36 protein-coding genes (1 of these 36 running past the window's edge) are annotated in these 57,671 nt (G+C 71.5%); 18 read left to right on the top strand and 18 right to left on the bottom strand.

The window, feature by feature from the left end:
- Positions 1-297, top strand: the end of a protein-coding gene (locus tag WME95_RS29715; RefSeq protein WP_437902717.1) for a hypothetical protein. It extends 483 nt beyond the left edge of the window; 297 of the gene's 780 nt are visible here — the last part of the coding sequence; its start codon lies beyond the left edge, outside the window; it ends in the stop codon at positions 295-297.
- Between the two features lie 81 nt (positions 298-378).
- Here WME95_RS29715 and WME95_RS29710 read toward each other — a convergent pair whose 3' ends face one another.
- Entirely contained in the window at positions 379-2,286 is a 1,908-nt protein-coding gene (locus tag WME95_RS29710) for a DUF4215 domain-containing protein (protein ID WP_437902716.1), read from the bottom strand.
- A gap of 269 nt (positions 2,287-2,555) precedes the next feature.
- On the opposite strand from WME95_RS29710, the gene WME95_RS29705 reads away from it, so the two are divergent.
- Both WME95_RS29705 and WME95_RS29700 read left to right on the top strand, forming a co-directional pair.
- On the top strand, positions 2,556-3,302 hold the full coding sequence (locus tag WME95_RS29705; RefSeq protein WP_437902715.1) for a TVP38/TMEM64 family protein: 747 nt from the start codon (positions 2,556-2,558) through the stop codon (positions 3,300-3,302).
- A gap of 643 nt (positions 3,303-3,945) precedes the next feature.
- Positions 3,946-5,691, top strand: a complete 1,746-nt coding sequence (locus WME95_RS29700; RefSeq protein ID WP_437902714.1) for a glycoside hydrolase family 5 protein — start codon at positions 3,946-3,948, stop codon at positions 5,689-5,691.
- A 248-nt stretch (positions 5,692-5,939) separates the two neighbouring features.
- On the opposite strand, the gene WME95_RS29695 is transcribed toward WME95_RS29700, so the two are convergent.
- Positions 5,940-7,403 (bottom strand): right-handed parallel beta-helix repeat-containing protein, encoded by a 1,464-nt coding sequence (locus WME95_RS29695; RefSeq protein WP_437902713.1) that lies wholly within the window; start codon positions 7,401-7,403, stop codon positions 5,940-5,942.
- A gap of 518 nt (positions 7,404-7,921) precedes the next feature.
- On the opposite strand from WME95_RS29695, the gene WME95_RS29690 reads away from it, so the two are divergent.
- The gene (locus tag WME95_RS29690) at positions 7,922-8,929 is read left to right on the top strand and encodes a hypothetical protein (protein ID WP_437902712.1); all 1,008 of its coding nucleotides are present in this window, start codon (positions 7,922-7,924) and stop codon (positions 8,927-8,929) included.
- Positions 8,930-8,990: 61 nt separating this feature from the next.
- Here the strand turns inward: WME95_RS29690 and WME95_RS29685 are convergent, their stop codons facing one another.
- From WME95_RS29685 to WME95_RS29660, 6 genes are all read right to left on the bottom strand, one after another.
- Positions 8,991-9,365: a DUF4406 domain-containing protein gene (locus WME95_RS29685; RefSeq protein WP_437542167.1), complete on the bottom strand. Its 375-nt coding sequence runs from the start codon at positions 9,363-9,365 to the stop codon at positions 8,991-8,993.
- A 9-nt stretch (positions 9,366-9,374) separates the two neighbouring features.
- Entirely contained in the window at positions 9,375-10,409 is a 1,035-nt protein-coding gene (locus WME95_RS29680) for an aspartate-semialdehyde dehydrogenase (RefSeq protein ID WP_437542165.1), read from the bottom strand.
- 182 nt (positions 10,410-10,591) lie between these two features.
- Positions 10,592-11,854 carry a glucose-1-phosphate adenylyltransferase gene (locus WME95_RS29675; RefSeq protein ID WP_437542163.1) on the bottom strand — a complete coding sequence of 421 codons (1,263 nt, stop codon included), beginning with the start codon at positions 11,852-11,854 and terminating at the stop codon, positions 10,592-10,594.
- Between the two features lie 96 nt (positions 11,855-11,950).
- Positions 11,951-13,612 (bottom strand): serine hydrolase domain-containing protein, encoded by a 1,662-nt coding sequence (locus WME95_RS29670; protein ID WP_437902711.1) that lies wholly within the window; start codon positions 13,610-13,612, stop codon positions 11,951-11,953.
- A 203-nt stretch (positions 13,613-13,815) separates the two neighbouring features.
- A complete protein-coding gene (locus tag WME95_RS29665) occupies positions 13,816-14,643 on the bottom strand; it encodes a TIGR02452 family protein (protein WP_437902710.1) in 828 nt (275 codons plus the stop codon).
- A 63-nt stretch (positions 14,644-14,706) separates the two neighbouring features.
- Entirely contained in the window at positions 14,707-16,221 is a 1,515-nt protein-coding gene (locus WME95_RS29660) for a hypothetical protein (protein WP_437902709.1), read from the bottom strand.
- A gap of 495 nt (positions 16,222-16,716) precedes the next feature.
- On the opposite strand from WME95_RS29660, the gene WME95_RS29655 reads away from it, so the two are divergent.
- The 3 genes from WME95_RS29655 (at position 16,717) to yddG (ending at position 19,636) form a co-directional block, all read left to right on the top strand.
- On the top strand, positions 16,717-17,568 hold the full coding sequence (locus WME95_RS29655; RefSeq protein ID WP_437902708.1) for a matrixin family metalloprotease: 852 nt from the start codon (positions 16,717-16,719) through the stop codon (positions 17,566-17,568).
- 132 nt (positions 17,569-17,700) lie between these two features.
- Positions 17,701-18,501 carry a helix-turn-helix domain-containing protein gene (locus tag WME95_RS29650; protein WP_437902707.1) on the top strand — a complete coding sequence of 267 codons (801 nt, stop codon included), beginning with the start codon at positions 17,701-17,703 and terminating at the stop codon, positions 18,499-18,501.
- Between the two features lie 139 nt (positions 18,502-18,640).
- On the top strand, positions 18,641-19,636 hold the full coding sequence (gene yddG, locus WME95_RS29645; protein ID WP_437902706.1) for an aromatic amino acid exporter YddG: 996 nt from the start codon (positions 18,641-18,643) through the stop codon (positions 19,634-19,636).
- A gap of 43 nt (positions 19,637-19,679) precedes the next feature.
- Here the strand turns inward: yddG and WME95_RS29640 are convergent, their stop codons facing one another.
- A complete protein-coding gene (locus tag WME95_RS29640; RefSeq protein ID WP_437902705.1) occupies positions 19,680-21,086 on the bottom strand; it encodes a serine/threonine protein kinase in 1,407 nt (468 codons plus the stop codon).
- A 174-nt stretch (positions 21,087-21,260) separates the two neighbouring features.
- Here WME95_RS29640 and WME95_RS29635 point away from each other — a divergent pair, with 174 nt between their 5' ends.
- Entirely contained in the window at positions 21,261-22,145 is an 885-nt protein-coding gene (locus tag WME95_RS29635; protein ID WP_437902704.1) for a hypothetical protein, read from the top strand.
- 8 nt (positions 22,146-22,153) lie between these two features.
- A complete protein-coding gene (locus WME95_RS29630) occupies positions 22,154-26,161 on the top strand; it encodes a protein kinase domain-containing protein (RefSeq protein ID WP_437902703.1) in 4,008 nt (1,335 codons plus the stop codon).
- A 134-nt stretch (positions 26,162-26,295) separates the two neighbouring features.
- Here WME95_RS29630 and WME95_RS29625 read toward each other — a convergent pair whose 3' ends face one another.
- The gene (locus WME95_RS29625; protein WP_437902702.1) at positions 26,296-28,398 is read right to left on the bottom strand and encodes a hypothetical protein; all 2,103 of its coding nucleotides are present in this window, start codon (positions 28,396-28,398) and stop codon (positions 26,296-26,298) included.
- 436 nt (positions 28,399-28,834) lie between these two features.
- On the opposite strand from WME95_RS29625, the gene WME95_RS29620 reads away from it, so the two are divergent.
- The 5 genes from WME95_RS29620 to WME95_RS29600 all read left to right on the top strand — a co-directional run bounded on the left by WME95_RS29620 (position 28,835) and on the right by WME95_RS29600 (position 34,517).
- Complete coding sequence (locus WME95_RS29620; protein ID WP_437902701.1) at positions 28,835-29,542, top strand: alpha/beta fold hydrolase; 708 nt, start codon at positions 28,835-28,837, stop codon at positions 29,540-29,542.
- 117 nt (positions 29,543-29,659) lie between these two features.
- On the top strand, positions 29,660-31,165 hold the full coding sequence (locus WME95_RS29615; RefSeq protein ID WP_437902700.1) for an NfeD family protein: 1,506 nt from the start codon (positions 29,660-29,662) through the stop codon (positions 31,163-31,165).
- Positions 31,162-31,635, top strand: a complete 474-nt coding sequence (locus WME95_RS29610) for an NfeD family protein (protein WP_437542139.1) — start codon at positions 31,162-31,164, stop codon at positions 31,633-31,635. Before WME95_RS29615 ends, WME95_RS29610 begins: the two co-directional genes overlap by 4 nt.
- Before the next feature lie 50 nt (positions 31,636-31,685).
- Entirely contained in the window at positions 31,686-32,678 is a 993-nt protein-coding gene (gene floA / locus WME95_RS29605) for a flotillin-like protein FloA (RefSeq protein WP_437542137.1), read from the top strand.
- 180 nt (positions 32,679-32,858) lie between these two features.
- On the top strand, positions 32,859-34,517 hold the full coding sequence (locus WME95_RS29600) for a hypothetical protein (protein ID WP_437902699.1): 1,659 nt from the start codon (positions 32,859-32,861) through the stop codon (positions 34,515-34,517).
- Between the two features lie 247 nt (positions 34,518-34,764).
- Here WME95_RS29600 and WME95_RS29595 read toward each other — a convergent pair whose 3' ends face one another.
- The 6 genes from WME95_RS29595 to WME95_RS29570 all read right to left on the bottom strand — a co-directional run bounded on the left by WME95_RS29595 (position 34,765) and on the right by WME95_RS29570 (position 42,455).
- Positions 34,765-35,874 carry a fatty acid desaturase gene (locus tag WME95_RS29595; RefSeq protein WP_437902698.1) on the bottom strand — a complete coding sequence of 370 codons (1,110 nt, stop codon included), beginning with the start codon at positions 35,872-35,874 and terminating at the stop codon, positions 34,765-34,767.
- Positions 35,875-36,485: 611 nt separating this feature from the next.
- Positions 36,486-37,496, bottom strand: coding sequence for an FAD-dependent oxidoreductase (locus WME95_RS29590; RefSeq protein WP_437902697.1), 1,011 nt, complete (start codon positions 37,494-37,496; stop codon positions 36,486-36,488).
- A 160-nt stretch (positions 37,497-37,656) separates the two neighbouring features.
- Positions 37,657-39,003 carry a formylglycine-generating enzyme family protein gene (locus tag WME95_RS29585; RefSeq protein WP_437902696.1) on the bottom strand — a complete coding sequence of 449 codons (1,347 nt, stop codon included), beginning with the start codon at positions 39,001-39,003 and terminating at the stop codon, positions 37,657-37,659.
- Between the two features lie 230 nt (positions 39,004-39,233).
- The gene (gene ilvD, locus WME95_RS29580) at positions 39,234-41,150 is read right to left on the bottom strand and encodes a dihydroxy-acid dehydratase (protein WP_437902695.1); all 1,917 of its coding nucleotides are present in this window, start codon (positions 41,148-41,150) and stop codon (positions 39,234-39,236) included.
- Between the two features lie 206 nt (positions 41,151-41,356).
- Complete coding sequence (locus tag WME95_RS29575; protein WP_437542125.1) at positions 41,357-41,593, bottom strand: hypothetical protein; 237 nt, start codon at positions 41,591-41,593, stop codon at positions 41,357-41,359.
- A 100-nt stretch (positions 41,594-41,693) separates the two neighbouring features.
- Entirely contained in the window at positions 41,694-42,455 is a 762-nt protein-coding gene (locus WME95_RS29570) for a class I SAM-dependent methyltransferase (RefSeq protein WP_437902694.1), read from the bottom strand.
- A 1,041-nt stretch (positions 42,456-43,496) separates the two neighbouring features.
- Between WME95_RS29570 and WME95_RS29565 the strand changes: the two genes are divergently transcribed.
- The 3 genes from WME95_RS29565 to WME95_RS29555 all read left to right on the top strand — a co-directional run bounded on the left by WME95_RS29565 (position 43,497) and on the right by WME95_RS29555 (position 47,151).
- The gene (locus WME95_RS29565) at positions 43,497-44,015 is read left to right on the top strand and encodes a hypothetical protein (RefSeq protein WP_437902693.1); all 519 of its coding nucleotides are present in this window, start codon (positions 43,497-43,499) and stop codon (positions 44,013-44,015) included.
- Positions 44,016-44,234: 219 nt separating this feature from the next.
- Positions 44,235-46,079 carry a type IV pilus twitching motility protein PilT gene (locus WME95_RS29560; protein ID WP_437902692.1) on the top strand — a complete coding sequence of 615 codons (1,845 nt, stop codon included), beginning with the start codon at positions 44,235-44,237 and terminating at the stop codon, positions 46,077-46,079.
- Position 46,080: 1 nt separating this feature from the next.
- Complete coding sequence (locus WME95_RS29555) at positions 46,081-47,151, top strand: type IV pilus twitching motility protein PilT (RefSeq protein ID WP_437902691.1); 1,071 nt, start codon at positions 46,081-46,083, stop codon at positions 47,149-47,151.
- A gap of 82 nt (positions 47,152-47,233) precedes the next feature.
- Here WME95_RS29555 and WME95_RS29550 read toward each other — a convergent pair whose 3' ends face one another.
- Positions 47,234-53,254 (bottom strand): AAA family ATPase, encoded by a 6,021-nt coding sequence (locus WME95_RS29550; RefSeq protein WP_437902690.1) that lies wholly within the window; start codon positions 53,252-53,254, stop codon positions 47,234-47,236.
- Positions 53,255-53,506: 252 nt separating this feature from the next.
- Between WME95_RS29550 and WME95_RS29545 the strand changes: the two genes are divergently transcribed.
- Positions 53,507-54,322, top strand: coding sequence for an arylamine N-acetyltransferase family protein (locus WME95_RS29545; RefSeq protein WP_437902689.1), 816 nt, complete (start codon positions 53,507-53,509; stop codon positions 54,320-54,322).
- Between the two features lie 96 nt (positions 54,323-54,418).
- Here WME95_RS29545 and WME95_RS29540 read toward each other — a convergent pair whose 3' ends face one another.
- The gene (locus tag WME95_RS29540; protein ID WP_437902688.1) at positions 54,419-57,049 is read right to left on the bottom strand and encodes a LamG-like jellyroll fold domain-containing protein; all 2,631 of its coding nucleotides are present in this window, start codon (positions 57,047-57,049) and stop codon (positions 54,419-54,421) included.
- Positions 57,050-57,671: the final 622 nt, after the last annotated feature.

Genomic DNA, 57,671 nt, shown 5'->3' with positions numbered 1-57,671 from the left:
GGCGGTGGCGGCGCGTGCACGCCGTTCGGCGCCGGCTGTGGCGGCGGCGAGTGGTGTGCCCCAGGAACGCTGGTGGGAGGGGCTCCGGTCTGCCTCCCGGGAGGCACCATCCCCGTAGGAGGCACCTGCGGAGGCGTCGAGGGGTGTGTGGCCAACGCCGCGTGCGGCGATCTGACCGGGGAGGGCCTTACCTTCACGTGCATCGAGCTCTGCCCGGGGAGCAGCTTCGGCGCGCCGTGTGCCAGCGGCGGGAGCTGCGTCGACATCGGCTACCCGGAGTTCGGGATCTGCTTCTGAGCGAGGCCCTCTCCGTCCGTCGCCGGGAGCGCCTGGCTAGGTACGGTCGCCGCTCGCATCGGGCGGCGACCGTCCGTCGGGTCAGCGCGGAATGAGGTTACGGCAGCCGCTGCCGCAGGCGTCCCCGTCGCGGTTGTTGCCGTCGTCGCACTCCTCCACGGCCTGGACGACGCCATCGCCGCAGTACTCGTCGAGCTTGCAGTCCTGCGCGCACTCGCCGTAGCCGCCGTCGTTCACGCCGTCGTCGCACTCCTCGCCCAGGCTGACGACGCTGTCGCCGCAGACGGGCTTGCACTCGCTGCGCGCCGTCGCGAAGCCCTGCAGCGTGAGCTTGAACGTCGACGCCGCGGTCTGGCGCTCGGCGTGGAACACGGCGATCTGGTAGACGCCGCCGTCCGTCAGGCCGAGGTCGATGTTCCGCGCCGGGATGTTGTCGTTCTCCTCCGTGGCGTAGGTGACCCTGCCGGCCCCGTTGGCGCCGATGACGAGGCGCCCGTTGACGGCGCTGTGGATGCCGCCGACGTCGACCGCGAGGCGATCGTTGATGAACACCCACACATCGTCGTCGCCGGTGAAGTCGAGCTCGTACTGCTCGCCTGCGTTGTACTGGAACCAGTAGCGGATCTCGCTCGTGAAATGGAAGTTGTGCTTCGGGCTGCCCTGCTCCTTCAGCCAGTCGCCGCCGCCGTAGCTCGGGAAGATGTCGGCCGCGACGCGCTCGGCCGCCGGGGTGAACGGATCGTCGTCGACCGGGAAGAACAGCGGATTCCCGTCGTAGGTCTCCTCGATATACCTCGCCCAGTAGACCCCGCCGCGCACCTCGCAGCTGTGGAACTCTTCGCTGTGGATGTCGCCGCAATCCGGGGTGGCCTGGGCCGACGAGGTGCACTCCTCGTCGTTCACCTCGTTGCCCACGTTGCCGCAATAGTGCTCGGCCTCCTGGGACAGCAGGGTCCACTGCTCGCCGTCTTCGCCCCAGCGGTTCACGAAGCGGCCGTCGCCGGTGTCCCAGAGCGTGAGGGTGGTGACCGTGGTGCTGTTGGTGCCGGGCACGTCGTGGTACCACTGGGCGAAGCTGTCTGCGCTCGTGACCAGGCTGTTGGCGGCGGTCATGTACGTCGGCTTCTTCTCGGCGTCGAGCCGGGGCCCGACCATGTTGAAGATCGGCCTGCTGTTGGCAGGACCTTTCGGCTCGAAGTCGGGGTGGGCCGCCTTGAAGTCGCGGAAGACGACAGGCACGGCCATCGATCCCGAGGGCTGGGGGACGGCGCACGTGTATCCCGGCTCCTCCGTGCACGTCGCGGAGCAGCCGTCGCCGTCGATGTTGTTGCCATCGTCGCACTCCTCGCCGAGCACGAGGCCATCGCCGCAGCTGGACGCGCAGGAGCCCGCGGAGCAATCGGGCTCGGCCTGGCAGCTCGAGGAGCAGCCGTCGAAGGGCATCGTGTTGCCGTCTTCGCAGCTCTCCGCGCCCTCCTGGCTCCTGTCGCCGCAGGTCGTCCGCGTGCAGGCGCTCGGGTTGCCGCTGCACTTCCAGCCCACCTCCACCTTGCAGGTCGGCGAGCAGCCGTCGGCCGCATCGGTGTCGCCGTCGTCGCAGAGCTCGGGGAACACCACGGCGCCGTCACCGCAGCGGGCGATGCGCGTGCAGCCGACTCCGGGCAGCGGGCACGACCAGCCGAGCTCGACCGAGCGGCAATCCGCCGCACAGCCGTCATCCCCCACGGCGTTTCCGTCGTCGCACGCCTCGTCGTTGGTCAGGCCCCCGTCGCCGCAACGGAACGCGCTGTCGCTGTCGCCAATGTCCGATCCGCTCCCCGTGGTGTCGCCGTCGCCGAGATCGCCGCCGGTGGTGGTGGGATTGTCCCCGCCGCCACCGGGGCCGCCGCCTCCGGAAGGGCGGTCGGCGCTCGCAGAGCAGCTCGCCACCAGGGCGGCGCAGCTCGTGATGAAAATGGTCGAATCAAACCACGAAGATCGAGGACGCATGACCTGCTCCTTCCGGTTGCCCGGGACCTCTCGGGATGCGTGAATTGGCGACAGTCTCCCACGCGGGTGCCCTGAATTCGAGCCCTTCCTGCGCGCGCCGCCGCCTCCAGGGCTGTTGGATAAAGGCGACTCCCCCTGTGCGCGAACAAATCCTGAACCAGCGTCTCTTTCCCCCGAGGGCGGACCGCGTGAGGGACGTATACTCGCGCGCCGGCCGGCTCGCTCCTCCTCGCGGGGCGGCCGGCCCGTCACCGGACCTGGAGCGCTGCATGTTGCGATCGTCTGACTCGACCCCTCCGCCGGGGAGCGCCCGCCTCCCCGGCGCGGTCGCGCGCTCCCGGCGCTCCTGGCCCGGGTGGGCCGGCTTCTCTGGCCTGCTCCTGCTTGTCATCCTCGTGCCCTTCTTCCTCTTCGCCGACAGCATCGAGGCCGCGGCGCGAAGGCTGCTCGCGGCGCCGCCTTCGCCCATTGCGACGGCGCTCGTCCTCGGCGGATTGCTCGCGGGCGATATCGTCCTGCCGGTGCCATCGAGCCTGGCGAGCACGGCGGCGGGCGGGCTGCTCGGCTTCTGGCGCGGGACGGCTGTCTCCTGGGCGGGCATGATGGTGGGCTCGGGGCTGGGTTATCTGGTCGGCGCGCGCGCGGGCGCCCCGGCCTTGCAGCGGATGGTGGGCGAGGCGGAGCTCGCGCGCCTGACGCGGGCCGCCGAGCGGCACGGCCGCTGGTTCCTGCTCCTCTTCCGCGGCGTGCCCGTGCTCGCGGAGGCGTCTCTCGTCTTCGCGGGCGCGGGCCGCATGCCCTGGCGCGCGTTCGTCACGGTGACGACCCTGGCCAACCTGGGCATCTCGGCGACCTATGCCGCGGTGGGCGCCTCGGCCGCGCGGCTCACGTCATCCCTGCTGCTGCTCGCTGGGATGGTGCTCCTGCCGGGGCTCGCGCTGCTCCTCGTGCGCCTGCCGGAGCGCTGGCGGAGACCGCGAGGGGAGGGCGAGGGCCGCGGAAGAGGAGGGGAGTAGCGTTACCCGCTCAGCCGCCGGCACGCCCGCCGCCGTCAGGATCGATGAAGGCCGGAGCGGCGCGTCGACGCGTCGACGCGCCGCGTGCCCCCGTGACAGGCATCGTGGCGAGTCGTGGTCTTTCAGCGTGCCTTTTCCATTGACGAGCTCTGCCGATGTCTCCTTCCGTCGAGTTTGACGCTGTGCGCAGGATGGATGACGCTGCGCACCTATCGAATGACGCCGCGCGCCCTGCGGGAGCGCAGGGCGCCCAGGTGGTCCGGCAAGCCATGTGCAAATCATGTGCAAATTGAAAGTCAAGCGCCTCGTGGTGGTCGTCCCCTCGTGCAGCGCTCCTGCAGGATCCCGTTGGAGGAGAGCGCCTCCTGGGATCCACCCTCGTGGGAAAAGCACCGCCATATCGATATTGGGTCCCGGCATCGGAGGGTGCGTCTCGTCTTGACCCTCTGTTTGGTGGCGGGTAACATGCGAGTCCGGTTGGCAACCCGTCGGTGTTGCTTGATTGCGAATTCTGCGCAGGGTCGACTGTCGAGCGCGACCAACCGTTGATCTGGCTGAGATTGTCTTACGGACGAGCCTTGGGGGTTGTCGCTCGAAGCAGCGCGCCGTGCTCTGAATTTGTGCTTAACGAAAGAACGAACCTATGAGAATCCGAAGAAGCCATATCTTCTTGTGTTCCTTCGCCGCCCTTGCTCTGATGGGCATCGCCTGCGGTGGTGATGGATCGACCGCGGCGACCGGGGGTGGGCTGACGGGCTCCGGCGGCGCGGGCAGCGGCAACGGCAGCGGCGCGGGCAGCTCGGTGGGCAACGGCAGCGGCGCGGGCAGCTCGGTGGGCAATGGCAGCGGCGCGGGCAGCTCGGTGGGCAACGGCAGCGGCGCGGGCAGCTCGACGAGCAGCGGCGACACCAGCGGCGCCGGCGCTGGGATCCCGAGCGGCAGCGGCAGCGGCAACCCGGACGCGAAGCCGACGCCGGACACCGACGGCTCACCCACCGGGAGATTCCGCGTCAACCTCGACAACGGCCGCCTGACGCAGGACGGCACGGAGATCCAGGTTCGCGGCGGCAACTGGTTCGGGCTCGAGGGACAGGACGATCTCGAGCGCCCCGGCGCCATGGAGCTCTTCATCGGGTCGATGTGGTGGGCGAATAACAACGCCCCGCGCACGATCGCGGACACGATGAAGGAGCTCACCAGCTCCAACCTCAAGTTCAACACGATCCGGCTCCCCATCGCGCCGCAGACCCTGGTCACCGACCACCCGGACGGCGACTACAGCATCATGACGCCCCGGATCAAGAACAACGACCCGAAGGTCTACCCGTACGCCAACGCGTACGAGGCGCTCGAGGACTTCCTCAAGCAGGCCAGCGCGAACAATCTGAACGTCATCATCGGCATCCACTCCTGCTCGAACCACCTCGGGTGGCGCGCGGGCAGGCTCGACGACGACAAGCCCTACGTGGACAGCGATCGCGAGAACTACGATTACAAGGCGGACGACTACACCTGCCTTACGGGCGAGGACGCCTACAACTACGACAAGTGGCTCGCGGACATCCGTAAGATCGCGCAGCTGCCCAAGAAGCTCGGGATCAAGAACATCATCGGCATCGATTGCTTCAACGAGCCGTGGAAGTACAGCTGGCCCGAGTGGGCGGACATGGCCAAGGCCTGCTACGACGTCATCGCCGAGGAGAACGACGACATGATCGCGGTTGTCCAGGGCGTGTCCGGCAGCCACCAGCCCGCGGGCGCCAGCGGCCTGACGCTGGAGCCGGAGCCCCACGGCGATGAGAACCTCAACCCGAACTGGGGTGAGAACTTCTACGGACAGACGGCGTACCCGATCCAGATCCCCAGGAATCGGCTCTGCTTCTCGCCCCACACCTACGGGCCTGCAGTGTTCGTTCAGAAGCAGCACGTCGATCAGTCCAAGCCCGAGTGCGTCGGGCTCGAGGACGAGGCGGCCGCCAAGGCCGGGTGCGGGCTGGTTCTGGAACGCAGCAACGCCGATACGGTCGCGAAGCTGACAAAGCAGTGGGACGAGCACTTCGGGTTCCTGCACGACCAGAAGTTCTGCGTGATCACCGGCGAGTTCGGCGGCGTGAAGGACTGGCCGAAGAACGAGATGGACCCGGCGCTGGCCCAGCAGTGGGCGCACCTGCCTGCCGGCAAGCGCTACGACTGGGAGTGGCAGAACATGTACGTGGATTACCTCATCAAGAAGAAGATGACGGACTTCACCTACTGGTCCATCAACCCCGAGTCGGGTGATACGGGTGGTATCTACAACCACAAGTACACCGATGCGGACAAGACGGGCTGGGGCACCTGGACGGGTCTGGACACCGAGAAGGTCGAGATGCTGGCCCGCCTCAAGTAGGCCGAGCCGCTGACGAAGAAGACCGCCCGCGGGCCTTGACCCGCGGGCGGTTCTCTTTTGTGACTCCAGCCTTGTGCACCCCGCTCTACAGCGATTTCCGCCGACCTCAGCACCATGCCGAGCAGAGCGGCGGTCTCCCGCACAGGAGACGGGCCCAGATCGGCGTTTTCGGCGCGCAAGCGCACTCCGGTGCGCTGAGCACCGAAAACGTCGAGGTGGGCCCGTATCCGAAGCGGGCGACCGCCGCTCTAATTGCAGCTGTTGTTGCGGGCGTTCACCAGCATGAGATTGCGGAAGGTGCTGTTCTCGGCGCAGGGGTTCTCGTTGACCGCCGTGTCCGTGATCGTGAGGTTCTGGATCGTGATGTCCGAGGAGTTCGCGAACTCGGTGCGTGCGGCCAGGCGGATGTCGCCGCCGCCGTCGACGGTCCCGGACTCGGCGGCGATGTTCACGTTGTGGCAGTTCTCGAGCAGGATCGCGTTGTTGCCGGTGTCGGCGAGATCGATCCGGTCGATCGTGACGCCCCCGCTCTCGGACACGCAGAAGATCCCGCGCCCGCCCCCGCGGGCGATGACCTGGCCGACGTGGATGTTGGTGGGGTAGCCGCTGCCGATGCGCCCCGCGCGGTTGGCGAGCCGGAACGCCGCGTAGCCGGTGCCCGCGCCCGCGTTCACGGCGTCGACCGTCCCGACCTCGGCGTTGGTCGTGTCGTTCAGGAGGAGGCCGCATTCCCCGGTGTCGCGCGCGATGACGGTGCCGATGCGGATGTCGTCGACGCCGTAGGTCTCGACGCCGTGAGAGCTGGTCCCCTCGGCGTAGACATGGTCGATCTCGATGTTCTTCACCTTGTTGGCGCGGTCCGAGCGTCCATGGTTGTCGATGCGGACGCCGAGGCCGCTCGAGACGCGCAGCTCGACATGGCCGAGGCGCAGGTTCTCGACGTCGCGGAAGAACATGGCGTAGAGCGGGGTGCCGCTGATCGTGACGTTCGGGATCTCGATGTCGGTCCGGCCGCGCGCGTAGATGGGCGCGTTGTCGCCGGAGCCGCTGCCGGTGACCTCGATCGTGCCGCAGACGTTGAGCACGGTGTAGCTGGGCACGTTCAGCCTCGAGCTCGCGGCCACGGTCCCGGAGCCCTGGACCAGGACGCTCTGCTTGCTGGTGCGGCCGGAGCTCAAGCTGTCGAGCGCCGCCTGCATCGCGGCCCGCATGTCGCCGCCGCTGTAGACGTTGCGAGCGCCGTTCTGGGCGATCCAGTCGGAGCCGGATCGGGTCACCACGGCGTTGTATCCGCTCGTGTCTCCGTCGCACGGATACGCCGCGTCACCCCCTCCGCTGCCGCCCGTCCCCGCCCCTCCGGCGCCGCTCCCGTCTGTGCCGGCCGCGCTGGAGCCCGCGCCTCCGCCGTCTCCGCCGGTGCTCGCCGCGCCGGGGTCCCCGCCTCCGGTGCTGCTCGTGGCGGCGGAGCCTCCCGGGCCAGCCGCGCCGGCGCCCGACGTCCCGCCGCTCGCGACGCCGCCGCCCGCGCCAGAGCCACCGCTCGCGGGCGAGCCCCCCGTCGCTGAGCTGCCGCTGGCGGGTGAGCCCCCGGTCGCCGAGCCGCCGCCGCTGCTCTCCGGGTCGCCGCCGGCGTCCGAGCCGCAGGCCGCTGCCATGAGCAATCCGATGAGTGTCGCGGGTATCGCCGAGATGGTGCGCAATCGAGTCTTCATTCCAGGCTCCGAACGGTGAAAGAGACCTCGGCGTCCCCTGGTCCGCGCTCGCGCTCGGGGCCCGGCGCCGGCCCCTGAGGGGCAGCGTCGGGCGTCGACAGGACTGCCGTCGCCACGAGGGTGTCAACGTGTGGGCAAGAGCAATCACCGCTCTCGACCGGCGACGAGTTGTTCGCGTGCGAGCGCACGATTGCAGCGCTGCGCGTCGCCGGATCGATGCTCGAGGCTTGTCCAGCCACCCCGCCGCGATGCCGCCCGAAGCCGTCGGCGAGCCGGATGGCTCGCACGAAGGATCCCCCTCTCTCGCCTCCCCGCCTCCCCGTCTCCCTGTGAATCTTCTCTTCTTCCTCTCCACCCGCGGTCGGGGCGGTTTGGGCAGCGCGCTCGCCGATCGGCGGCAGCGGCCCGCTGCCGTGTTCCGCGGCGCTCCCGGCTTGGATACGCTACTTCACGAGCTCGCCCGTCTCGTGTGTGCATCCGGGGCCGAGCGCGCTGTTCTTCGAAGCCCCGCACCCGCCATGTACCGAACCGCCGCTCCCCTGCCTCCCGAGCCGCCCCGCGAGTGGCAGCTCATCGTCGAGGCCTTCCTGTACGAGCACCTCTCCGTGCCCGAGGCATGGCTCGCGCGCGCCGGGGGCACCGTCGCGCTGCTCGTCGGCGCGCGGATGCTCGCGCCCGAGCACCACGGGGAGAACCGCGCCTGGCTGTTCGGCGATCTGCGGCGCATGGAGGGCCAGCGGCCGCCGCTCCTCGCCCCCGCCTCGTTCGGGCTGGAGCGCGTGTGCGCGCCGGGCGAGACGGAGGCCCTCCCGCGGCACGTCGCCGTGTGCCCCTGGCCCGACGCGGCGGGGATGACGCTGGCGGGCATCGCTGGCCACCTTCCGGGCTCGCGCTTCGAGGTCGGCGCGGCGGTGGAGGTCGCGGCGCAGCTCGCGCGCGTGCGCCTCGCCGTGCCGCACGCGGGCTTCACGTACGCCCGCGTCATCGTCTTCGAGAGCGGCGAGGTGCGGGTCGCGCCGCCCCTGCCGGAGACGGAGCGATCGGCCGCGCTGAGCGATTCGGGGTTCGAGTACCTCGACGACCTGGGGATCAGGGGCTCCCAGCTCCATGACCCCAAGGACCTCGATCCGGCCGTCGGCGTCGCGTCGGCGCTCTTCGAGCTCGTCGCCGGCTTCGGCGAGGCGGGCGGCGTGGCGAAGCGCCAGTTCCTCCACGCCGCGGTCACGGCGCCGCCCGCGCACCCGCTGCCGTCGGACTTCGGCGTGCGCAGCCGCGAGGTCGACGCCCTCGTCGCGCGGGGCACGTCGGGCGACGCGTCGCTCCCCGAGCTCGCGCAGGCGCTCGCGGCGCTCAGCCAGGCGCTCGACGGCCCAGCCGCGCTCGGTCGCGCGGTGCGCGCGAGCGTCGCCGCGGCCGCGCCCTCGCCGCCCCACCGGCAGACGTGGGATGGAAAGCGTATTTACATGCTCTTCCCCGACGTGCAGGCGCTCCCTGTCGGCGCAGGCTGGCCGGGGCCCGAGCCCTGAAGAGACCGCGCCGCCGCGGCGTCTCGTGCGCCTCTCACGTGCCTCTCGTGCGGCGCCGCGGCTAACCGCAGCCCGGCACCTCGTCGAAGCCGAAGAAGACCTGCTTGCCCATGGAGCGGGACAGCTCGACCATCTCGTCGGCTCCCTTGGAGGGGCCGCCGATCCGCAGGCAAGCGTCGCAGCGCGCGACGAGCCGGCGGGCGACGGGATGGAAGATCTCGTTGAAGATCTCGTCGCCGATCTGCCGCGACCCGGCGTGCTCGATGAGCGGCAGCGCGAACCATTCGCCGAGGACGGGGAGGTGGCCCGCCCGGAAGAGGCGCACGGCCATGTCGTTCATCGCGCGAACGTTGGCCGCGATCAGGACCGGATCATCCCCCGTGCCGGAGCGATAGGGCCCGGCGACGAGGATCATGAGGGGCTGGGTGGGTTGCATCGTCTGCCGTCAGGGGGCCTGCAGGTCGCGATCGGCGCTCGGGAACCAGCGCGTCGCGGCGCGGACCGCGTTGGTGGCCGCGCCGAGCCGAAGGTTGTCCCCGACCACGGTCAGGCACACGCTCTTCCGGTCGCGGTCCCGGTGATCGGGGCGGATCCGCCCGACCAGCGCGAGGTCTCGGTCCTGCACGCAGTGGAGCGCGCTCAGGCCCTCGCCGGCGGCGCCGGGCAGGTGCTTCACGAAGGGCGACTTCGCCGGATCGCTCAGGATGCCCGCGACCCGCTCGAGATCCACGGGGCGATCGAACGTGACCCACGCGTTCTCGTAGTGGCCGACCGCGACGCCGACCCGGCAGCACTGCGCGGAGACGCCGAGCTCCGGCATGCTCAGGATCTTGCGGCTCTCGAAGATGAGCTTCCGCTCTTCCGAGGAGAAGCCGCTCTCGTCGGTGCCGCCGTTGTGCGGGACGGTGTTGCCGGCGTAGCCCGACGGCTTGAACGGCAGGCCCAGGCGATCGAGGGCCTGGAAGCCGTCGCGCGCGTCCGCGAGGAACGAGTCCAGGGCGGCGATGCCGGCGCCGCTGACCGCCTGGTACGTGCTCACCGTGACCTCGCTCAGCCCGAACTCCCGGCGCAGGGGCGAGAGCGCGAGCATCAGCGGGATGGTCGTGCAGTTCGGGTTGGCCACGAGCCGGACCGAGTCGTCGACGATGCTCGAGTTCACCCCGGCGACGACGAGCGGCACCTTCGGGTCGGCGCGGTACGTGTTGCTCTTGTCGATCACGCGGTACCCGAGCTCCACGAGCCGCGGGACGTACCGCTTGCTGTGATCGTCATCCAGCGCCACGAACGCGAGGTCTCCGCGGGGGGCGTCCTGCGCCTCGAGGCGCGACGCACTGAGCACCTCGTACGACTTGCCGTCGAGGGTGAGCTCCTGGTCCCGGCTCGCGAACAGGGCGAGCGTCGCGCCGGGCCAGGCCCGCGCGATGAGGGTGATGGTTTCGCGGCCGACAAGGCCCGTGGCGCCGAGGATGCAGATTCGCATAAGGGCGCTCTTTACCAGACCGGGGCCCAGCCGACGAGGGGCGAGTGGCCGGGCGCCGCGGCGGCGTTCTGCCTAGCTACCTAGCCTGGCCTAGCCTGGCCTAGCCTGGCCTAGCCGCGCGAGCGCCCCTTCCGCCCGCGCGCCAGCCGCCGTCCCCTCGGCGGCCGGGGCGCGGCCCGCGCTCAGATGACCGTGCCCGGCGGGACGACGGCGTTCTTCGGGACGACCACGATGCCCTCCCGGGCCGCGTAGTACGGGGCGTCGGTGTCCGGCCGGTCGGGGATGTTGCGGATCACCACCCCGTCGCCGATGCGCGCGTTCTTGTCGATGATCGCGCCGTCGATCGTGCACCCCCGGCCGATGCCGATGGGCGGCAGACCCCTCGTGCTCTCGGGGCCGTGGGCCTGGAACAGCGACTCGTAGTCCGCGCCCATCATGACCGTGTTCGACATGGAGACGTGGGGCCCGATGGAGGAGAGCTGCCCGACGACCGACCTCGAGATCTTCGACTCGATGATCCGGCTCCCCTCGGCGAGGAGCACCTGGTCGAGGACCGAGCCGGCGGTGACGTGGGCCGGGGGGAAGAACTGCGGGCGCGTGTAGATCGGCCGCTGCGGGTCGTAGAACGAGAACGGAGGATCGGAGTCGGTGAGCGCGAGGCTGGCCTCGTAGTAGCTGCGGATCGTGCCGATGTCCTCCCAGTAGCCGTCGAACGTGTAGGTCATCATCCGGTGGGTGTCGAGCGCCCGGGGGAGGATGTGGCTGCCGAAGTCGGAGGCGTTGTCGTGCTCGAGCATCTCGTAGAGCGCCTTCGCGCTGAAGATGTAGACGCCCATCGAGGCGAGCCACGGGTTCGCCGGATCGGGCAGCTGCCGCACGCTGTCGAGCAGCTTCATGTCCTTCGGCTTCTCGACGAACTTGACCACACGCCCGGTGTCGTCGGTGTCCACGATGCCGAGGCGCGACACCTCGGCCGTCGGGACGGGGCGGACGGCGAGCGTGACGTCGGCCCGGGTCTCGCGGTGGTGCTCGAGGAAGGGCTCGTAGTCCATGCGGTAGAGGTGATCGCCCGAGAGGATCATGACGTCCCGCGGGTTCGGCGATTTCACCTCGACGAGCTGCTTGCGGACGGCGTCGGCGGTGCCCTGGTACCAGTCGCTGTGGGTCGGCGTCTGCTCGGCCGCGAGGATCTGCACCGCGCCGGCGGAGAAGACGTCGAATCGGTATGTCTGCGTGATGTGGTTGTGGAGCGAGACCGAGTTGAACTGCGTGAGGATGTGGATGCGGTTGAAGCCCGAGTTGAGGCAGTTGCTGATCGGGATGTCGACCAGCCGGTACTTGCCGCCGGTCGGGACGGCTGGCTTCGAGCGCAGCTTGGTGAGCGGGTAGAGGCGGCTTCCTACGCCTCCGCCGAGGATCAAAACCACCACGTCGTTGTGCTTCAAGCGGGTCTCCGCGATGTGAGGGGGACGGTTCGACGCCCGGGACGATGGGCGCGGTTACACTAGCAGGAGTGGCGAACCCACCGGGCTGCAGATCGCTCAGCGGCAGCGGGCTGGGCGGTCGCTCGGGCCGGGGGCTTCCCGGGCGATCGCCCCGGTCTGCTCCTCCACGCTGAGCGACGTGATCCGCGCGTCCGGCGAGGTGTCGACACGCACGGCCACCGAGAGCGCGCCGCGCTCGCAGCGCAGGCCGAAGCGCGCCGCCGTGGCGCTCTCCACGACGGCGGAGCCGTCGAGCGCGCACGCCCCGACCCGCGCGCCGGCGTCGCGCAGCGCCTTTCGCAGGGAGGCGAGGTGAGCCTCCGGGAACCAGCCGGGCCTGAGCCTGCGATCGAGCGCCCCCGTGCGCGCGCGGCCGATGACCGAGGCGACGGCCTGGGCGGCGCGGCGCACGGGCGGGGAGGGCGGGACGACGCGCGCCTCCATGGCGCCGGTCGCCGCGAGCCGGCCGAGCACGTCCGCGTTGAGCGACTCGAGATCGGCGCCGGCGACGTTGGCGAGCGCGACGACGCCGACGCCCCGCTGCGGGAGGAGCGTCACCGACGCGGAGAAGCCGTCGATCAGGCCGTTGTGGAAGACCATGTGGCCGAGATCGCAGTCCTCGCGCACGTGCCAGCCGAGCCCGGGGCCGTCGTCGTCGCCGGCGGCCGGGAACGCCGAGCCGTTGCGCGCCATCAGGTGCGACTCGCGCACCGTGCTCCGCCGCAGGGCCCCCGTCTCGGGCGCGTCGCGCGCGGGCCAGGCGGCGAGCTCGAACCCGACGAAGCGACCCATGTCGGCGAGGCTCGCGTAGAGCCCCGCGGTCGCCTCGGAGGCCCCGAGCCGCCAGGGCTGGATCGGCGCCACAACGCCGCCGTCGACGCCGCGCGCGTGGGGCGAGGCGAGCGCGCCGGGCGGCACCTGCGACGGGTCCCAGGCGGCGTCGCGCATGCCGAGCGGCCCGAGCACCGCGTCGCTCATGTAGCGCCGGTACGGCACGCCGGCGGCGCGCGCGACGACCAGCCCGAGGAGCGAATAGCCGAGGTTCGAGTAGGAGGTCGCGGTGCCCGGCGCGCTCTCGAGCCCGAAGCCGTCGAGCGTGGCCAGGATCTCGCGCTCGGTGACGTCGCGCGACGTCGACGCGGGGGGAAACACGCCGAGCCGCGGCAGGCCGGAGCTGTGCGTGAGCAGGTCGCGGACCGTGATCTGCCGCGCGTCGCGCGTCGGGTAGACGACGCCGGTGAGCGCCGGCAGGTAGCGCGCCGCCGGGGCGTCGATCGACAGCCGCCCTTCGTCGCGGAGCCGGAGTATCGCCGCCGCGGTCAGCGGCTTGGTGACGGAGCCGACGCGGAAGCGCGTGTGCTCGTCGACCGCTCCGCCCGCCGCGGCGTCCCGCACGCCGAGCACCGCCTGGATCGCGAGCTCGCCGTCGATGACGACGCCGAGCGCGAGCGCCGGCGAGCGCTCCCTCTCCGCGGCGCGCCGCGCGAGCGCCTGCACGTCGGCCGCTGCCGCGCGGAGCTTCCGCCCGCGCTCCGGATCGGGGAAGCGCGGCGTCGGCGCGGGCTCGCTGGCGAAGCGCTGGTCGAGCGGCGCCGCGGCCCCCTGCGCGACGGCCCGCGGCGCGGGCGCGGGCGATGCGCACCCGCAGAGGAGCAGGGGTGACGCGGAGAAGACGGCCGCGGCGAGGAGCGCGGCGAGCCTGTCGTCGATCGTCCTCAAGTCCGAGCCATGACTCTCGCTCTTCGATCGCGACCCGACAATTGGAAACGGACCCGGTGGAAGGGGTCAGTCCTCGATTGTAGCGGTGGAGGTAGGCGGGGAGCGCGACGTCCGCGCAGCTCCGGGGTGGGGATCCCACGGTGTGATCCGCGCGGGGCCGTGACGGCGCGCGCGGGATCGGAGGCGCCGGCGGCAGTGCGCGCTTACGCCTGCGCGAACCGCTCCTGGAAGGCCCGGTAGTTCGGCCGATCGGCGCCCCGGTCGTACACAGCGAACACCACGCGCGAGAACGCGCCGCGGAAGCGCGGGCGCGCGAGGCACCGGGCGAAGACGTCGGCGACCTCGCGCGGATCGTTGCGGAAGACGCCGCACCCCCACGCCCCGAGGACAAGGCACCGGTGCCCGTGCGCGCCCGCCGCCGCGAGCACCATGTCCGCGCGGCGCTCCAGGGCGGCCCGGATCTCCTGGTCCGTGACGTCGTCGCGCTGGAACGCCTCGCCGGCGTTCGGCGCCGGCGCCGTGATGAGCGACAGCGCGAACGGCCGGTCCAGCAGGGCGTGCTGCTCGTCGCGGAAGAACGGCACGTCCGGCGAGTAGATGATGTGGTCGGTATAGAGAAAGCTCCCGCAGGCGCGGTTCTGGTCGTAATACTCGCGCTGCTCGACGAGCGACGCGTACAGCGCCGAGCACCTGGCGAGGTCCTCCTCCTGGGCCTTGGCCCCGCGCAGGAACCCGCCCCCGGGGTTCTTGGCGGAAGCGAAGTTGAGGGCCATGACGCGGGCCTGGCCCTCCTGCTCGATGAGCCGCCGCCCCGCCGCCCCCGTGGTCTCGCCGGTGACCTCGATCGCCGCCGGGCCGTCGAGGCGCTCCTTCGGCTCCCAGGCGTCGAGTGATCCGGGCCGGTAAAGCACGGTGCCCTTCACCGCGGCGAGCACGCGGTCGCGGATGCGAACGGTCGCGCCCGAGGGCGCGATGTACTCGCCGCGACTCGCGATCTGCACGGTCTCTGCGGCGATGCTGGTCAGCTTCATGCGCTCAAGGATTGGCGAGCCGCGGCCGCTCGTCCAGCGAAACGCGCCCCGCCCTGCGCCGCGTCAGCGCCGCACGGAGAAGAGGGCCCACTGCCCGTCGCGCGCGGCGAGCTCGAGCCGCTCGTGGGCGAGCAGCGCGGGCGAGGGCGAGCGCAGGAGCACGTAGTCGAACCTCGTGAGCTCCGGGTGGCGGAGCCAGCTCGGGCCGAGCCCTGGCATCGGGTTCTTGCCGCCCACGTACTGAATGAAGTTCATCCCGTAGCCTGCATAGGAGCTGTTCGGCAGGCCGCCGTGGCGCACCGTGGCGATCTCCTGGATCGCGCGGAGCGGCTTGGCGGGGAACGCCTCCGTCGCCCCCCACGCGTCGAGGGGCGCCAGCAGCGTCTGGCCGTGAGAGAGCCTGTCGATGAGCCGGGAGGCGCCGACCGTCTCTCGATGGAAGTCGGCGAAGCGCCCGCAGAGGTAGAGGAGCAGGGCGCCGCCGCCGATCGCCATCGAGGCCAGCAGGCCCGCTCTCGGCGCGGGGCGCGCCGGCAGGGTCCAGGCGAAGGTGAAGAGCAGCGCGGCCATCCAGGGGTGCCGGTTGTTGATCCCCTCGACCCCGAGGCAGTACGAGGGGAGGACCAGGTGACAGACCACGCTGGCGAGCGCGAGCACGGCGAACGCGTTCGGGACCCGGTACCGGGCGGCCGGGGACTCGGGCGACGCGTGGGGCGCGGCGGGCTCAGCGGTGGCGCCGGCGACGACGAGCAGCGCGAAGAGGAGCACGTAGCCGACCGAGATCGGGAGGAGGACCCCGACGAGCTCGGGGAGCTGCGCTGCGTTCTCGAAGAAGGGTGGCCACGCCGCGACAGGGCGGGGGACCGGGGCGCCGGAGGGCCTCGTGAGCACCGACCTGCCCACCCAGACGGCGAACAGGGCGAGCGACGGCGTGAGCGGGAGCAGCGCCCGCCATCGCTCCCGCGGCCCCGGCGCCCGCCAGAGCGCCCAGAGCAGCGCGACGTCGAGGAGGAGCTGGGCCAGCGCGAGCGCGTGCCACAGGAGGAGGGCGACCGCGATCGCGGCGAGGCCGACGCCGAGGCGCGGGGTCGGGCGATCGAGCCATCGCACCGCGACGGCCAGGCCCAGCACGACGAGCGGAGGGGCCGTCGCGAACGCGAAGAAGCCGCCGCTCACCCAGTACGAGTGCACGAGGGGGAAGACGAGCAGCACGCACCAGCGATCCCGCCGGAGCACGCGGAGGAGGAGCATCGAGGCGGCGGGCAGGGCGACGGTGTACGCGGTGAGGAGGACCTTGCCCGCGATCTCGATGGAGCTCACGGCCGCGATCGCCCGCGCGAGGACGATCGGCAGGACGAGCGGCGCGATGGGCCATCCTGTCGTGTAGGTGCCGTGAAAGGGCGAGGCGGGATCTCCGTGGTCCTGGAACGCTCGGACGAACGTCAGGAACGGTGGGTAATCCATCATCGGCAGGAGGTCGGTCAGCCAGAAGGGCACCGCCGCGAGGAGCGTCAGCGTGAAGACCGTCGCTCCATAGGCCCAATGAGCCCACGGGAATCGTGCGCTGGGACGTTCCATGGCCTGGTCGAGGGGATGCCACGATTTTCTGTTCGCTCCGTGCCGTCAAGCCCTCGATTGCAGGCCGCCGCGCCGTACGCCGCCCCGGCAGCGCGCAGCGCACGATCACGACGCTCGACGCTGCTCGCGCGATGGAACCAGCACGACGGCGGGACGAAGCCCCATCGATCCACCGCCTCGATCCGGTCCCGGCGGGGCGCGCTGCTTCGATCTCGATACGCAAGTCCTTGCACAGGTGCGCAAGCACCCGCTGCGCAGGTGTGGACTCCATCGCTCCGCGCTTGACCTCTGGACCGCGAAGTCACGCCATCGCGCATGCGGCACGTCGCTTGCCAATATCGGACACCGAAACCGGACGCCATCCGCGTCAGTACCAGCAGTCGAGTCGGTCCGACCCGCCGTGGAGGTCCCGTGGCGCCGTCCGGCGGAGCTCACTGCGGCGCTGCGCGCCCTCGCCTGACCCGAGAGGGAAAGGCATGAACGAGAGGTACTTGTATGATGAGTCATCTGTCTACGGAATCTCGTGGTCTCCTTCACGGCACGCTTGGCCTCCTCGTCCTGTCGCTCGCGTCGGCCGGGTGCGCCGCCGGCGCGCCTGCGGGAGACGAGATCTCCGAGAAGGTCGGTGATACGGAGGTGAGCTTCGACGAGTTCGAGGCTCGCACCTACCGTGAGCCGGAGAGCGGCGTCTACATCGTCGATGGCGACATTCCCGTCGAGGGCCTCGACGGGCTCGAGGACTTCTATGAGCGCCACGTCCAGCGCGGAGCGCTCATCGTCGATCAGAGCCGTGGGAGGGACGTGAGGTGGAGCGACAGGGAGAAGCGGAACCTCAGCTACTGCGTGAGCGAGGCGTTCGGTGACGACCATGGCGCGGTGGTCTCCGCGATGGAGAGCGCCGCCGCGGCGTGGGGGGAGGTGGCGGACGTCCGCTTCGTTCACAGGGCGGACCAGGACGGCGCGTGCGATGCGCGCAACAAGAGGGTCGTCTTCGACGTGCGCCCGGTCGAGGGGCAGCCGTACTACGCGCGCGCGTTCTTCCCTGACAGCTCGCGCCGCGCGCGCAATCTCCTCATCGACTCGGCCGCCCTCGGTCCGCTCGATCTCTGGACGCTCACGGGCGTCCTGCGGCACGAGCTCGGCCACGCGCTCGGGTTCCGGCACGAGCACACGCGGCCCGAGGCGGGCGCCTGCTTCGAGGACGACGGCTGGCGCGCCCTGACGCCGTACGACGCGGGCTCGGTGATGCACTATCCGTGGTGCAACGGCACGAACTGGGGCGACCTCGACCTGACGGAGCACGACGCGCGCGGCGCCGCGGCCCTGTACGGCCCGCCCTGCCGGTGAGCTCCGCCCCGCGGCGCGCGCTGCGTCCCGCGCGCGCTGCGTCCGGCGCGCCGCGCCGGCGGGAGCGCTGGCGCGGTGGGGAGTCCGAGGGGCCATGGCGCGCGCGCGCCGCGCGTGAGATCATGGCGCGCCATGGATGAGGTCGAGCTCGGCGTCCGGCGGTACTCGGCCGAGGTGGTCGCGCACCGCCACGCCCACCACCAGCTGGTCTTGCCTCTGGAGGGCGCGATAGCGCTCTCGATGGACGGTCGAGAGCTCATGGCATCCGGGCTCTCGGGTGCGCTCGTCCCGTGTGACACCCGCCATGCTTTCGCGGCGCCGGAGCGGAATCGCTTCCTCGTCATCGATGTGCCGCCCGCCTCCGCGGAAGCTCTCGGCGCCGCGCCGTGGTTCGAGCGGATCGCCGGCGGGTCGATCGCCCTCGACGCCGCTGCTGCGCACCTGGTCCGGACCGCGGCGGACGAGCTCGACGGGGGCGGCTCGGTCGCGCTGCGCCGGCAGTGGGCGGGGCTGCTCGTGCTCACGCTGGCCGAGCGCGGGGCGCGCGGCGCGCTCGGCGCGCTCGGCCTGACGCGCGCCCCGGAGAAGCTGCGCCGCGCGCTGCGCTTCCTCGAGGACCACGCGCACGAGCCGCTCACCGTCGCCGACGTGGCTGCCCGGGCGGAGCTGAGCCCGGGGCACCTCCACCATCTGTTCCGCACGGTCCTCGGGACGACGGTGCAGGAGCGCATCGCGGATCTGCGCCTCGCGCGCGCGACCGACCTGCTGTCCCGCACCGAGCTCGGGATCGCGGAGATCGCGATCCGCTGCGGCTACGCCGACCAGAGCTGCCTGACCCGCAGCCTGCGGCGCCGCCGCGGCGTGACCCCGGCGGCCCTGCGTCGCGCGGTCCGGGCCGAGCGTCGGGGCGAGCCGCGGCGCGGGCGAGCGTAGCCGGGCCGCGGGCGCGCAGCCCAGGCGCAGCGAGCCGGGGCGCGGGCGAATGTCGCTGGGGCGCGAGCCCGGAGTCCCGGCACAGGACGGCGGAGCCTGAGCCAAGACGGCGGCCGGCCGGCGCGCCATGTTCGGCGCCATGTCGGACACGACCCACGGCGCCGCTCTATCGGACGCAGCGATGGCAGCGACGCCAGCGGCGCGCCCCTCGCGGCGAGCCGCCACCCTGGCGGGCGTCGCGGCGATCGGGCTCTGGGGCAGCCTCGCCCTGCTCTCGACCTCGGTGCGCAGGTTGCCGCCGCTCCAGGTGCTCTCGTCGACCTTCGCTGTCGCGGCGCTCCTCGGCGCGGCGCGGCTCGCCCGGCGCGGCGGGAGCGGCCTCGGCGCGCTGCGCCAGCCGCTCGGCAGCTGGATCCTCGGCGTGGGCGGCCTGTTCGGTTATCACGCCCTCTATTTCTATGCGCTCTCCGCCGCGCCGCCCGTGCAGGTCAGCGTCCTCTCGTACCTGTGGCCGCTGCTCATCGTCCTGCTCTCGGCGGCGCTCCCCGGCGGGCGCCTGCGCGGCAGGCACGTGGTCGGGGCGCTGCTCGGGCTCGCGGGCGTCTGGACGCTCGTCGCAGGCGGGGGCACCGTCCGCCTGAGCGCCACACACACGCCCGGTTACCTGGCCGCGCTCGGCTGCGCGCTCCTCTGGTCGACGTACTCGGTGCTCCAGCGCCGCTTCGCCGAGGTCCCTGCCGACGCCATCGCAGGCTCCTGCGCCGCGACGGCCGCCCTGGGTCTGGCCGGGCACCTCGCGTTCGAGCGCACGGTCGTGCCGACGGCCGGAGAGGCGCTCGGCCTGCTCGCGCTCGGGCTCGGCCCCGTGGGGGTCGCGTTCTTCGCGTGGGATCACGCGACGAAGCACGGCGACGTGCCGCAGCTCGGGGTGCTGTCCTACGGCGCGCCGATCCTCTCGACGCTGCTGCTCTGCGTCGCCGGCCACGCCGAGGCGAGCGCCCAGCTGCTCGCCGCCTGCGCCCTCGTGGCTGTCGGCGGCCTCGTGTCGACCGCGCCCGCGGCGAACGTCAGCACCGGGACCCGCGGGCTGTCGACGTTCACACGCTGGATCACCCGCCCTCGATCGCGGCGCTGACGCGCACGCGATCGAGGGCGCTCTCTTTCGATGCGGCGCGTGGCTACGCGCGGCGTGTGGGGGTCGGCTCGTCGTCCAGGAGGCCCGCGTTCGCGCTCGGCGTCGCGAACACCCCCTGCACGTCGTCGGCCGGAGCCCAGTGCCCCGCGCACATCAGCGAGCCCCCGGTGATCTCGGGCTGCGGCGAGAGGCGCGCCTGCACGTCGTCCGCGTGCACGCACACGTTGACGTGCACGCGCGGATCCGCTTCCGGTCGCTGGGCCAGCGCCCGGTGCACGGCGGTCGCGAGCTCGATCGCCGCGCGCCGCTCCCGTAGCTCCGCGGCGGCGTTTGCCGGGAGGAGGCGAACGCCGAGCACCTCGTTGCCGGTGATCGACGCGAGGAGGAAGCCTGCGCGCGAGAGCTGCGACTCGGCGATGTCGAGCACCCGACCGATGTCGAAGGTCAGCGCGTCGTCGAGCTCGCCGGCGTCGCCGCGGGTCCGGACCTCCAGGTAGACCGCCACCGCGGGGTGCGTCGGGTCGGGCCCGCTCGGCATGCCCGACGCGGGCCCGCCGATGGCGTCCCTGAGCGCGCGCATCAGCTCCTCGACCGAGCCAAAGCGCCGCTCCCGCCGCTTCTCCATGCACCGCAGCACCACCGCGTCGAGCTCGATGGGCAGCGGGACCCGCAGGCTCGGGGGCAGCGGCTGCTCCTCCAGGTGCTTCCGCACCATCTCATCCATGTCGTGTGTGTGGAACGGCAACCGGCCCACCAGCATGCGATGAAGGAGGACGCCAAGCGCATAGACGTCCACCCGCGCATCGATAGGACCGCCGAGGATCTGCTCTGGAGCCATGATGGATGGCGTCCCGGGCATACGCCCGGCGGTGGTGAGCCATGTCGACCCCTCCTCGGGCGCCATCATCTTTGCGATACCGAAATCGAGCAGCTTGACGGCACGTGGCGGGCTCGAGCAGATGAAGATGTTGCTCGCTTTCACATCCCTGTGAACGATGCCCGCTGTGTGCGCGGCTGCTAACGCTGCGCACACAGGCTCCATCAGCTCCAGGGTCTCGCGCGGCGTGAGCCGCGTCTGGGTCCGGATCAGCGCGTCGAGCGTCTGGCCCTCGAGGCGTTCCATGACATAGAATGGCTGATAGTTGTTCAGCTCACCTACTGCATAGATTTCCACGATGTTGGGGTGGGATATCGACCGCAGCACGTCGATCTCGCGTGCGAACCGGTCGACCACGCGGCGAGAGTGGGCCACCGCCTCGCTCAGCACCTTGACCGCGGCGGGTCTGCCCGATTGGGCGTGCCTCGCCCCGTAGACCACGCCGCAGCCGCCACGCGCGATGAATCCTTCGAGGATGTACTCGCCCGCCAGGGTGCCCGGCGGGAACTCGCCGCGCGCGGCCGACCTCTCGAAATCCGAAAACGGCCTGGTCTCGTCCTCGTCGTCGCTCATCTGCCCCTCCGCGCCGTCCATCGCGGCGCGTTACAGCTCTGCTGCCAGAGTGTTCTCCAGATCGAACGCATTCTTTACTAAAGCACTATGCAGAAGCATTTCGAAATGGTAACTTAAACTTTGCGGCTACTCGACCCTAAACGCCAAATCGCGGCGATGACAAGGGGGAGCACCATGGTTCTTAGCTGTGCACGAAGTGTTGCGGTCTTCGCATTACCTCTGCTTACCGCTGCCTGCATCGGCGCCGAGATCGACGAGCAGGCGGAGGAGCTCGTCGGGGAGGCCGAGAGCGAGCTCATTGCCGAGAACGGCTTCCTTTCGAACGCGCTGAGCATGAACGCGCTGAGCATGAACGCGCTGAGCATGAACGCGCTGAGCATGAACGCGCTGAGCATGAACGCGCTGAGCATGAACGCGAAGTCGATCATCCAGAACCCGGGACAGTCCGGCGCCATGGCGAGGGACCTCCTGCGCTACGTCGTGAGCTGTTCGCTCCGCACCGACCAGACGTTCTCGTTCTCATGGACCGACAGCAGCGGCGTCATCCACCCGGAGGTGTTCCGCGGCGACCTCGGCTATGCGCACTGGTGGGCGTCCAGTGGCATCGGGAACGATACCTATGTCCAGAGTCAGATCTCGGCCTGCATCGCCGCGCGGGTCAACTGGTACGGTGTCTCGGTGAGGATCTCCCTGCGCAACAACGAGCTGGCGTCGACTCCGGCGGAGCGCGCGGCGTTCCCGGTGAGAGAGGGCGCGTTCTGGGGCAACCTTTTCGCCGCGACACCCTATGTGGGGGCCTGCTACGATTCGGTGGGCTACGTTCGTGCGCGCGAGTTGCAACGCGACTGCGCGGCCGGCCATGTCGAGACCAACCCGACGACCGGGGAGGTCACTTGGCAGCAGTGTGGATCCATGGTGATCTGGGGCTCGTGCAATCAGCTGTGCAACGGGATCGACACCAACGCCGGCTTCTTCAGGGGGTGTGTCACGAACCGTGTCGTCAACCCTTACGCTCGCACGGACCAGGTGGTGACCACGTTCTTGCCGGCCGGCCCCTAGGAGCGTGAATGGGCTCGGAAGCCCTGCGAGACGAGGCGCCGGAACGCGCGACCCGGGAAGCGGGGCGCTGTCCGGCTTGCGGGCGGCGGAACCACGGCGCGTGCCCCGAGTGCGCTCAGTCCGCTCGGCCGCCGTCTGGCCAGTCGTCGATTCCTCCGGAGATCACGGAGGTCGTCCCCGTCGCGTTGCCTCGTTTCCCCGGCTACTGGACCCGCAGGACGCTGGGGCAGGGCGGCTTCGGCCTCGTCTTCGAGGCCGAGCCGGAGGGCGGCGGCGCGCGCGTGGCCATCAAGCTCGCGCGCGCCGATCGCCGCGGCGCCGCCCAGCGCCTCCGGGATGAGGTCGAGGCGCTCTCGGCCATCGGCGCCCCCCACGTGCCGTGCGTGCACGCGTGGGGGGCGCTGGACGACGGCTCGCCCTACGTGGTGATCGAGCACATCGCCGCGCCCACGCTCGCCTCCCGCCTCGCGGCGCGCCCTGCTCCGCAGCTCGAGGAGGCCGCCCGGCTCGGGCTCGCCACGCTCGCGACCCTCGAGGCCGTGCACGCGCGCGGCTACGTGCACTGCGACCTCAAGCCCGAGAACATCCTCGTCGATGAGGCGAAGGCGACGCTCATCGACCTCGGCATCGCCCGCGTCGTGGGGTGGCGCTACGACGGGCAGGACGAGGACCTCGCCGTGGGGACGGCCGAGTACATGGCGCCGGAGCAGTCGGCCGGGTGGCCCGATCTCGACGCGCGCGCCGACATCTACGCGATGGGCGTCATCCTGTACGAGCTCTTCGCGGGCCGGCCCCCGTTCTGGGGGCCGCGCGCGGCGGTGCTGGAGGACCATCGGAGCCGCAGGCCGCCGCGCCTGTCGGCCAGCGCGGCCGTGCCGCGGGCGGTCGAGGAGGTGGTGCACCGCTGCCTGGCCAAGGAACGGAGCGAGCGGTTCGCGAGCGCGAGCGAGCTCCGCGTGGCGCTGGAGCGTGCGCTCCGGGACGAGGTCGCGGCGAGCGCGCCGGAGGGGTCGCGCACCGTGGCCGGCATCGAGCGCCGCGTGATGGGGCTCCTGTTCTTCGAGAGCGCGGCCGATCGCATCGCGGTGCAGCGCAGGCTCCTGGCGCTCGGCGGCGAGCTCGCGCACGCCTCCGGCGCTCGTTACGTGGGCGTCTTCGGCCAGGAGGGGACGGCGAGCCCCGCGCGCCGCGCGCAGCGGGCGGCCGACGAGCTCCTGCGACGCGGGCTGTGCACGCGGGTCCTCATCGATCTCGCGCCTGTGTCGAGCCAGGCGCGCCCGGACGGGACGCGGCGGTTCCTGAGCCCGCTCTTCTCGCGCGCCGAGCGGTGGCCGTCCGCCGCCGGGCCGCTGGGGCCTTTCCTTACGCCCGAGGCGTCGGCCGCGCTCCCCGAGCCGTCGCACGCCGCAGCGGGCGACGAGCTCCCGCCGGGCCTCGAGGATCAGTCGCGGGACGCGACGCGCCCCGGCGGGTTCGTCGGCCGTCGCGACCTCCTCGAGCAGCTCACGCAGAGCGCCGAGGAGGCGCTCTGCATGAAGAAGCCCACGGTCGTCTCGGTGACGGGCGGGCCCGGCCTCGGGAAGAGCCGCCTCTTCGTCGAGCTCGGCAAGCAGCTCCGGGAGCGCCTGCCGCACGCCCGGATCATCGAGCTGCGCGGGCAGGAGCCCACGAGCGGCGCGTCGGACGCGACGCTCCACGAGCTCGTGCGCAAGGCGCTCTGCGTGCCCGAGCAGCCCCCGGAGAGCGGCGTCCGCGGGGCGCTCCCGGAGTCGCTCGGTGCCGTGCTCGGCGAGGAGCTCCGCTTGGGGCTGGCGATGGCGCTCGGATGGGTGGACGAGCAGACGGGCGTCGACATCTTCCCCGAGCTCGAGGCGCTCCGGGCCGCGCCAGGCGCGCTTCGCTCGGCGCGCGTGCGGGCGGCGGGCGAGTGCCTGCGCCAGTGCGCGGCCGCGTCGCCCGTGATTGTCCTCCTCGACGACGCTCACTTCGCCCACGACGCGACGCTCGCCGCGCTCGAGTACGCGGCGCTCGCGGACGAGGCGACGCCGCTGTGGATCTGCGCGATGGGACGCCCGGCGTTCGTCGAGGCGCACCCCTCGTGGGGCGAGCGCGCCGCGCGACACGAGGCCCTGCGGCTCGAGCCGCTGGACGATGAGAGCGCGCGGGCGCTGTGCCGGCGGCTGCTCCTGCCCGCGCGGGACGTGCCGGAGCCGGCGATCGATCGCCTGCTCGAGCGCTCGCAGCGGGTGCCGCTCCTGCTCGTGGAGCTCGTGCACGGGCTCAAGCGCGAGGGGATCCTGCGCCGGCACCGGCGGGGCGACGCGTGGTACCTGGCGACCGACGAGCTCGAGCGCCTCCCTGTGCTGCCGTCGTTCGATCCGCTGGCGCAGGCGGAGATCGCGGCGCTCGGGCCGGCGCTCGGGGCGCACGCGCGGCTCGTCTCGCTGCTTGGCGCAGAGGTGTCGATCGACGAGATAGCGGGCGTGCTGCGCCAGCTGGATCTCCGCGGCGACGGCGCGGCCTTCCCGCTCGATGCGCGCGTCGGGACCGAGCGGTTGCTGAAGGTGGGCGTGCTGGTCGGCGATCGGAAGGACCGGCTGCGCTTCCGTCACGCGCTGGTGCGGGAGGCGGTCGCGCAGAACGTCGCCGAGGTCGAGCGGCGGCGGATCCACCTGGCTGCGTACGAGCACCACCGCGAGGCGGCCCACGAGGGCCGGGAGCAGCGGCGGCTCAGGATCGCGCACCACGCAGCCGAGGCGGGGCTCGCGACGGTCGCGGAGGACGCTTACCTGGAGCTCGCCGAGCGGGCGCGGGCGCGGCACGCTTACGTGGAGGCGGAGCTCTACTACAGCCGGGCGCTCGCGCAGCCTGTCGAGGCGCCTGGGGTGCGGCGGAGGAAGGCGTACCGGGGCCGGGGGCTGATGCGCTACCGGCTGGGCCGCTACCACGACGCGCTCGGGGATCTCGATCGCGGGCGCGCGATGGCGGTCGAGGAGGGCGACGTGATCGAGCAGATCGAGATCCTGCTCGACGAGGCCACGGCGCTCGACTGGATGGACGACTACGGCCGATCGAAGCAGCGCGTGGAGGACGCGAGGGCGCTCGTCCGCGACGATCTGCCGCCCGCGCTGGCAGCGCGGCTCGCGATGGCGGCGGCGCGCTCGCTCCACCGCGAGAGCCGCGATGAAGATGCGGCGCAGCAGTTCGAGCGCTCGGCGGCGCAGGCAGAAGGGCTAGGCGACGAGGGCTACGAGACGCTCGTCGTGTCGTTGCTCCTCCTGGGCTTCATCTACCCGGGGCTGGGGAAGCTGGACGAGGCAGGCACGGTGCTGAACCGTGCGGTCCGTATGTGCGAGGAGCGCGGCGATCTCCTGCATCTCGGACCAGCGATCAACGCCCGGGCGCTCCTGCGGGCCTGCCTCGGGGACAGCGCGGGGATGATCCTGGATTTTTGTCGACTGCTCACCCTCTCGCGCGAGCTGGGTCTCGCGCTCATGGAGCTCGTGAGCGAGTTCAACCTGGGAGAGTACCTTTACCTGATGGGCAATCTGGACAGCGCCGTACCGCACGTGGAGCGGGCCGTGTCGCTGGAGCGCCAGCGGTGGGGGGAGGGGATACGGCCGGTGATCCAGCTCCTTCAGGCGAGGCTGCTCCTTTACCAGGGCGAAGAGGGCAGGGCGCGGGAGATCATCGAGCTCATCCGGGCTCAGCAGGCGAAGGCCGCCGCGGCGGGGTGCGAGCACACGGCGATGACCCCCGCGGAAGAGGTGCTGTGGTCGATGATCGACCTGGCGACGCGGGAGGCGAGCGACGAGGAATGGGACGAGCTCGAGCAGCGGTCTGCTCGCCACTTTGTGGGGCAGGAGCAGATCGAGGTCATCGAGGCGCGAGCGCGGGCGCGCTCGCGGCGAGGTCTCCACGAGGACGCAAGCGCGGCGCTGGCGAGGGCGATCGAGGCGGCCGGGAGGATCCCCAACGTGATGCGGGAGCGGCTCGAGCGGCAGCGAGGGAGCTAGCCCGGATGCTCCATGAGCCGCTTACGCCGGCTCGTGCCTCACGGATTCAGCGCCACGCGTACGAGAAGCTGGCCTCCAGGTGGCTCGTTGCTTCGCGCAGCGCTCGCAGAAATTGACGGGATTCATTGGCCGACTCACCGCGGGACAGCCGCCGCGGCGCGGCGCGGTGGGTCCTCGCGGTGGGCGACGCCCGTGACGGCGCCCTTGGCGTTTGGATGCGCAGCGGGATCGCCCGTCGCGTCGAACAGGGCGAGCGACCTCGAATAATCGAGCGCCGCCCCGGCGGTGTCGCCCCGCTCGCAGCGCAGATCGGCGCGCGCGTGGAGCACCGCGGCCTGCCCCGCGCCGTCCCCGAGCTCCTCGAAGAGCCGCAGCGCATCCTCGTAGTCGCGCTGCGCGCCCGGGAGCGCGCCCCGCTGGCGGCGCAGGTCGCCGCGGGCCTTGAGCGCGGCGGCCTCGCCGCGGCGATCTCCGCTGTCCCGGTACAGCAGGATCGCATTGCCATAGTCGCGCGCCGCGAGCGCCGTCTGCCGCTCTCGCAGGCGCAGGTCGCCGCGGGCCTGCCACGTGCGCGCATGGGTCTGCTCGCACCCGAGCGCCCGGAGGAGATCGGGCTGCGCGAGCACCTCGCGCGCGGCGTGGGCGGCGCGCGAGCTCGCCCCGCGACGCTCATCGCGGCTGCTCGGCGGGGGCGAGCGCAGCTGGCTGAGGACGCGCTCCTCCACGCCCTCGAGGATGTAGAGCGCGCGGTCGTAGGCGCGCGCGGCGCCCGCGAGGTCCCCCTCCCTGAAGCACAGATCGCCCTGCGCCTTCAGCACGTTGGCCTCGCCCAAGCGATCGCGGCAAGCCCTGAGGAGCGTGAGCGCGCACCCGTAGTCGCTCTCCGCCCCCGCCAGCTCGTCCTGGTCGAGCCGGAGGTTGCCGCGCGCGAGCAACCCCATCGCCTCTCCGGCCCGGTCGGACGCCGCCCTGAACAGCGACAGCGCCCGCTCATGATCGCGGGAGGCGGCCGCGATGTCCCCCTGCCGCCGGTGCACGTCGCCGCGGAGCAGGAGCGCCGTCGCCTGGCCACGCCCGTGCATGGCCGCCTCGAACCCGGCGAGCGCTTCGCCGTAGTCCGCCACGGCGGCCTCGAGCGCGCCCTCGGCGAGGCGCCGGTTGCCGCGCGCGAGCAGCTCCTTTGCGTTGCAGAAGATCTCGTCGTCGGCCGGCGGCGAGCTCCGCGCCGCCGCGCGCTGCACGTTCGCGCGCACCGCCTTGCGGAGCACGTCGCGGTGACCCGGGCGGCCGCGCTCGCGAGCGGCCGGCGTCGCGCGGAGCGTCCCGAAGGTGCCGCGCCGCTTGCTCGCGAGCTCGGCGCGGCGCGCGCTCTCGAGCGCCGCGAGCGCGCGCTCGCGCAGCTCGGGGAGCGCGTCCCCCGAGAGCCGCGCCGCCTCGTCGAGCAAGCGCTGCTGGAGCTCGGCCGGGAGCCCGAGATCGACCACCGTGCAGGCGTCGACGAGCGCCCGCGCCAGCACCTCGGCGCCGCGCTCGCCGTCCCGGAACGGCGCGAGGTCGAGGGCCGCGAAGAGCTCGCAGGCGACGCGCCTGCGCGACGCCGCCGCCGGCCGCCCCTCGGCCGCGGCCGTCCAGAAGAGCAGCGCCTGCATCGCGTCCGCCGATCCCCGGTGGAGCGCGTCCCAGCGCCTCGCGTCGGCCGCCGCGTCCTCGCGGGCCGCGGCGCGCACGGGGGGCGTCATCGTGAAGGTCTGCGGGCCCTGCTCGAGCGACACCACCCGCCCATGCACGAGCAGCTGGAGCGGCCGCGCAGCGGAGGGCGCCGGCTTCCCCGCCGCGGCGGCGACCACCTCCAGCGGAACGCCCGCCGCGGGCAGCACGGCGAGCGCATGCACCACCCGGCGCGCCTCCTCGCCGAGCGACTCCAGCGCGTCGCCGAGCACCTGACCCACGATCTCCCCCTCGGGTCCCCCCGGATCCAGCTGCGCCGCGTTCTTCCGCAAATATGCCTCGACCGACATTCCCGTCCGCCGCAGCGTGGCTGCGGCGATCTCGATCGCGGCCGGCAGATACCCGAGCGCAGCGACGAGCGCATAGGCCCACTGGACCTCCGCAGCGGGCGGCGCGTCCGTCCCCCATGCACCCTGGGAGAGGACGGACATCGCAGCGGATACGGAGAGCGCCGAGACGCTGAGCTCGGCCATCTTCCGATCTCCGGACGTGGAGCGGAACCTCAACATATCGCCTCTGTCATTCCAGAAGAGCTGGTTGTCCGAGCAGGCGCCGTCCGGCTCTCGGCCCGCGGCGACATGCCTGCTGGCCCTCAATCAGCCTGGAGATTCACGTCTCGAAGCCTGTGTCGACGAGCTTAGCGCGGCGCGCGACAGGCTCAACGGCCTTCCAGGGTTTCATGCGATCCCCGCGGCGAATCGGCGGCGAACCAGCCCGCGCTGGCACGCGTCCGGCAACGGCTCGCCGATCATGGGAAAGCGCGTTCGACGAAGCGGAACGACGGGATCCTGCGCCGGACGCTCGCTCCTTGTCGCTGGCTCGTATGTCCCCCGGTCGGGTCGAGGAGAGAAGATCCTGCCCATCTGCGCGGGCCCCGCGGCGAGGCGGGGGGCTCGGGCGGAAGGCCGTGGGCGTGAGATCCGGGTCGGAGACGAGATCCTTTATGTGACCGAGACGGGCACCGGCAAGCCCGCGGTGCTTCTGCCCAGCATGCTGATCGACGGCGCGACCTACCAGCCAGCGGTCGAGGCGATGGCGCGCCGCGCGCGGGTGCTCGTCCTGGAGCTGCCCGGCTCGGGCCGCGCCTCGCGGCTGCGCGCGCCGTGGACCCTGGAGCGGTATGCGCGCTGCGTCGCCGAGGCGTTGCGGGTTTTGCGCCTCGAGGGCGTCACGCTGATCGGCCACTCGCTGTCTGGCGCCGTGGCGCTGATCGTCGCGGCGCGGCACCCCGAGCGGCTCACCGGGGTCGTGCTCGTCGATTCCATCGGATTCAACCCGCCGGGCTCGGTGCTTTCGCTCGTCCTCGCCCGCGGGGCCGAGGCGCTGCTGGAGCCTCGCTTCGTCGCGCGGGGGGCGCCTGCTCTCCTCCACAACCTGCTCTTTCACGCGCGGAGCGCGCTGAGCCTCCTGCGGATCGCCGCGACCGCGGATCTGAGCGGCCATGCGGCGCGCGTGCGCGTGAGGACGCTGCTCGCCTGGGGCGCGCGCGATCTCACGGTGCCGATCGGCTCGGCCCTCGCCATCCAACGCTCGATCCCCGACTCGACCCTTGTCGTCTCCTCGAAGGGAAGCCACGACTGGATCGTGGAGCGACCAGCCGAGTTCGCGGACGCGGTGGCGAGGTTCATGGCGGGCAGCGGCGGAGCAGCCTGAGCAGGGGGGTGTCGTCGAGCGCCGCCATGCGCTACCCTTGTCCCGGCGTTCTTCGGCGTGAACCTCAGGGAGCATGGCGCGCGGCGCGAGCCGAGCCGCCATAGCAGGGAGCGGGGCTTGACTGGTTTGTGGCGCCTGCTGGAACAGGCCGCGAGGTGGGCGCGGCGCGCGACCCCGCTCCTCGCGCTCCTCGCGACGATGGCGCTGTGCCTCCCCGCCCGCGGCGAGGCGGCGCCTGCCGCGGGCCCGGGCGGCGCGGCCGGGGCCCCCGCGCCGCCGGGCCCGCGGCCGCTCCCGCCGATCCCCGGCGCGGGCAAGGTCACCGTGGTCGCGATCTCCGGGACGATCGATCTCGGCCTCTCGCCCTTCCTGGAGCGCGTCGTCGCCGCCCAGGGGGAGGGCGACCTCCTCGTGCTCGACATCAGCACGCTCGGCGGCCGCATCGACGCCGCGCTCGCCATCCGGGACGCGCTGCTCCGGGCGCGCGTCCGCACGGTGTGCTGGGTCAACCCGCGCGCGATCTCGGCCGGAGCGCTCATCTCGCTCGCCTGCGATGTCATCGCGGTCGCCCCCGGCGCCACCCTCGGCGCGGCGACGCCCGTGCAGATCGGCGAGGGCGGCGAGATGAAGCCAGTCGCCGAGAAGGTCGTGTCCTACATGCGGAAGGAGATGCGCGCGACCGCGGAGGCCAAGGGGCGGCGCGGCGACATCGCCGAGGCCATGGTCGACGCCGACGTGGAGGTCCCCGGCCTCGACGAGAAGGGGAAGCTGCTCACGCTGGACGGCGCGCAGGCGCTCGCGTGGGGCGTCGCCGAGGTGCAGGCCGGCAGCGAGGCAGATCTCTTCGGCGCCCTTGGCCGCCCCCAGCCCGCGGAGATCATCCGCCCGCGCCCCAGCTTCGCCGAGGAGCTCGCGCGCTTCCTCTCGGATCCCACGCTCTCCGGGGTCCTCATGACCCTCGGGATGCTCGGTATCCTCCTCGAGCTCTATGCGCCGGGCCACGGCGTCCCGCTGGCCGTCGGGCTCTCCTGCCTCGCGCTGTTCTTCTTCGGGCACCACGTCGTGAAGCTCGCCGGCTGGGAGGAGCTCGCGCTCTTCGCCGTCGGCGCGATCCTCATCGCTGTGGAGATCTTGGTCCCGGGGCACATCGTCCCTGGGGTCGCGGGCGCCGCGTGCGTGGCGAGCGCCCTCCTCCTTTCGCTCCTCGATCTCGAGCGCGTGCCGGTCGACGTCGCCTGGCACGCCGGTTGGCTGCCGCGCGCCCTCGCCTCGGTGTGCGGCTCGCTCGCGGCGACGGCGGCGCTCGCCGTGGGCGGCGCTCGCATCGCGCCGAGGACGCGCTTCGGGCGGCGGTTCGTTCTGGACGCGGCGATCCGTGGCGTCGCCGTCGGAGGACCTCCCGAGGGCTCCGCGGCGCCCGCGTCGCTCGTGGACCGGCTCGGCACGGCCGCGACCGATCTGCGCCCCTCGGGCAAGGTCGCGCTCGACGGCCGCCGCCTGGAGGCGCTCTCGGAGCTCGGCTACGTCGAGGCCGGCGCCCGCGTGCGGGTGATCCGCGCGGAGGGGGGCCGGGTCGTCGTGAGGGCCGCGCGCGGCGTGGAAGAAGAGGAGCGCGGAGCGTGACGCCCGCGCTGCTCGTCGTCGCGCTGCTCGTGGTGGGGCTCGTGCTGCTCGCCATCGAGGTGCTGGTCATCCCCGGCGTCGGCCTCGTCGGGCTCCTCGGCGGCGCCGCCGTGCTCGGCGCGGTCGCGCTCGCATGGGCGGCCCTCGGGATCGGCTACGGCCTGCTCGCCCTGGGCGCCGGCGTCTGCGTGACGGGGCTCCTGTTCTGGGCTGTCCCGAGGACGCCGGTGGGCCGCAAGATGGTGCTGCTCGAGACCCAGCGGAGCGGGCGTGGCCCGGACGCGCGGCTCGCCGCGCTTGCCGGCAAGGAGGGCAGGGCGCTCACGCCGCTCCGCCCCGCCGGCACGGTCGAGATCGAGGATCGCGCGGTCGATGTCGTGACCGACGGCCTCTACGTGGAGGCTGGCACGCCTGTGCGGGTCGCGAGCGTGGAGGGGAATCGGGTCGTCGTCGAGCCGCGCGAGCCCTAGAGAGCGCGCGAGAGGCGGCCCTTCACGGACAGGGACGGGTGGAGAGGGATATGGAGATCATCTCGGTCATCGTGATCGGCGGGCTCGTGCTCGTCGCCATCGTCGCGACGCTGTACATGGTGCCGCTCCGGCTGTGGGTCGCCGCGCAGGCGTCGGGCGCCGGGGTCTCGATGCTCACGCTCATCGCGATGCGCCTGCGCCGGGTGCCGCCCGATCAGATCGTCAACGCGCGGATCAGCGCCGTGAAGGCGGGGCTCGAGGGGGTGTCCGTCGACATGCTCGAGGCCCACTACCTGGCCCGCGGCAGGGTGGAGGCGGTCGTCAACGCGCTCATCTCGGCCGGCAAGGCGGGGATGGAGCTCGATTTCTCGCGCGCGGCCGCGATCGATCTCGCCGGCCGCAACGTGCTCGAGGCGGTGGCGATGTCGGTGAACCCGCGCGTCATCGAGACCCCGAAGGTCTCGGCCGTGGCCAAGGACGGTATCCAGCTCCTCGCGATCGCGCGCGTGACCGTGCGCGCCAACATCGAGCGCCTCGTCGGCGGCGCGGGCGAGCAGACGGTGCTGGCCCGCGTCGGCGAGGGCGTCGTCTCGACCATCGGCTCGGCCGACGACTACAAACACGTCCTCGAGAACCCGGATACCATCTCGAAGAACGTGCTCAAGAAGGGCCTCGACGCGGGGACGGCGTTCGAGATCCTCTCCATCGACATCGCCGACGTCGACGTCGGCTCCAACATCGGCGCGAAGCTCCAGACGGAGCAGGCCGAGGCGGACAAGCAGGTCGCGCAGGCCAAGGCGGAGTCGCGCCGCGCGCTGGCGGTCGCCCAGGAGCAGGAGATGAAGGCCAAGACGCAGGAGATGCGGGCGAAGCTCGTCGAGGCGGAGTCGACGATCCCGCTCGCCGTCGCGGAGGCGCTCCGCACGGGCAAGCTCGGCGTCATGGACTACTACAACATGCGCAACGTCATCGCCGACACCGAGATGCGCCAGGGCATCGCCGGCACCACGGGGGGCAAGCCCGATCCCGCCGGGGAGTCGTGAGGTGCCGCCGCGCGACCCACCGAGCCCGCTCCTCGCGTGGCTCGGCCGCCGCGGCGCGCTCGTGCGGCGCTTCGTCCTGGCCGAGGTGCTCGGCCCGCCCCGGGCGCTATCGCCGCGCGCTGCGCGGCCGGAGAGCCGCGCGGCCGGAGGGCCGCCCCCCGACGACGCTGGACGGGCGCCATGCGTGACATCGACCTCGAGAAATACGTCGGCGCCATCCTCGGAGTGATCTGGGCGATCGTCAAGCTCGCGAGCCTGTACGGGAACCTGCAAGCCAGGCGCGCCGAGCGCGCCGCGCGTGCCGCCGCGCGGCCCGGCGGCGAGGACGCCCCGCGGAGCGAACCAGCGCTCGTCGACGTCGCGCCGGGGAGCGATACGGGGCTCGTCGATGTAGCGCCGCCGAGCGCTGCGCCGTGGGCGGGGATGCCGTTCGGCGCCCCGCGCGCGCCCGACGCCGACCGGCTGCGCGTGGTGCTCCTGCGGCTCGCCGAGCTCGAGCAGAGCGCCGCGGCGCTCGGCGAGGTGGTGCGTCACGAACGGGCGAACCGGCGCTTCACGGACGTGCTCCTCGGGTCCGTCCCGCACGAGATCGGGCGCCTGCGCGCCGCCGTCGACGCGGGCCTCGCGGCGCGCGAGGCGGAGGCTGCGGCGGACAGCATCGAGCTCGTCGTGGGCGAGATCGCGGTGCTCGTGCGGCAGCGCCGCGACCCGTCGCTCCTGCCCGATCTCGGCGACGCGGACGCCCTCGCCGACGCCTGCTACGCCCCCGTGATCGCGTTCGCGCGGGCGGAGGGGCTGCCGCTCCGGAGCGGAGCGCCGGCCACGCAGCTCACGGAGTTCGATCTCGCGATCTGGACGGGCTTCATCCCGACGTCGATCGCGCCCATCTTCCTCCCTGTCGACTTCTTCTCGACCCCGCTGCGCTGGCCGGCGCTCGCGCACGAGATAGGCCACGATTTCCTGGCCTCGGTCGACGGCCTCGAGCCGGCCCTGCGCCGCGAGCTCGGCCTGGGGGGCGAGCGGGTGCGCCCGCTCGCGCCGGACGGCGATCGCATCGGGGCTCCCGCGCTCAGGCGGGTGTTCGGCGTGTGGTTCGAGGAGATCTTCTGTGACGTCTTCGGCACGCTCATGTTCGGCCCCGCCTACGTGCTCACGATGAGCGAGCTGTTCTTCCAGGAAGACGAGCCGTATGCGTCCATCGCCGTCCAGACGGACGTGACCGGCGCGCGTTATGACGAGCACCCTCCGCCGCACCTGCGCGTGCTCATCGGGTGCATGGTCCTCGAGCGGGGCGGGCTCAACGAGGACGCGCGCGCCCTGCGGGAGGCGTGGGCGCGCCGCCACGCCGAGGTGAGCCTCGATGACCTGCTCTTGCCCGTGAGGGGCGCCTTTCGCCCCGTCTCGCTGGCGCCCTTCGCCGCCATGGCCGCGTGGATCGTGGAGCGCCTCTATGCCGGCCCGCTCACCGCCCTGTCCGGCTTCGGTCTGCAGGACATCAGCGGGCTCGACTACGGCCCGCACGAGCGCCAGGAGGCGTCGCGCGCGCGCGACGCGCTGCTCGCCGGCCGGGTCCCCGCCGTCCTCGACGCCCGGGCGCTCCTCGCGGGCGCTGTCCTGGCGGCGCATCAGGCGCCCGCGCAGTCGCTGTCGATCCTCATCAAGGCGCGCGCCGCGATCCCGGCGCTCGGCACGGCCGAGCGACGGCCCGACGCGTTCGGGTCGCGCCTCGACGCGTCCAGCGTCGCGCTGGACCGCCGAACCGTGGCGGAGGCGCTGCTCTTCCGGGAGGTCCTGCTGCCACCGCGAGCGCTCCGCACCCGCCGCCGCGCCCGCCTCTGAGCGGCGGTCACCCGCTTCGGATACGGGCCCACCTCGGCGTTTTCGGTGCTCAGCGCACCGGAGTGCGCTTGCGCGCCGAAAACGCCGATCTGGGCCCGTCTCCTGTGCGGGAGACCGCCGCTCTGCTGGGGCTCTGCTCTGGAGACCGCCGCTCTGCTGGGGCTCTGCTCTGGAGACCGCCGCTCTGCTGGGGCTCTGCTCTGGATGGTGCAGAGGGGGGCGGAAACCGCCGTGGGGCGGGGCGCGGTCAGATGGCGTCGAGCTCGGCCGCGCCCTGCGTGGGGTGAACCGTCTGGATCGTGGGCGCCCGCGGCGCGGCGAGGCTGCCCGCCGTGATCAGGGGCAACGGCGCCCGCGGCGGGGGGATGCTCTCCGAGCGGAGCTTCAGGAGCTCCTCGCGCTGGTGCTTCCACACGGTCCGGTAGCGGAAGAACGGCACGGCCGGGTAGAGGTGGTGGATCAGGTGATACGTCTGCCCGAAGAGCAGCACGTTGAACAGCGCGCTGTCGACCGCGCGCGTCGCGCTGTACCGGTTCTGCGTCGCCGTGATCTCGTGGGGGAAGTGAGGCAGGTAGTCGAAGGCGAACGCGAGGAAGAAGATCGCCAGCCGCGCCGGCAAGATCCAGTAGAGGAGCGCGAGCTGGCCAACGCCGAGCCCGAAGGCCAGCACCACGAGCGCGAGCATGGCCGCGAGCGACGCGACCGTCTCGATCCGCTCCGCGCGCTTCTGCGCGTGGTAGGAGCGCAAAAATAGATAGTAGTAGTGGAGATCCTGTGTCGCCCAGCGGAGCGGCAGGAGATACCACGGGCCGCGCCCACTCCAGTAGTCGGGATCCCGGTCCGCCTCGTTCGTGTGTTTGTGATGCTCGAGGTGGAAGTGACGCACCGCCAGGAACGGCGCCACGAGCAGCAGCCCGGACAGCCGCCCGATCACGCCGTTCAGCAGCGCGGAGCGCGCCAGCGACCGATGCGAGGCCTCGTGCATCGGCGTGAAGGCGGCATACGCGGCGACCGCCGCTGCGAGCACCGCCGGAACGGTCGACACCCAGCCCGCGATGCCCGCGGTGACGGCCGTCGCCCAGAGGGCGCACGACCCCGCGAAGAGCGCCACCGTCGGCCACTCGATCGTCCGGGTCTGCAGCAAACCGCTGTCGAGCGGGAGGACGCTCCAGAGGGCCGGCCGCCCGGAAGGTCTCCCCGACGGCCTGCCCGAGGGCCGGCCTGACGGCCTGCCCGAGGGCCGCCCCGACGGCCTGCCCGAGGGGCGGCTCGGGCACTTCTCGTCGTTGTTCCTCGTGAAATTCCAGACGGCTGGCCGCCCCGATGGACGACTGAGTCGATTCTCGTCGTTGTTCATGGCGCTCAAAACTCCCGGGGGAAGCTTCGGATCTTCACGTTGGTGACAGCGAACGGTGGACACCGGATCAAGCGCAAACGAACGTTCGACCGCTCGGGACCGCGTTCCAGGGATGGCACCGACAGGTCGTCAGGGGTTAGCGACCTCCAGGGCGAGGTCGTCCACGGCCATTCCCTCGGATGAACAGAGGAGCGCCATGGGCGGTCCCACTGCGAGAGAAGGCGGGAGACGCTCGCAGACGAGCACGAATTCAATCTAGCAGCCTAGCAACAGGAGCACAACGGGACTTTCGGAGCGTTGCGTTGGGCTTTCTGGTTGGCTGGATTCCAGAAGCAGCGTCGTTTGTTTCGGTTTGCGACGGTTGCGTCGGTTACGACGCTTACGACGGTTGAGACCGTTGCGACCGTTGCGACGGTTGCGTCGGTTTACGATGACGTCGTCCGCCTGCATCTGCTTGCGTCGGCTCGTAGCGGCGTTCGCGGCGGCGTTGCGTTGCGTTGGCGCCGCTGCCGTTGTCCGAGGAACAGGCCCGGAGCGCCGCGCTGACGCTGACGCTGACGCTGACGCTGACAACATGGCACGCGTCAAAACAGTGCGCTCGGCACATTCCGCTAGACATGGCCGTGTGTCGATGCGCTGCCGTCCCGCAGCATTGCGCTCACCTCGTGGGCACAACCCCATGCCAGCGTGTATCCCGAACCGCCGTGGCCGTAGTTGTGGATCACACGGCCTTCACGCTCGACCCGCACGGTGCTCCGATAAGGGCGCAGCCCGGCGCGTGAACCGAGCAAGCGGCCCGGCTTGAGCCCGGCCGCGCGCACCCGCTGGAGCATTGCGTCAGCAAGCTCGGGATCAGGCGTCAAAGGGCGATCATCGGGCGACGGGATGAAACAACCGCCAATCACGATCTCGCGACGCCTTGGGATGACATAAACGAGCGCCGATTCGTCCCTTTCATCACCCAGTGCGACATCTGGGGGGATCTCGCCTGGTTCGACGATCGCCACCTGGCCGTAGACGCCGATGAGCTCGCCGTCGCCGGTGAGCGCGCGCGCTCCGAGCCCGGTGCAATTCACGATGCAGTCGCCCTCGACCTCGGCGAGCGATCGCACGTTCTCGGTGCGCACTGGACAGTCGAGCTGCGCCTCCAGCCAGGGCAGGTGCAACGATGGCTCGATGCGCGGCGCCGTGAATCGCAGGCTGTACGGCGCGCCGAGCGGGTGGGGTCCAGGCTCGATCGCGAGGTCCGGGGCGCTCGGAGCCCACCACGGCGGGCGCGTGTCGTCCGCCGCCTCGCGCGCGGTCAGGAGATCCACGCCCGCCTCCGGGTGTTCGTTCGCGATGCGCGTGAGTTCATCGAGGCTCCTCGAGGACCACGCGTTGACCCGCTCGGGCGGGTTCGCCAGGAAGGGATGCCACAGCGCCGCCGCGACCGCGGACGTCGTTCGCTCGCCGCGCGCCGCTGCGATCACCTGCACCCGGTGGCCGTCGCGCTGGAGGACGACCGCCGTGGTCAACCCGATCACCCCTGCGCCCACGACGGTGATCTGCTGCCCTTGAGCCTGGCCCCGCGATGACGCCACGATCGCGCGCTCTAGCACGCCGCGCCTCGGCGTCGACATCGCACACCACGCCCGGCGTCGAATCCGGTCTCATGGACGTCCAGCGACGTTCAGCGACGTCCCGCGACGTCCCGCTGTGTCCCGCGACGTCCCGCTGTGTCCCGCGACGCCCCGTGATGTCCCGCGACGTCCGATCCACAGCGGTTTCCGCCCACCTCAGCTACATGCCGCGTGCGCAGCGGGCGCCGATGTTGTTGACGCGGTCGATGGGATAACTGAAGTCGCGGTTGCCTGCGCGCACGTCCGTCGCCGGCGCGCGGTAGCTCCCGCCGCGGGTGACCCGCGTCGCGTCGCGATCGCCGTCCACGCGATGCACGCAGTCGATGCACGGCGTGGGGAGCGCATCCCGCCACCAGTCCATCGTCCACTCCCAGAGATTCCCGGCCAGATCCGAGTGCCCCCATCGCCCGTCGCCGCGCGGCTTCGACCCGACCGGCAGGATGTCGCTCAGCGCGCAAGCCCCCGCGGCGCTTCCATCCCCGGTGCAGTTGTAGGAGGCGCGATCGCCGTCGATCCCGGAGCCCCAGGGGTAAGGTCGATGCTCGTCGCCACCGGCAGCCGCATAGTTCCACTCCGCCTCGGAGGGCAGGCGGCCGCCGTCCCACGCGCAGAACGCGAACGCCTCGAACCAGGTGATGCAATTGATCGGCAGCTCCTCGTTCGACCCGGGGGCGTCGGTCCACGTCCAGAGGCGATCGCCGTTGCACTGCAGCGCCGCCCGGAGCCCCGCGGTGTTCGGCGCGAGCCGCGAGTTCCACCCCGCGATCCACCCGCTGCCGCTGACGTGGGGGTGCCGGCCAGCCCCGATGGCCGGCGGGCTCTCCTGCACGCCCTGCCCGGCATCCACGAAGGCCCGGAATCGCCCGACCGTGATCTCGTACTTGTCCAGGCGGAAGTCGCTGACGGCCGCGGGGAACGCGTCGTCCGTGCTCGGTGTCCCGTCGTAGCCCCTCAGGAAGGTGCCACAGGGGACCATCCTGTTGCCGCAGCAGCTCGCGTCGCCCGGCCCGCAGCTGTCCCCGGCGCCCGGCCTGCCCCCCGCGCAGCTCGGAGGCATGACCATCACGTCCGTCGATCCGCACGTGTTCGGGCAACCCGGCTCCCCGCACTCGCACTGCATGCCGCCCGCGCACGTCACGCAGTCCCCGGTTCCATCACACTCCGCGCTGCCGTCTGCCCCGCAGGGGGTCCGCGCCGGCCTCGGCCGCTCCGCACACTCACCCTCGCCGCACACCGCTTCCATGCAGGCGCTCTGCGCTGGCGGGCAGTCCTCCACCGGGTCGACGCAGCCATCCGTCGCACCGCCGCTGCTGCTGCTGCTGCTGGCGCCGCTGCTGCTGCTGGCGCCGCTGCTGGTTGTCGCGTCACTGCTGCTGGTGGTGGCGCTGCTGGTGCCGCCTGCCCCGCTTCCACCGCTCCCCACGTCGTGGTCACCGGTGAAATCACGCACCTTCGGGCTGCAACCCGAGACGAGAGAGGTGGCCACGATGAGCGCCAATTTTCTCATGTACGGCATCATACGCGACCGGGTGCACCCCCGTCGTGGTGGATGCCGTACCGGCCCGCAGCGTTGCTGCGCCCGGCCTGCGCCGGGCGCAGCAACGCGCCGGGTGGCCGGGGCGGTGGCCACCCGTTCCAGCGACGGCGGCCGCCGCGCTCCGTGCGCTGTGGCCTCGTCCGCGCCTCGTTCGCGCCTCGCCTGCGCGGCTCGGCGGCTGGATGGCGGCTGGAGCTCCGTTACTTGCGCTGCGCGGGGGCGGTCGCGGTCGCGCCGTCCCCGGCGCGCCGGCTCGGCTCGATCTGGCCGACGTCGCGGACAGCGCCGTTGGCGGCGCTCGTGGCCATCAGCGCGTAAGCCCGCAGGGCAGGGGAGACCTTCCGGTCGCGGTTCGGCCTGAACGCATCGGCGCCGCGCGCCTCGGCGGCGCGGCGGCGGCGATCGAGCTCCGCCTCGCTGACGAGGACATCGATCGTCCGGGCGGGGATGTCGATCCGGATGCGGTCGCCCTCCTCGATGAGCCCGATGGTCCCGCCTTCGGCCGCCTCGGGCGAGACGTGCCCGATGCTCAGGCCCGACGTCCCGCCGCTGAACCGGCCGTCGGTGATGAGGGCGCACGCCTTCCCGAGGCCCTTCCCCTTCAGGAACGACGTCGGATAGAGCATCTCCTGCATGCCGGGGCCGCCCTTCGGCCCCTCGTAGACGATCACGACCACGTCGCCCGAGCGGATCTGGTTGTCCCAGATCGCGTCGCACGCCGCCTCCTGCGAGTGGAACACCCGCGCGGGCCCCTCGAACTTCCAGATCTCGGGATCGACGCCGGCGGTCTTCACGATGCAGCCGTCCACCGCGATGTTGCCGTAGAGCACGGCGAGCCCGCCTTCGCGGCTGTACGCGTTGTCGACGTCGCGGATGCAGCCCTTCTGGGCGTCATCGTCGGTGTCGGCGAAGTACTTGTCTTGCGAGAACGCGACCGTGGTCGGCACGCCGCCCGGCGCGGCGAGCGAGCGCTTCTTCGCTGCAGCCGTCGCCGTGGGGCGGCGGATGTCGTTCTCGTCGATGGCCTCGCCCAGCGTGCCCGCGTGGACCGTGCCCACCTGCCGGTGGATGAGCCCCGCGCGGTCGAGCTCGCCGAGGATCGTCAGCACGCCGCCCGCGCGGTGCACGTCCTCGACGTGGTGATGCGACGACGGCGCGACCTTGCAGATGTTGGGCACCTTGCGCGACATCCGGTCGATGTCCGCCATCTTGAAGTCCACCTGCGCCTCGCGGGCGACCGCCAGGATGTGGAGCACCGTGTTCGTCGAGCCGCCCATCGCGATGTCGAGCGCCATCGCGTTCTCGAACGCCTCGAACGTCGCGATGCTCCGCGGCAGCACCGAGGCGTCGCCGTCGACGTAGTGCCGCTGCGCGAGCGCGACGACGCGCTTCGCCGCCGCCTCGAAGAGATCCCAGCGCGCCGCGTGCGTCGCCAGCAGCGTGCCGTTGCCGGGCAGCGCGAGGCCGAGCGCCTCGTTGAGGCAGTTCATGCTGTTGGCCGTGAACATGCCGGAGCACGAGCCGCAGGTCGGGCACGCGGACCGCTCCATCGCGGCGAGATCCGCGTCGGTCACCTTGTCGTCGCTCGCGGCGATCATCGGATCGATGAGGTCGAGCTTCCGGATGAGCGGCTTGCCGTCGCGGTCGTGGGTCCCGACGAGCTTGCCCGCCTCCATCGGGCCGCCCGACACGAAGACGGTCGGGATGTTGAGCCGCATGGCGGCGAGGAGCATGCCGGGCGTGATCTTGTCGCAGTTCGAGATGCACAAGAGCGCGTCGGCGCAGTGCGCGTTCACCATGTACTCGACGCTGTCGGCGATGAGCTCCCGGCTCGGCAGCGAGTACAGCATGCCGGCGTGGCCCATCGCGATGCCGTCGTCGATGGCGATGGTGTTGAACTCGACGCCCCACCCGCCCGCGGCGTCGATGACCTTCTTCGCCCGCTGCCCGACGTCGTGGAGGTGGACGTGCCCCGGAACGAACTGCGTGAAGCTGTTGGCGATGGCGACGATCGGCTTCTCGAAGTCCGCGTCCTTCATGCCGGTGGCGCGCCACAACGCGCGCGCCCCTGCCATGTTGCGCCCCTGGGTGGATGTACGACTGCGGTATCCGGCCATGCCGGGAACCTACTCCGTTCCGGCCTTCGCGCCTAGCCGGCAGGCGAGGCGGGCGCCTGGGTACCGCCGCGCCCGCTGCGTCCACCGCCGCGCGCTGCGTCCACGGGCGGAGACGTCGTTCGAGCGGCCAAGGCGGCGCGCAGAAGGTCTCTCGGGGCATGGGCCGCGACTCCGGGCGTCACCGCAGCCCGGGGCCGGCCCTTCGATCATCGGCCTCGCGGCTTGGACCACCGATCCACGGCGACCATCGCGGCGCCCAGCCCGTCGATGTAGCTGCCGTGCCGGAACGTCGCGCGCTTGAGCGCCACGACCAGGGTCGCCAGGAGCTGGCGCGCCTCGTCTCGTTCTCGCCGCAGGTCCTGGACCTCATCCCGCGACGGCCGGTTGACGACCGCAGCTTGCCCGGCGTCGTTCGTGCCTGTCTGACTCGCTCTCTCGGACATGGGTCACATCCTCCCATATCAAGTTAGCGCCGCGTCGCCCGCGCCATCAACCTCCATAGGAGGTATTTGAATCGGTGTTCGTATCCCGGCCCACGTCAGCTCAGGAGCGCGCGGCGATCGTGACGAGCGTGACGAGGCCGCGCGCGATCTCGCGATGGATGACGCGGAGTCCTGCCGCGTCGAGCCTGTCGCAGACCCAGTCGGGGGAGAGGCGCAGCTTGCGATAGAAGCTCGCTGACAGCGTCCACCGGCCGTCCTCTCGGCCGCGCGTGTGAACGAGGTCGTGCACCTTGACGGTCTCGGGTTCGTACTCGAGGAAACAGGTCATGATCACATCCGCGGAGTCGTGGACTGGGATGAACCGGTCGACGCCTTCGAGCTCGCGGGTGAGGTCGCGGAACGTGAGCGCGAGGTGGCCGCCGGGCGCGAGTCTCCGGGCGCAGCCGGCGAACATCCGCTCCACGTCCGACTTGCTGCCGAGGTGGGGGAGCGTGTCGCCCATGCACACGGCGAGCGCGCAGGGGGTGTCCGAGCGCTCCAGCGCGTCAAGGAGATCCCCTCTCACGATCTCGACGGCGAGCGCCCCGCGGCGCGCCTCGAGCTCGGCGAGCAGCCTGTCCGAGGTGTCCACGGCCGTCACCCTGAACCCGAGCTGCGCCAGCGCGATGGACTGAAAGCCGGAGCCGCACCCGAGGTCGATGGCCTCGGGAGAGCCGCCGGACATACCGCCGGACGAGCCCGCGCGCAGGCCGAGGCGCTCGAACAGCGCCCGCTGCTCGGCGACCTTGGCGTCATGATCCCCGAACATCCTTGAATAGTGCTCGGCGAGGAGCTTGTCGTAGTGATCGGCGACCGTGGGCATGGGCTCTGTTCCTCCGCGGCCATCCTACAGCGGCAGGGCCCGCCGGCGCATGCCTGCGCCGGCACGCATGGACAGATCGGCGCATGCCTGCGCCGGCACGCATGGACAGACCGCCGCATGCCTGCGCCGGCACGCGTCACACACGCACGCACGCGGGCGCACCAGAATCGACTGCGTCCGAAAATTTCTGCTCTGCTTTGACGAAGACATGATATCTTGGTTGAAACGCGACTCTTACTCCGACATCGATTTTCGGGTCGGCGGTGTTGGATGGCACCGGGAAGGTTCCCGGAGCGAGGTTGGAGAGGGAGAGATCGCGTCGCTGTGCGCAGCTGGTTTCGTCGGACGGGTGAGAATGAGGTACGGCGGGCTTGGACCGAGCCAGCCTGTCGCTCGCGTGGGTGTTTCGCTCTTCGAGAGCGCGCCTCGCGAAGCGCGCTGATGGACCTGTCGGAGAACCAGCGAGGCGAGCCGGAGAGCCCAGGCAGGCGGTCACGCCGGGCGACCAGGCAGCCGGAACGACGGGCGAGCCAGAACGACAGGCAAGCCAGATGACCAGGTGAGCTCGGGCGAGCCGCGCCGCAGTCCTCGTGCGCCGCGCAGCCGGAGCCCGGTCGGCCTCGCCGAGGCGGCCAGCACCGGAATCTGAGCGAGGCGCGCCCGAGCGCTCAGGGCGGAGACAAGCTGACGAGCCGCCGACGATGCAGGTGAAGCTGCGCGGCGCGCGGGAGAGACGCCGGAGAGAGCACAGCCGGGCGCCGGTGACGCGGGCCGCGCCGGGTCACCCGCGACGATGACGGATGTGAATGTGAATGTGACTGAGCGTGTGAGTGTGAATGTGACTGAGCGTGTGACGAACGGCCCATGACCGACCGGAGCGCAGACGACGCAGACGACGCAGACGACGTCGAGAACGAGAAATGAGTTGCGGAAGGTGTCAGTTTGCGTCACGATGAGAAGTTTTGTAACTGCGGTGTTTGCGAGCCTGCGTAGTTCGCGCGGGTCGTGGGATCGCGTCGAAGTAGCGAAGGAGCGTGGTGCATGAAGACGGTTGGTGATTGGCTCTCCAGGTGCTCGCGATCGCTCGTCGCCGCGGGCGCGGCCGCGCTCCTCTCCGCCACGCCGATCGCGGCCTCGGCAGAGCACCCCCCCACGCCGCGGCAGGCTCCGCCGGCGGCGGCTGTCGGCGCGGAGAGCGCGCCTACGGTAGAGCCCGCCTCGGCCCCCGGCGCGGGCGAGTGGGACACCTTCTCCGTGGAGGTCTATGGCAGGCTGGTCTCGCGCGCGGGGAAGGTCGCGACCCTGCTGCCGCTCGTCTCCACGACCGAGAAGCCGGTGGCCGCGGGGACCAAGGCGGTGCTCTTCCGCAAGGTCGAGGACCCAGGCGGACCGAGATCCACGAAATGGGTCGAGATCGCCAGGGTGACCATGAAGAAGATCGAGTCGACCGGCAACATGCAGCTCACCATCGACTCGGAGCAGCAGGCGCCTCCCGGCGAGAAGGGCAAGACGCCTGGCCACTTCGTGAAGGGCGCCCGGCTCAAGCTCGCGATCCAGTAGCCCGGGGCCGCGTCGCGGCGGAGCTCGCCGCGGGCGTGAGCCGGGTCGCACCGCTCCGAGAGGACCGCGCGGTCGCCGCGAGCGGGGACGGTGGGAGGGAGTCGGCGCGGGGCCGCGCGGCGCGGGTCGCCGCGGCCGAATGTCGCCGCCGTTGCACCACATTTTGAAACGCGGCGCCTCATCGTTGATAGAGTCGGCTTGCGGAGACGAGCGACGACGATGAACGCCCTTCGATCCTGGCTCTCGCAACTGAACCGCCCCGAGGTGACAGAGTTCGCCGTGGCCACCGGGCGCATGCCCAGCGTCAAGGTCTCGGGCGCCTTCCAGGCCGTCGATCCCGGCGCGCTCTCCACGGAGGACATCCTCATGCTCCTCAGCGCGCTCGGCGGCGGCCGCCACCTCGAGGCCCTCGGCGCGAAGCCGTCGCAGTGGCACATCCGCATCGAGGGCATCGGGGCCATCTCCGTCGTCGCCGCGCGCCAGGGCGACCTCGTGCACGCCCGCATGACGCGGATGCAGTCGTCCGCCGCGTCGGGGACCTCGGCCGCCGCGCCTCCCGCGCGCCCCTCGCAGCAGCTCTCCATGCGGGAGCACCTCGCGCCCGAGGAGGGGCAGCGCCCACCGCCGCGCGAGCAGGACGCGAAGCGCACGAGCTCCTCGGAGGTCGCGCTCGACCTCCGCTCTCCGCCGCCGCCTGCAGAGCCCCGCGCCAGCCGGCCCTCGGTGGCCCGCTTCGAGGCGCGCGTCGACGATGCGCCGGCCGCCGAGCGCGCCGCGCCGGCTGCCCGCCCGTCATCGCCGTCCCCGGAGCCCCGCGCCGCCGCGCGCGTGGCCGCCGCGGGCGGGCGCGCGCGGTCCTCCTCCACCGAGATGCCGGCGGCAGCGCTCGACGGGCTGCTCGCCATGGCGCGCGATCAGGGCGCGAGCGATCTGCACCTCGTCGCCGGCCGCCCGCCGCTCCTGCGCGTGGCGGGCGAGCTGATGCCGCACGGCGAGCCGCTCGACCCGGCGGCCGTCGAGTCCCTCCTCCTGCCGCGCGTCCCGCCGCGCCTCTCGCAGGTGCTCGAGGTCGAGGGCTCCTGCGATTTCGCCATGGAGCTCGGCGCGCTCGGCCGCTTCCGGGTGAACATCTCGCGCCACCGGCAGGGGTACAAGGGCTCGTTCCGGCTGATAGCGCGCACCATCCCGACCCTCGCGTCACTCGGCCTGCCCGACGCCATCGGGCTCGCCACCCGCCACCACCAGGGCCTCATCGTGATCACCGGGCCGACGGGCCACGGCAAGACCACGACGCTCACCGCGATCGTCGACATCCTGAACCGCGAGACCAGCCATCACATCATCACGGTCGAGGATCCCGTCGAGTTCGTCCATGCGCGCGGCAAGGCGATGATCAGCCAGCGCGAGGTCGGCACGCACACCCGCTCCTTCGAGAACGCCCTCAAGGCCTCGCTGCGCGAGGACCCCGACGTCATCGTCGTCGGCGAGCTCAGGGACACGGCGACGGTCCGCATGGCGCTGGCCGCGAGCGAGACTGGCCACCTCGTCCTCGGCACCATGAACACCCCGAGCGCGGCGAAGACCATCGATCGGCTGATCGATCTCTTCCCGCCCGGCGATCAGCAGCAGGTGCGCGTCACCCTCGCGGGCGGCCTCCGGCTCATCGTCAGCCAGCGGCTCCTGCCGAGCGAGGGCGGCAAGCGCATGGTCGCCGCCGCCGAGGTCCTGCCCGGCTCCGTCCCGCTCTGGAACCTGATCCGCGACTCCAAGACGTTCCAGATACCGAGCCTCCAGCAGCGGGGGAAGGGCCTCGGGATCATCCGCCTGGACGACTCGCTGGCCGAGCTCGTCCGCGCCGGCAAGACCACGCTCGAGGCCGCGCTCAAGGTGGCGGAGGCCCCCGACGAGCTCGAGGCCGTCCTCGCCGGCAGGCGGCAGCCCATGCTCACGCCGGACAGGCGGCCGCCCGCCCCCGCGCCCGACGCGTCCAGGTCCGCGCCCGTCGAGGCGGGCAAGGGCCTCTTCGAGCGCGCGGGCGCGCTCTTCGGGAAGAAGGGAGCGTAACGTGGCGCGGATCGATCGCCTCTTCGACGAGCTGCTCTCCAGGAAGGGCAGCGACCTGCACCTCGGCATCGGCTACCCGCCGCTCGTGCGCGCCCGAGGCGAGCTCATCGCCCTGCGCGACACGCCCCTCGACACGGCCGAGATGGAGGCGCTCCTCTTCGAGATCACGACCCCCGAGGAGGCGCGGCGGATCGTCGACGATCTCGATCTCGACTTCGCCTATTCCTACGCGGACAAGGCCCGTTTCCGCGCGAACTACTTCTACAAGACCACCGGGCTGGCGGCCGTCTTCCGCACCATCCCGAGCAAGATCCTCTCGCTCGACGATCTCGGATGCCCCGAGATCGCCCGCCGGCTGTCCGAGCGGACGAGCGGGCTCATCTTGATCACGGGGCCGACCGGCTCCGGCAAGTCCACGACGCTCGCGGCGATGATCGATCACATCAACCGCTCGCGCGCGTGCCATGTCCTCACGATCGAGGATCCGGTCGAGTTCGTGCACAGCCCCATCAAGGCGCAGATCACGCACCGCGAGGTCGGCCCCGACGCGGGCAGCTTCGCGAGCGCGATCCGCAGCGCCGGGCGCGAGGACGCCGACGTGATCCTGATCGGCGAGCTCCGGACCAACGAGACCATGAAGCTCGCCTTGCAGCTCGCGAGCTTCGGTGTCCTCGTCTTCGGCACCGTCCACACGAACAGCGCCGCCGCGACGATCGACCGTATCATCAACGCGTTTCCCGCCGACGAGCAGCTCCAGGTCCGCGGCATGCTCGCCGAGAGCCTCGCCGCGATCATCGCCCAGCAGCTGCTCCGCACGAAGGACGGCACGGGCCGCGTCGCCGCGCACGAGATCCTCGTCGGATCGAGCGCGCTCTCCGCGATGATCCGCGAGGGCAAGACGTTCCAGATCACGAACCTGATGCAGGCGGGCCGCTCCGCCGGCATGCAGACGATGGACATGGCGCTGGAGCGGCTCGTCAAGAAGGACACCATCTCGGTCCAGGCGGCGCTGGAGAAGGCGATCGACAAGGACAGCTTCCAGAAGCTCTTCCCCGACGCGCAGGGGGCGTGACGTAGGATCGAGCCGCGGAGACGAAAGGGGGGAGAGTGAATCGTTCGTTGCCGCTCTCCGGGCGTCCAGGCGCTCTGTCTCGCTAGGACGCGACACCCCCGCTTTTCGGTGTGCCTCCCGAGGCAGATGACGTGGCGCCGTGACGCGGCAGATCCACGGTGAAGCAGGCGCCCTTGCCCTTCTCGCTCGACACCTGGATCGTGCCCCCGTGCGCCCGGACGATCTCGTTCGCGATGTAGAGCCCGAGCCCGAGCCCGCCGTAAGACCTCGACGAGACCGCCCGCTCGAACCGCTGGAAGATGCGCTCCATGTCCTCCGGCGCGATGCCGGGCCCGTGATCGCGCACGACGACCCGCGCCGTGTCGCCGCGCTCGGCGACGGTCACCTCGATGGGCCCGCCCCTGCCGAACTTGATCGCGTTGTTGAGCAGGCTCCTCAGGACCTGCGCGACGCGGAGCCGATCGAAGCGGCCGAGCACCGGGCGCCCCGCCGCGATCTCGATCTGGCAGCCCGCCCGCGACAAGGGCTCGCGGAGCTCGCTCACGACGTCGCGGGTCAGCGCGGAGAGGTCGACCTCCGCGAGATCGAGGTCGAGCTCATGGCGCGCAATCTGGTTCACGTCGAGGAGCGCCTCGATGAGCCGCTCGATCCGCTCGACCTGCCCCAGGCTCACCGCGACCATGCGCTCGAGCGAGGGGCTCACGATCTCGGTCGCCAGCTTCCTTTGCATCATCCCGAGCTTCAGCCTGAGCGGCGTGAGCGGCGTGCGGAGCTCGTGGGACGCGACGGCGAGGAACTCCTCGCGGATCTGGACGGCCTGCTGCGCCTCGCGGTAAAGGCGCGCGCTGTCGAGCGCCATCGCGGCCCTGCGCGCGAGCTCCTCGACGAGCGGCGCGTCGGCCCGGGTATAGCGCGGCGTCGCTCGGGTCCGCATCAGCGAGAGCACGCCGAGACAGCGGCCGCGCGTCACGAGCGGCGCGTTCATGTACGCCGCGGGCGCGAGCTCGAAGAGCGCCTCCGGGCGCGCTGCGCCCGCGGCCCAGCGCCGCATCAGGCCGTCGTCCACGAGGCAGAGCTCGGCACGATCCGCACCGAGGGCGCCGTGGGGATCCCCGGGCGCGCCCCGAGGCGCCGCGGGGTCGCCGGAGGGCGCGGCGAGCTCGCGCAGGCGCGCGGCCTTGGCCGGGGAGTCCGCCGCGACGGCCGCCGGCTGGAGCGCGCCCGCGTCGTCGAGCACGTAGAGCGCCGCGCCCTCCGCGAGCTCGGGCACAGCGACCTCGGCGATCGCGTCCAGCGTCGCCTCGTAGCCGAGATCGGCCGCGAGCCTCCCGCACGCCTCCGCCAGGAAGCGCTCGGCCATCTCCGCCCGCTTGCGCTCGGTGATGTCCGTCGAGATGCCGCAGACGGCATAGACGGCTCCGGCGGCGTCGTGCAGGGTGAACTTGAGGGACAGGTACGTGCGTAGCTCGTCGTCCACGAGCATGACCTCTTCCAGGTCCATCGGGCTGTCCGCCTCGATCACCTTGCGGTCGTAGGCGGCGAACGCGTCCGCCATCTCCGGCGGGAAGAGCTCGTGATCTCTCTTGCCGATCACCTGCGCTCTCGACAGATGAACGAACTGCTCGTACCGCCGGTTGATCAGGAGCAGCCGGCCCTCCAGATCCTTGACGTAGATGGCGGCCGGCGAGCTGTCGACGATGCTTTGGAGCAACGCCTCGCTCTTCTTCAGGGCCGCGTAGAGCGACGCGTTCTCGAGCGAGATGGCGGCCTGCGACGCGAGCAGATCGAGCACCGAGAGCGTGTCCTCGGTGAACGCGCCGCGCATCGAGGCGTTCTCCAGGTAGAGGATCGCGTCGACCCCGGGGCGCCGCGCGATAGGCATGCACAGGACCGATCTCGGCCGGGCCAGCGCGATGTACTCGTCCGCCGAGAACCGCGTCTCCGCCGCGTCGTCGAGGATGAGCGGCTCGCCCGTCCGGACGACGTAGTTGACGACTGACAGCGGCAGCGCGGCGGAGGACGCGGGCGCGCGCGCCTCGCCGGCGAGCGACTCCACGAACGGCTTTCCTCCCTCGATCCTCGCCCTAGCCCGGATCGACGCGGCGCCGCGGCGAGCCTCCAGCAGGTAGCCCCTCTGCGCGCCCGCGTGCGCAAGGACGACCCTGAGCAGCGCTTCTTCGAGCCGGGGTATCAGGATCTCGCCCGAGAGGCTCTGGGACGCCCTCACGATCGCCAGCCGATCGAGCTCCTCGGCCGGCATCGTGACCGTGCTCGTCGCGGCGAGCGGGCGCGCCGTGAGGTGCGGAAAGAGCCTGTCGAGCTGCTTCACCTTGCCGTCGGCGCCCCAGCGGGCGTAGCAGCAGCGGGCCGCGCGGAGGTAGGTGTCGGCGATCAGGTCGAAGCCGCGATCGCGGTAGAACGCCGCTGCGAGCTCCTGGCTCAGCGCCTCTCCATGGACGAAGCCGCTCGCGCGGGCGGCCCGGATGGCCTGCTCGTAGAGGCGCATCGCGGAGAGATCGTCGCCCGCGATGCGCGCGATCTCGGCCGACACGAGCGCGTGGCGGTCTGCCTGGTTCGCGGGCTGGACCTCCGCCCAGCGGCGGAGATCCGCCTCGTGCGCCCTCAGGGCGGGGAGGAGCTCGTGCCGCTGCTCCTCCGGCAGGGCGCGGGCATGGCACGAGAGCGCGAGCGCGGCGACGTAGGCTTGCGTGCTGACGTGGAACTGGTCTGTCACGGTGCCGAGCAGCTCGCTCGCCGCGCGCGACGCGGCCACGGCTTCGCCATGGCGACCGAACAGGAGCGCCGCCTGGGCGGCGTAGAGGCGCTCGTGGAAGCGCGTGATCCGCTCCGCCGCCCCGCGCGGCGGTCCCTCGATGTCATCGGCGCCCTCGCTCTCCCAGCCCGGATCGCGCCCGCGCAGGCGCTCCACGAACCGATGCACGATGGCCAAGGCATCGTGGACGACGTCGTACCGGGCCCGGCGCGCGAAGTCCATGTGGCGCTCGGCTTCGGCGACGACGTCCGCCAGCGGATCGCCCGCGGCGAGGCGCAGCGTCACGCCCTGAAACGAGCAATACGACGCGTAGAGCAGCGCGCCGCTCTCGACGGCCTCGTCAAGTGCCTTGTAGAGGAGGCCGACCACGTCCTGCAAGGGGCGGATCCAGGGGTCGATGAAGGTGCTGATCATATGGAGGATCTGCGCCCGGTTCCCGGCCCGGCCCCTGGTCTCCAGCAGCGCGCGGGCGAGCTCGCCGAAGCGGTAGCTCTCCCGGTAAAGGCCGAGGACGCGGCCGATGGTTCCGCCGAACGCGACGTAGCCAGGCGGAGAAGCGTCCGAGTTGCCCGCGCGGAGGCTGAGCTGCACGATGCGGCACGCGATGAGGCTGTAGAGGTGCGGATCCGAGAAATAGGCTGACGGGAGCGCCGTCGACAGGGTGGTCGCCACGGCCAGCATGTCCGGATCGACCAGGCGCGGCAGGCCGACGAGCTCCTCGATGCGGCGGTCGCACACCTCGCCCCAGACCTCGCGCGCCGCGCGCTCCACCGCGTCGCGCGTCGGGTGGAGCGGGATGTCGACGTCGAAGCGGCGCACGCAGGAGAGGGCGCTCCGCGCCGCTCGCTCGAAATCGGCCCGGGTCGTGTGGAGGACGATCTCGATGCCGTGGACCTCCGAGAGCTCGATCCGGCTCCGGGCGCGCTGCAGGAGCACATCGACGATCCGCTCTGAGGCGGCGAAGTCGCCGCTCAGGAAGGCGCAGCGCGCGCTCTCGCAGTGGAGGTCGAGCGCGAGCGCGCGCTCCTTGTCCCACGCGTCGTCCCCGAGCAGCGCCATGCCCGCCGCGAAGTAGCTGGCCGCGGCTGCGTAGGCCGCAGATACCTTGGCTCGCCGGCCCGCCGCCAGGTTGAGCCTGGCGATCCGGTCCTTCTCGTGCCGGTCGGTCACGAGGGCAGCGCCCAGGTTGAGGTGGCCGGCGATCTCGAAGACGCGCGCCTCGGCGGCGTCGGGAGGCGCGTGGGCGGCGAGCAGCCGCCCGATGCGGAGGTGCACCGCTGCCAGCTCGGCCTCCGGAATGAGCGCGTGAGCCGCCTGCTGGACACGGTCGTGGAGGAACCGGTACGTGTCGCCGGACCTGAGGAGCAGCCCCTCGCGCACGAGCTCCCGGTGGTCCTCGTGAATGGCGTCCTCGGATCGATCGCGGATGACGGCGAGGGTGCCGGCATCGACGGTATTCCCCACGCAGGCGGCCAGCGTGAGTGCCTTCTGGGCCGACGGGGAGAGGCGCTTGATCTTCGCGATCATGAGATCGACCACGTTGTCGGCGAGGCCCTTGCCGCGGATCGCGTCGATGTCCCACCTGAAGGCGCCTGCGCGCAGATCGACCTCGAACAGGCCCTCTTTGTGGAGCATGGTCAAGAACTGGGTGGCGAAGAACGGATTGCCGGCGGTCTTCTCGTAGACGAGGCGCGCGAGCGGGGCGGCGTGCTCTCCGCTCGTATGGACCGTATCGGCGACGAGCCGCTGCACATCCCCCTCGGACAGCCGCGAGAGCTCGATCTCGAGGAGCCTGGTGCCGGCGCCCCGCGCGCGCTCGATCATGCGCGTGAGCGGGTGGAGCGGATTCACCTCTTCGTTACGGTAGGCGCCGATCGCGAGCAGGCGCTGCGTCTCGGGGTGGGTGACGAGGTGCTCGAGGAGCGCGAGGCTCGCCGGGTCTGCCCACTGGAGGTCGTCGAGGAAGAGGCAGAGTGGGCGCTCCTCGCGGCAGAAGGCGCCGACGAAGCGCCGGAACACCATCGCGAACCGGCTCTCTGTCTCGGTCAGCGGCAGCTCGGGGACGGGCGGCTGCTCGCCGAGGATGAGCTCCACCTCCGGGAGGACGTCGATGATGAGCTGCGCGTTCTTGCCGAGGGCCGCGGAGAGCCGCCTCCGCCACTCACGCAGGGTGGGCTCGCTCCCGCCCAGGGGTTCGAGCACGAGATCGCGGAGCGCCTGGACGAGCGTGGCGTAGGGGACGTGCTGGTGCTGCTGGTCGAATTTGCCCGCCGCGAAGAGGCCTCGCCCCCGGACGGCCTTCCGGTAGAGCTCCTGCACCAGCGAGGTCTTGCCGACCCCGGCATTGCCAGAGATGAGGAGAAACTCGGGGGCTCCGCGCAGCGCCACGCGCTCGAAGGCGGCGAGGAGGGCGCCGAGCTCGCGCTCGCGGCCGTAGAGCGTCTTCGGGATCTGGAAGAGGCCGGAGAAGTCGTGTTCTCCGAGCGGGAATGGGTCGATGCGCGCCCGCGTCGTGAGGCCCTCGAGACATCGCTCGAGATCGTACGCGAGGCCGCGCGCGCTCTGGTACCGGTCCTCGGGGGCCTTGGCCAGGAGCTTCATGATGAGATCGGACACGGGCGACGGGAGACCCGGGACGAGGTCCGAGGGAGGCCGGGGGAGGACAGCGGCGTGGCGGTGGACCCACTCCAGGGCATCGCTGGCCGAGAAGGGCAGGACGCCCGTCAGCATCTCGTAGAGCGTGACGCCGAGCGAGTAGAGATCGGCGCGGTGATCGACCGCGCGGCCCATGCGCCCTGTCTGCTCGGGCGAGATGTAGGCGAGGGTCCCCTCGATGACGCTCGGAATCCGCGCGTCGGCCTGGTCCTCCGGGAGGAGGGAAGCGAGATCGAAGTCCGAGATCTTCACCTCTCCTGACCTGGAATCGACGAGGATATTCTGCGGCTTGATGTCCCTGTGGACGATCCCCTTCGCGTGGATGTCCGAGAGGGCTGCCGAGATGCCCGAGGCGATCGTCAAGAACCGTCCGAGCTCCATCGGTGCGCCCAGCTCCCGATCGAGCGAGCGACCGTTGAAGTCTTCCAGGACGAGCGCCGGTCGGTCCCGGTACGTGGTGAGCTCACAGGGCCTGATCGCGGACCGGCCGCTGAGCCTTCGCCCGATCTCGAGCTCGTGGCGCAGCCGCGCCGCGTCCCGGCCGTCGAGGGGCTCTGCCCGGGGGATCTTGAGCAGGACCGGACAACCGTCCTCGTTCCGGAGGCCGCGATGGACGACGAACCTGGTCCCCTCGCGGAGGATCTCCGTCACGGTATAGCGGTCGGGCGCGGGCATGTCGTTCGACCGGCGGCGACCAGGCCGCGCCGGGCGTGCCGCCCAGTCCGCCGCCGCTCGGGGTTGTGATCATCCCGGCGCTCCACGGACCGACCTTGCGCAGAGAGCCATCGAGCGCTCTCCGCAGCGAAGCCACGGAGCGGCCCAGCGCAGCCTGCATGGGTTCGATGGTCCTGCTCCACCGCCGTCAATGTGCTGACCTGTGCGTTGACGGTCAAGCGAGGGGCCGCGTATCCTCGCTGCACCGATCCAATGCAACCTTCGACACAGGACAGCGCATCGCTCGACCTCGACGCTTATCTCGCCCGCATCGGCTACCGCGGCGCGCTCGCCGCCACGCGGGAGGTCCTCGACGCGCTTCACGCAGCGCACGTCTACTCCATCCCTTTCGAGAACCTCGACGTCCTGCTCGGCCGACCGATCCGCCTCGACCTGGCCAGCGTCCAGGCGAAGCTCGTCAGGGCGCGCCGCGGCGGCTATTGCTTCGAGCACAACACGCTGTTCGCCGCGGTGCTGCGCCGGCTCGGATTCAAGCTCACGACGCTCATCGCGCGGGTGCGGTTCCAGCGCAGCGACACGGGCCCTCGATCTCACATGCTGTCGCTTGTCGAGCTGCCCGAGGGCCCTTTCATCGCGGACGTCGGCTTCGGCGGTCCGGGGCTCTTGCAGCCGCTCCCGCTCGTCGAGGGTGAGGGCCACGCGCGGGTGCTCGACGTGATCGGCCTGCGCCGGGAGGGCTCGTCATGGGTGCTCGCCTCCAGGGCGGGCGAGGCGTGGCAGGACGTCTATGCGTTCACGCTCGAGGAGCACCTCCCGATCGACTACGAGGTGGCGAACCATTACACGTCCACGCACCCGAGCTCGCTGTTCGTGAACAACCTCATCGTGGCGCTCCCGTCGCCGGAAGGCCGGGTGACGCTGCGCAACCGCGAGCTGGGGTTCTGGCGGGTGGACGGCGTCGAGCGCGTCTCGGTGCGCGACGACGCGCTCCTCGACGTCCTGAGAGAGCGATTCGGGCTCGAGCTCCCGGCCGGGACGCGGATCTCCTGCGCGGGCCTCGATAGCTGAAGAAACGGGGCGTCCCCCTCGGGTCCTGCTCGGGAGGCCGGGCGGGCGCGGCTCGCCGGCCGCGCCCGCCGCCCCTCGCGCCGGGGCGCTACCGGATCAGTGGACGCGCCCGATGCCGCGGCGGATGAACGCCGAGCGGCTCGCGGCCGCGCCGGCCGCCGCGCCGCCGCTCGGCGCGGCCCTGAGCGCCGCGAAGGTCGGGGCAGGCTCGCAGACCAGCGCCGTCAGATCCTGGTTCCGGCGCCTCAGATCGTTCAAGGTGCGCGGCTCGCCGCTCACCGGGTCACCGACGGTGATCCCCGTCATGAAGCCCGACAGCGACGCCTCGTTCCCGGGCGACCTCGGGTTCACGTGCAGGAACCCCGTCCCGGTCTCCGCCGCGCCGTGGCACCCATTGCAGGTGTTGAGCGAGAACTTGTGCCGCGCCTCGTTGTTGAGGATGCCAGGAGCGGTCCAGGCCGTGAGGTTGTTGAACGACGAGCCGCCGAGGAACGGGTTCCCCTGGAACGTGTCGGGCACCGTGTGCTGCTCCGCGATGATCGAGGCCTCGTTCTGGTTCACGAAGTCGGCGAGCGTGGGCGATCCGTCGAAGCCGAGATCCGGCGTCAGCTTGACGGTCTCCGGCCGCAGGAAACCCGTGTCGGGCGAGAGGACGAACTCGCGCAGCTCCCACGGCCCCGCGAGCGCGATCTCGTTCGTGCGGAGCTGCCCGAGCGAGCTCCCGTTCGGCTTGCCGGGCGCGGCGTTCCGGCCTGCGAACCGCGTGGTGATGTCCTGGAGCGCGGCGTTGTACGCCTCGGAGGGGAAGGGCAGGCTGCCGAGGGCGTGCCAGTCGTTCGCCCAGTCGAGCACGTCGGCCTCGGTCGACGCGGGGAGCTTGTACTCCAGGATCACGGTGAACTGCTGCGGGAAGCCCTGGCTGACGACGCCGAACACGAACCTCCCTTCGCCGGCGTTGCCTTCGGCGAGGTTGCGCACGTCGATCCTGTTGACGATGCCGAGCAGCAAGAGCGGCGCCTGCTGCAGGTCGAGCGACCCGTCAGGGCTCCTCGGCCACTCGTCGAGCACGACCTGCTGAATCGCCGTGCGCGCCGGCACGGTGAAGCCGTTCACGGTCTGATCGGTCAGCCAGGTGCTGAAGAGCTCCTCGACCATGGCCGGCGCGTCGGCGGGCGTGGGCGCCATGTCCTCCATCAGGCGCGCGAACGTCCATGCGCCGGTGCGGGGGTCGCCCGGCGGTCCATTGAACGTCGTGCGGACGGGATCCTCGACCACGCTGAGGTCTTTCACGAAGATCTCCCGGCTCGTCCGGACGAAGCACCCCGTCGGCTCGGTCAGCTCGAAGTCGAGGGCCCCGGAGGCGACGATGAACTCGGACGAGTTGAAGTCGATCACGGAGAAGGGGATCACGTGGGCGCCTGGATCCGCGTCCTCGGTGCCGGTGACGGTGACGGGGAACGTCGCCGTGCTCCCGGGCAGGACGCCGGGGAAGAAGGAGGGATTGGCGGAGACGTCGATGCCCCCCGAGGGGCTGAAGATGTCGAGGAAGTAGTCGCGGCCCGCGCACGAGCCGACATCGTTGTTGGTGACGGCGATCTGGTACGCCACCGGCGTGTTCGGGGCGACCTGGCCGCTGCTCTCCGGCGTGACGACGGCCGTCGCGGGGCGCCTGAGGCAGGAGAGCTGGGCGATCTCGAAGGCGGTCGTCGGTGAGGCGGAGAGCCAGACCTCGTCGAGCACGCCGGTGAAGCGCTCCTTCTGCACGTTGTTGCCGATGCGGATGGGCGCGTCGATGTCGTGGAGCGTGCCTGCCGCGCTGATCTGACCGACCTGCTGGCCGTTCAGGAAGAGCCGCACGAATGTGCCGTCGTAGATCCCCGCGACGTGGGTCCACACGTTGGCCTGGATGGGGGCGCGGGAGGTGACCGTCCGCCCGTTGGTCAAGGTCACGGTGAACCGCGCCTGGCTGTTCCGGATGTCGAGCGAGAAGCTCGTCTCTCCGCCGCCCTTCTCCTGCACGATGGTCCGCGGCGTCGACCCCGACACCGCGGTCGGCTTGACCCACGCGGCGACGGCGAGGTTCTGTCCGAACGTGAAGCTGGCGTCGTCGTCGACAAGGATCTTGTCGTTGTCCTTGTTGAAGGCGACGCCGAGGCCGCTGATCCCTTGAGCGCACGCCGCGTTGGCCGAGCGGGTGGCCGTGTTGCCGTTGCCCGACGAATCGAACAGCGCCGTCGTCGCGGCGTTGCAGTCGTCGAGCTGCCAGAAGCCGACGGCCGGCGGCCCCCCCGGGGGCGGCTCGCCGGGGTCGCCGCCGCCGACGCCGGTGGTGGCGGGGTCGCCGCCGCCGACGCCGGCGCCGCCGCCGACGCCGGTGGTGGTGACCGAGCTGCTGCCGAAGCCGCCGGTGCCGACGCCGGTGGAGCTGGCGACGACGCTGCTGCCGACGCCGGTGGTGGCGGGGTCGCCGCCGACGCCGGTGGTGGAGGTGGCGACCGAGCTGCTGCCGAAGCCGCCGGTCCCGGTCGCGCCGACGCCGGAGACGGCGCCGCTGACGGCGCCCGGCCCGCTGGCCGCCGCCTCGAGGGCTAGTTCTGCATCGTTGAGTGAACCTTCATCGACGTCATAGCTTCCGCACGCGGCACCCGAGGCGAGCAGGGCGAGGATCGCGGCCGAGCTGGTTTTGATTGAGAGAGGATGGGCGAAGCCGAAGGAGAGGTTCCGCATCTGCGTTCTCGTTGGGTAAGAGTTGACTGCACGAGCGCCGTCCGGCCGCAGCTCGAGCTGCGGCCGGCGACGCGAACAGGCGTCTGTCTGACCCGACCGGGCTGTCCGGGTTTGGGCGCTGGTGCGGAGCACCCGATTGGCAATTGATATGCCCGGCCCCAGATCGTGATTTTCGCCTTGTTGCGTCGCACCCAGCGTGCCTGGGCGTGTCGGCGGGCTCCGACACTGGCACATCTGGCACACCCATTTTGCGACCCCAGGCGGGTGCTCGAGATCAAACAAGCACGCTTCCGACGCGTCCGAAGGGTGCGCCGTGGCGAGCGGCAAAGGGGGACAACAAGGTTCCTTCTCGCTGCCGCACGCCCGTCGCACGTCGTCCCGACCGCAGCCCGGCCGTCTCGCGGTCATCCATTGCGCCGCTTCTATATGCCGCGCCGCGCCGCCTCCTCCGCGCATCGCGCAGCCGCCCCAATGCATCGCGCCGCGCCGCCGTCGCGCGATGCCGACATCTCTCTATAAGGAGGTAGCCGTGACCTATAAGGAGGCGGGCCGCGGACTAGAACGAGACGGGCCGCGGACATCCCGTCTCGTGATGGCAGGAGCGCGCCGTCCTTTGGCGCCG

The sequence above is a fragment of the Sorangium sp. So ce327 genome (genome assembly GCF_051530205.1).
Lineage (GTDB): Bacteria > Myxococcota_A > Polyangia > Polyangiales > Polyangiaceae > Sorangium > Sorangium cellulosum_B.
The sequence above is the reverse complement of the archived record's forward strand: the minus strand, read 5'-3'. Positions and strand labels throughout refer to the sequence as shown.

Excerpts from the sequence above, each read along its gene's own strand:
- WME95_RS29710 (WP_437902716.1), bottom strand. The coding sequence starts at position 2,286 with ATGCGTCCTCGATCTTCGTGGTTTGATTCGACCATTTTCATCACGAGC.
- WME95_RS29705 (WP_437902715.1), top strand. The coding sequence starts at position 2,556 with ATGTTGCGATCGTCTGACTCGACCCCTCCGCCGGGGAGCGCCCGCCTC.
- WME95_RS29700 (WP_437902714.1), top strand. The coding sequence starts at position 3,946 with ATGAGAATCCGAAGAAGCCATATCTTCTTGTGTTCCTTCGCCGCCCTT.
- WME95_RS29695 (WP_437902713.1), bottom strand. The coding sequence starts at position 7,403 with ATGAAGACTCGATTGCGCACCATCTCGGCGATACCCGCGACACTCATC.
- WME95_RS29690 (WP_437902712.1), top strand. The coding sequence starts at position 7,922 with ATGTACCGAACCGCCGCTCCCCTGCCTCCCGAGCCGCCCCGCGAGTGG.
- WME95_RS29685 (WP_437542167.1), bottom strand. The coding sequence starts at position 9,365 with ATGCAACCCACCCAGCCCCTCATGATCCTCGTCGCCGGGCCCTATCGC.
- WME95_RS29680 (WP_437542165.1), bottom strand. The coding sequence starts at position 10,409 with ATGCGAATCTGCATCCTCGGCGCCACGGGCCTTGTCGGCCGCGAAACC.
- WME95_RS29665 (WP_437902710.1), bottom strand. The coding sequence starts at position 14,643 with ATGAAGCTGACCAGCATCGCCGCAGAGACCGTGCAGATCGCGAGTCGC.
- WME95_RS29660 (WP_437902709.1), bottom strand. The coding sequence starts at position 16,221 with ATGGAACGTCCCAGCGCACGATTCCCGTGGGCTCATTGGGCCTATGGA.
- WME95_RS29655 (WP_437902708.1), top strand. The coding sequence starts at position 16,717 with ATGATGAGTCATCTGTCTACGGAATCTCGTGGTCTCCTTCACGGCACG.
- WME95_RS29650 (WP_437902707.1), top strand. The coding sequence starts at position 17,701 with ATGGATGAGGTCGAGCTCGGCGTCCGGCGGTACTCGGCCGAGGTGGTC.
- yddG (WP_437902706.1), top strand. The coding sequence starts at position 18,641 with ATGTCGGACACGACCCACGGCGCCGCTCTATCGGACGCAGCGATGGCA.
- WME95_RS29640 (WP_437902705.1), bottom strand. The coding sequence starts at position 21,086 with ATGAGCGACGACGAGGACGAGACCAGGCCGTTTTCGGATTTCGAGAGG.
- WME95_RS29635 (WP_437902704.1), top strand. The coding sequence starts at position 21,261 with ATGGTTCTTAGCTGTGCACGAAGTGTTGCGGTCTTCGCATTACCTCTG.
- WME95_RS29630 (WP_437902703.1), top strand. The coding sequence starts at position 22,154 with ATGGGCTCGGAAGCCCTGCGAGACGAGGCGCCGGAACGCGCGACCCGG.
- WME95_RS29625 (WP_437902702.1), bottom strand. The coding sequence starts at position 28,398 with ATGTTGAGGTTCCGCTCCACGTCCGGAGATCGGAAGATGGCCGAGCTC.
- floA (WP_437542137.1), top strand. The coding sequence starts at position 31,686 with ATGGAGATCATCTCGGTCATCGTGATCGGCGGGCTCGTGCTCGTCGCC.
- WME95_RS29600 (WP_437902699.1), top strand. The coding sequence starts at position 32,859 with ATGCGTGACATCGACCTCGAGAAATACGTCGGCGCCATCCTCGGAGTG.
- WME95_RS29595 (WP_437902698.1), bottom strand. The coding sequence starts at position 35,874 with ATGAACAACGACGAGAATCGACTCAGTCGTCCATCGGGGCGGCCAGCC.
- WME95_RS29590 (WP_437902697.1), bottom strand. The coding sequence starts at position 37,496 with ATGTCGACGCCGAGGCGCGGCGTGCTAGAGCGCGCGATCGTGGCGTCA.
- WME95_RS29585 (WP_437902696.1), bottom strand. The coding sequence starts at position 39,003 with ATGAGAAAATTGGCGCTCATCGTGGCCACCTCTCTCGTCTCGGGTTGC.
- ilvD (WP_437902695.1), bottom strand. The coding sequence starts at position 41,150 with ATGGCCGGATACCGCAGTCGTACATCCACCCAGGGGCGCAACATGGCA.
- WME95_RS29575 (WP_437542125.1), bottom strand. The coding sequence starts at position 41,593 with ATGTCCGAGAGAGCGAGTCAGACAGGCACGAACGACGCCGGGCAAGCT.
- WME95_RS29570 (WP_437902694.1), bottom strand. The coding sequence starts at position 42,455 with ATGCCCACGGTCGCCGATCACTACGACAAGCTCCTCGCCGAGCACTAT.
- WME95_RS29565 (WP_437902693.1), top strand. The coding sequence starts at position 43,497 with ATGAAGACGGTTGGTGATTGGCTCTCCAGGTGCTCGCGATCGCTCGTC.
- WME95_RS29560 (WP_437902692.1), top strand. The coding sequence starts at position 44,235 with ATGAACGCCCTTCGATCCTGGCTCTCGCAACTGAACCGCCCCGAGGTG.
- WME95_RS29550 (WP_437902690.1), bottom strand. The coding sequence starts at position 53,254 with ATGCCCGCGCCCGACCGCTATACCGTGACGGAGATCCTCCGCGAGGGG.
- WME95_RS29545 (WP_437902689.1), top strand. The coding sequence starts at position 53,507 with ATGCAACCTTCGACACAGGACAGCGCATCGCTCGACCTCGACGCTTAT.
- WME95_RS29540 (WP_437902688.1), bottom strand. The coding sequence starts at position 57,049 with ATGCGGAACCTCTCCTTCGGCTTCGCCCATCCTCTCTCAATCAAAACC.